This is a genomic window from Pseudomonas oryziphila, assembly GCF_003940825.1.
GTDB classification, from domain to species: Bacteria; Pseudomonadota; Gammaproteobacteria; order Pseudomonadales; family Pseudomonadaceae; genus Aquipseudomonas; species Aquipseudomonas sichuanensis.
On the sequence record NZ_CP034338.1, the window covers coordinates 2433891 to 2490547 of the forward strand.

The following is a 56657-nucleotide window of genomic DNA, read 5'->3' on the forward strand; positions in this document are numbered from 1 at the left end:
CTGGGCCTGGGTGGCGAAGTGCTCGGCGGCCCAGCGCAGGTAGTCGTTGTACTCCAGGCGGCAGGGATAGAAGGTGCCCAGGTTGATGAAGTCGGCCAGGCGCTGCTTCTGGTGCAGGTAGTTGACGAAACTGTAGGGGCTGGTGGGGTTGCGCAGCGACACCAGGTCCTTGAGGAAGGAGATCTGCAGCTCGCTCTGGGTGGCCAGGGTGTTGCCGTGCCAGCGGTAGTCGCTCTGTTTGTCGATGAACAGTGCATCGAGGGCGTGGCCGTGGGTTTCGGCGAGTTCTTCCAGGGCAATGGCCAGGGCCAGGTTGGAAGGGCCGAAGCCCACGCCGATGAGGTCGTGGACCTGCTGGGGGGAATGGGGCTGGCTCATGCTATCGGTTCCTTGAGGTGGCGGGGGAGGCCTTTGGCGCTCACCCCGGGCTGCGGGAGTACATCGATAGAACGAGAAGCGGTGGGGACAATTTAGCGTGGGCCGGGCCCTTAGAGTTCGCGTACGACCCTGAAACCCAGCCAGTCGCCGGGCCGCCGGGGGACCATCACGTTGCGGTTGCCGGAACGGGAGAAGATTGGTGCTTCGCCCCAGTCGTTGCCGCGCACCTGCACCAGTTCGCAACTGTCCGCGCTGCGGGTGGAATGGCCCCAGGCGCTACCGTCGGTGGGGGCGCCGACATAGTTGTCGTGCAGGCAATCGGCGACCCATTCGTAGACATTGCCGTGCATGTCGTACATGCCGAAGGCGTTGGGCGGGAAGCTGCCCACCGGCGAGGTGAAGCTGTAGCCGTCCTTGGGCCCGTAGACGTTGGCGTGCTGGCTGATTTCGTAGTCGGCACCTGGGTCGAGGGGGAAGGGGAACGGGCCGGTACTGCCGGCGCGGGCGGCGTATTCACGTTCCGCTTCGCTGACCATGCGGTAGGTCTTGCCGGTCTTCTTCGACAGCCACTCCACGTAGTCCTGCACGTCGTAGTAGGTCATGCACACCGCCGGCTGCCGCGGGCCTTGTTTGTAGGTCGGCTTGCTGGCGGTGCACTTGCGCCCGGGGCGTACGTCGCCGTCGTGGATCACGGCGCCGCTCTGCTTGATGTAGGTGTCCCACTCCTCGGCGGTGACCTGGAAGCGGCTCATGGCGAAGGGCTTGGCGAAGGTCACCTTGTGCATCGGGCCTTCGTCGTCCTGGCGGCCCTGTTCGTCGTCGGGGGTGCCCATCATGAAGCTACCGGCCGGCAGCACGACCATCTCCGGGCAGGCGCCGGTGCAGTCACGGAACACCGTGCCGGGCGCGGGCGCCGGGGTGGTGGTGGCCAGCGCCGGCAGGCTGCAGGCGGCGAGCAGGGCGGCAAGGGTGAGGCGAGGCAAGGCAGTGTGCATGAAAGATCCTTTTCTAGAGTTGCTGGGTGACCAGGGCCATGACCCGCTCAATCTGCTGCTCGTCATTGAGCAGCCCCGGGGCCAGGCGAATGACCGGGCCGACTTCGCGGTACACCGCATCGCACATGACCTTGTTGGCGATCAGCTGCGCGGCGAAGGCGTCGGGGTCCTTGCCGGGCACGCGGAAGAAGGTGAAACCGGCGGAGAACTCGGGGCTGCGTGGCGTCACCAGTTCGATCTGGCGGTGTTCGGCCAGGCGCTCCTTGAGCAGGCTGTTGAGCTGGTGGATGCGCGCCTGGACGTCGGCCTTGCCCAACTGCAGGTGCAGCTTGAAGGCCTCGCTGGTGGCCCAGCGGTGCTCGAAGGCGTGGTAGCCGCCGGGGGTCATGATGGTGGCGAAGTCTTCGTCGCGGGAGAAGGTGGCGACGCTGGGGGTGAGGTGCTCCATGCCGGTGGACGCGGCGCAGATCAGGCCAGTGCCGCGGGGGCCGAACATCCACTTGTGGGTGCCGGCGATGAAGTAGTCGCAGTTGAAGTCGGCGAAGCGCGCGTTCTCCACGCCGAAGCCGTGCACGCCGTCGACCACGTAGAGGATGCGCTCGGCTTCGCTGCGGTTGCGGTTGTGCCGGCGCACCAGTTCGCCGATCTCGCCCACCGGCAGTTTGACGCCGCTGCTGGAATGCACCCAGGTCATGCCGAGTACCCGGGTTTCGGGGCGGATGCTCTGGTCGATGGTGCTCAGCACCTGGTCGGTGGAGACGTTCCAGGGTTTGTCGAACAGGCGGATCTTGCGGACCTGGGTGCCTTGGCGGCGGCTGCGGAATTCCAGGGCTTTGTAGGCCGAGTAGTGCTCGTGCTCGGTGATCAGGATTTCCTGTTTCGGGCCTACCTGCAGGCCGCTGTAGATCATCGCCAGGCCTTCGGTGGTGCTGCCGGTCAGGGCGATCTGGCGTGGCCCGACTTCCAGGTAGCGACCGGCCCATTCGCGTACTTCGTCCTCGCGCTGCCATTCGTACTGGCTGTTCCAGTCCATCAGGGCGGCGGGGTTGCGGTCGAGGTCGGCGCGGTGGCGGTCGATGGCCGCCTGCACGGGGCGGGCGTGGGCGGTGATCAGGAAGTTGGCGAAGTGCAGGGTCTGCGGGTCGAGCGGGAACAGCTCGCGCAGGTTGCGCCATTTGTCGGCGCCGGCCAGCGGCTTGGCGCTGCCGGCCGGTGCCTGGGCGTGGGCGAGCAGGGGCAGGCCGGCGGCGAGGACGCCGGCTTGCTTGAGGAAACTGCGACGGTTGGTCATGAAGGGTTGGGCCTTGCTCAGCGGGTGGCGACGGGTTGTGCGGATTTCTGTACCTGTTCCCAGGCGCGCAGGAAGTTGCCCGCCCAGAGTTTCGCGATGTCCGTCTCGCTGTAGCCGCGGGTCAGCAGCTCGGCGGTGACGTTGCGGATTTCGCTCACGTCCTTCCAGCCTTCCAGGCCGCCGCCGTCGTTGAAGTCGGAACTGATGCCGACGTGGTCAATGCCTACCTTTTTCACCGTGTAGTCGATGGCGTCGACGTACTGCTTGAGGGTGGCCTTGGGTTCTTCTTCGAGGATGCCGTACAGCGAACTTGCGTACTCGCCGAAGCGCGACTCGGGCCAGATGGCGATCACCGCGTCGCCCGGCATCAGGGCGTTGGCCAGGCCTTGCAGCGGTTGCAGGTCGAAGCGCGCGCGCAGGGCGTCGAGCTTGTCCAGCACCGGCTTGCCCAGCGGCTTGAGGTACTGGCCGAAACCGACCACCTGGATCACCCCGCCGCTGGCCTTGATCAGCTGCATCTCGTGGTCGGAGAGGTTGCGTGGTATGTCCACCAGTGCCCGGGGCGCCGAGTGCGAGGCGACCATCGGTGCGCGCGACAGGCGGGCGACGTCTTCCAGGGCCTTCGTCGACATCTGCGACACGTCGATGATCACGCCCAGGTCGTTGAGGCGCTTGACCGCTTGCTCGCCTAGCGGCGACAGGCCGCCGAGGGCGTCGGCGGTGTCGTTGAAGAACGGTAGCGGGCGCGAGGAGTCGGCCCAGTCGTTGTTGCCGGTGTAGCTGAAGCCGAACATGCGCATGCCGCGTGCGGCCCACAGGTCCAGTTGGGCGACGTCATGGCCCAACGGGTAGGCGTTGAGCATGCTGATGAAGATGGCGAACTTGCCCTCGCCGTTGAGGCGGCGGAAGTCGGCGGGGGTGTAGGCGATGCCGACCTGGTTGGGGAAGTCGCGGACCATGCCGCTGATGATCTTGTAGCGCACCTCTTGCTCATGACGCGCGGCGTCGACGAAACCGGGGGTGGGGCGGTGCGGGGCGTTGGGGCCATTCCAGATTTCCGGCCAGCCGAAAATGGTCAACGCGGCGCCCGACAGGCGCCCGCGGTTGGCCTTGACCAGGTCGAACTGGGTCGGGCCGTCCTTGTCCAGTTCGTTGCCGGCGCTGCCCAGGTCCAGCGGCACGGTGACGTGGCTGTCGAAGGAGAGCATGTGTTCGTGCAGGGCGTTGGCCTGTTCGACGATCTGGCGCGGGTAACCGGCCTCCCGGCCTTGCCAGTAGAAGTAGCCGGCGGCGCTGCCCAGGGCGACCGCCAGGGCCAGGGGCAGGCCGATGTACAGGGCTTTGCGGGAACGGGTCTTGGTCATTGCCATCTCGTTGCAGGGCTGATCGGGTGCCTGCCGGTGGCGCACGGGCGCCCAGGCAGGGTTCGGGTATCAGGTGGACGAATGGCGGGGGGGTAAATTTATCCACGCGTTGGCGTTCATGTTTCGCTGTGGCCTGCCGATATGCAGTCATCGGAAGGACCCTTGCAGAGGATCAGGGACATGGTTAATTTCACGCTCATCAACATCGCCGGCGCCGCGCCGACGCTCAATACCCCCGCTCAGAACGGCACAACCCAGGCTGGCAGCGGCACTCAGGAAGCAGCGCCGCTGAAGATCGACCCCAAGCTGTTCAAGGCTGATGCCGACGCCGGGCCCAGCATCGAGACCGACGAAAGCTCCGATCCGCCCGAGGTCAAAGAGCTGCGCGAGATGATCGAGCGGCTGCAGAAGCAGCTGGCCGAAGAGCAGAAGCAGTTGGCCGCGATGATGGCGAAGCAGCACGACGACCCGGCGAGCCAGGCGGCGATTGCTGCCAAGCAGGCCAGTATCACCACCCTGATCGGGCAGATCTCGGCGGCTACCGCGCAGTTGCTGGAGACCCTGAACAAGCTTGGCAGCAGCAGTGCCGGTGGTTCGGTCGACACCGTGGCCTGACCTTCGCCGGGCTGATTGGGTATGCTGGCGGCCCGTGATGAACGAGCCGCCGCAACGCCGATGCCGACCTGGACGCTGAGCACCGCCACCCACCGCAATGCCCGCGAGGTCGTCGATTTCATCGATACCGCCCGCCGTGGGCTTTTCCCGATGCTCGCCGATTCACCGATGCCCAGGGACCTTGCCTGTTTCGAGGAAAGCTACCTCGAGGGGGAGGGGCTGTTTCTGGTCGCCCATGACCAGGGGCGGTTGGTGGCATGCATCGGCTACCTGCCGTATGACCATCGCTTTGACCAGCTCGATTACCGCACCCGCCGTACGGTGGAAGTGGTGCGGTTGTTTGTTGTGCCCGAGTATCGGCGCCATGGGCTGGCAAGGGAGCTGTTTGCCGCGCTGCGCGCGGCGGCGCAGCGCGCTGGGGTTGAGTGGCTGTACCTGCATACCCATCCGTTTTTGCCGGGGGCGCTTCGGTTCTGGGAGGGGCAGGGGTTTGCCATTGTGGATGTGGAAGAGGATCCGGTTTGGCGGACTACGCATATGCAGAGGGTGGTGTGAGGGCTGGAGGCCTGGCTTGAGAGCGCATGTGGGCCACCAGTGTTCGCCGGTATTTTTGCAGCGCCTGTGAGATCGAGCGCCGCCCGCGCGGCGCATCGCGGGACAAGCCCGCTCCCACATTTGTTTCGGGCCAATTATTCCTGTGAAAGTACCGGCGCCTGCCTTGGTGCATGCCTTGAGTCATGTGGGGCGGTTGCAACGCCCATGTTGAAGCCGCGTCGTACCAACAAGGCGGACCAGGTGATAGCACAGGAGAGACTGGCCCGAAACAGATGTGGGAGCGGGCTTGCCCCGCGATGCGCCGCGCGGGCGGCGCTCGATCTTGAGAGCGCTGCAGATCTATCGCCATACACTTGGTGGCCCATATGCGATCCCAAGCATGGATCAGCGTTTCAAGGCGGGATCATCTGCGGATACACTTCGCCCACTCACCACCACAAGGACGTGCACGATGCCTGAACTCACCAGCCTGCTGGCCTTCGCCCTGATCTGCCTGGGCATGGTCCTCACCCCCGGCCCGAACATGATCTACCTGATCTCCCGCTCGATCTGCCAGGGCCGTGCGGCCGGGCTGATTTCGCTGGGCGGCGTGGCCCTGGGCTTCGTCATCTACATGCTGTGCGCGGCACTGGGCATCACCGCGCTGGTGATGGCGGTGCCGCTGGCCTACGACGCGCTGCGCATCGGCGGCGCCTTGTACTTGCTGTACCTGGCCTGGCAGGCGCTGCGTCCGGGTGGCCGCTCGCCGTTCCAGGTGCGCGACCTGCCGGCGGACAGCCCGCGCCGGCTGTTCGGCATGGGCCTGTTGACCAGCCTGCTCAATCCCAAGATCGCGGTGATGTACCTGTCGCTGATGCCACAGTTCATCGAACCGGGCCACGGCAGTGTGCTGGCCCAGTCGCTGGTGCTGGGCTGCACGCAGATCATGATCAGTGTGTCGGTGAATGCGTTGATCGCGGTGATGGCTGGCTCCATCGCCGTATTTCTCGCCGGGCGGCCGGTGTGGCAGCAGGTTCAGCGTTGGCTGATGGGGACCGTGCTGGCGGGGCTGGCCGTGCGCATGCTGGCCGAAGGCCGCCGCTGAAGGCGTGCCCCGCGTCCTGCGGGGCGGTGCGGGATTTCAGTCCTGAACCAGGCGCGGGCGGGCCTGGCGCTCGCTCTTGTACTGCATGGCCACCGACGGCGCCGCCTTGGCGCTGCCGGTTTCCAGCCACTGGCGCATGCGGCTGGCATCGGCGAAGTGGGTGTACTTGCCGTAGGCGTCGAGAATCACCATGGCCACCGGGCGGTTGTCCATCCGGGTCAGCAGCACCAGGCAGTGGCCCGCCTCGTTGGTGAAGCCGGTCTTGGTCAGCTTGATGTCCCAGTTGCTCTTGTTGACCAGGTGGTCGGTGTTACGGAAGCCCAGGGTGTAGTTGGGTTTGCGGAACGCCACGGTCTTTTCCCGGGTGGTCGAGAGTTCGCCGAGCATCGGGTACTTGCGCGAGGCCATCAGCAGTTTGGCCAGGTCCTGGGCGGTGGACACGTTCAGCGTCGACAGGCCGGTCGGCTCGACGTAGCGGGTATGGCTCATGCCCAGTGCGCGGGCCTTGGCATTCATGGCCTTGATGAACGCGCCGTAGCCACCAGGGTAGTGGTTGGCCAGGGTGGTGGCGGCGCGGTTCTCCGACGACATCAGGGTAATCAGCAGCGTCTCGCGACGGTTCAGCTCGCTACCCAGGCGCACCCGCGAATACACGCCTTTCATCTCCGGGTTGTTGGCGATGGTCATGCTGAGCATTTCGTCCATGGGCAGCTTGGCGTCGAGCACGACCATCGCGGTCATCAGCTTGGTGACCGAGGCGATGGGGCGCACGCGATCGGCGTGGCTGGCGTACAGCTCCTGGTTGGTGTTGAGGTCGATCAGCAGGGCGCTGCCGGAGGCCAGGTGCAACTTGCTGGGGTCACGTTGGGCCTGGGCCGGGGGTTGTGCAGCAGCGGTCGACGGGAGGGTCGCAGTACCTGTGAGCAACAGCAGCAGGCTGAGGATGGACAGGGAAGTTTTCACGTTGAGGCTCACTAAATGTTGGTATGTCGTTGGCTGTGCAAGGGTTTTCCCCCAAAAACCGATGCATTGTGGAGTATGGCTTAAAGGCTGTCGAATGCCTTATATCCAAAGGGCGCAAGGTGAACGAAATTTAATCCTGTACCGATTCTGTACCCATTACCTTCTCTTCCGGCTTGGCGATTTTTGGCCCGGTCGTTGGTGCAGAGCGCTGGCGGCCAGAGCCAAATTGGACTACTGCTTCCGTCTCGATCAATCCACTCAAGGAATGTGAGATGAGGCGACTACTGCTGGGTGTCATGCTGGTTGCGTCGGGCGCTGCTCAGGCTGGAATTCCGCTGGTGAACGCCACGTGCCCAGGCAACATCGAGGTGCACGCCGACAAGGGTGGCCCTATCTACATCAATGGCAAGGAAGGCAAGCTGAAGAGGTTCAACGACAACTATTTCGAAGCCAAGGGCAGCGGTGTGACGATCTCGCTGTCGATCAACCCGGACGGCTCTGCGAGCGTTTCCTATACCGGTAAGAACCGAGCCAATGGCATTTGCCAGGTAAAGGGCGAAGGCTCTTGAGGCGCTGTCGGGCAGAGAGGGTCAGGCGATTTACGCTGGCTTACAACATTCTGCCTTAAGGTCGCCTGACGTCTGCTAATGCAGTTGCATGTGAAGGGATGAGTGGAGCGGCATTGTTTGAACCTGCAATTTTACCGAGGTCCAAACTATGCAAGGCCTGGCTTCGCCTGGCCGGAGACACTCAAATGAAACGAAAAGCTGCTTGGGTCGCAATACTGTCAGCGGTGGTGGTGTTGAGCGGTTGCTGGCCGTATTGGCACGATGGAAGGCATCACCGGCATTACTACGATGAGGATCGTGGTGGCCATGAGTATCGGCGGTATTAACCAAACACCGTCATCATCACCGCAGAGCGCCCTGTGAACAGTTTCCTCGAACGGATGGGGCGGGGCGCTCTGCGCTGGCGGTGCAAAATGAATGTCGATCAAACACCTACACTGTGAGCGTGTTGTATTGAGGACGCCGACATGGCCGAAGTTCTCGCGTTCTTGGGGAAGGCGTTCACTAGTCTCTTTCTGGAGATCATTTTCTGGTTCTTCTTTTACTGGCTCGGCTGGCCAGTCGTGAAGATCGCCAGCCTGGGCCGGCGCCCACAGGGCGATTGGCGAAGTGAGACCGCCGAAAGAAACTGGGTATCAGGCGTTGGGGTCGCGGTGTTTGCTTGCATCATCATGTTGTTTTGAGGCCAGTTTTGGCGCCTTTGCGTTATCGGGACCACTTGCGTCGGGCAAAAAAAAGCCCGCCATGAAGGCGGGCGAGGGGACGCTTGGGGAGCAACACACAACAACAGATTCGGTTCAGGCAATAAGGCAGCTGTCGAGCAACTGCCCGGCCAGGGTCTCGGCCGAGGAGCGGGTGGTCAACGGGCCGCTGATGGCTTCGCCGTTGCGCATCAGGTACCAGCACGCCAGCTGGCCTTGGGCACGCAGGCTGGCCGGTACGGCGCTGCCGATGACGGACATGATCTGGATGGGGGCCATGGGGGATCTCCTGTGAAACATGGCCCCACATTACGCAGACGCCGTGAAGGTTTGAAATCGATGGCTTCGATAGTGGTCATTGATTTCATCAACTGTGCCGACTACCAGCGAGGCGGGCCGTAGTAGACCGGCGGCGGGCCGTAGTAGCGGCGATACACCGGTGGCGGCGGTGCCGGCACATACTGTTCGACCACGTAGGGCTGGTAGTACACGGGCGGCGGCGGTGCTTGCACATAAACCGGTGGCGGTGGGTAATAGGCGGGTTGGCGCTCGACGTAGACGGTACGGTCATGCCCACCGCTGACGGCTGCCCCGACCACCGCGCCCACCACTGCCGCGCCGATCACCGGCCCCGGGCCATACCAGCCGCCACCGTGGGCGGACGCCTGCCCGCTGACGGCCAGCGCGCCGACCAGCAGGGCGATTCCGGGGATGAAACGCTTCATGGTCAATCCTCGCAAGACAACCCCACGCTTGGGGCCTGATTACTATGACCGCAGTCAGGGTCAAGTGAGCGCAGGGGAAGGGTAAAGGTTGTGTAAGGGGCGACAGGCGGCAGCCTCTGTTACGCTCAGTCAATCGTTTCAGCAGCCTCGACAGGAGCGGCAATGATCCCATCCCCCAGCAGCGCCACCGTGTTGTGCATTTCCCTGGCCGGACGCCCCGGTACCTTCGGCGTGCGTTTTCACAATCACCTCTATCAGCAGCTCGGGCTGGATTACTACTACAAGGCCATGACCACCCAGGACCTGCCTGCCGCGGTGGCCGGTATTCGCGCCCTGGGCATTCGCGGCTGCGGTGTGTCGATGCCGTACAAGGAGGCCTGCATGGCGCTGGTGGATGAGGTTGATCCGTCTGCGCTGGCGATCGAGTCGGTCAACACGCTGGTCAACACCGACGGTCACCTCAAGGCCTACAACACCGACTACCTGGCGGTACGTCAGCTGCTGCAGCGCCACCAGGTCGACCCTGGCACCGTCTTTGCCTTGCGCGGCAGCGGCGGTATGGCCAAGGCGGTGGCCAGTGCGCTGCGTGATGCGGGCTTCGCCAACGGCACCATCGTTGCCCGCAACGAACAGGCCGGGCGGCACCTGGCGGATGTCTGTGGCTATGGTTGGTTGCCCGAGCTGGGCGACATGTGCCCGCCGATGCTGGTCAATGTCACGCCGATCGGCATGGCTGGCGGGCCGGAGGCCGATCAGCTGGCGTTTTCGGAAAATGCGATCGCCGCGGCCGAGCGGGTGTTCGACGTGGTGGCGATGCCAGCGCGCACACCGCTGATCCTGCGGGCGGAAACGCTGGGCGTACCGGTGATCACCGGGCTTGAGGTGATCGCCCTGCAGGCACTGGAGCAGTTCGTGCTGTATACCGGGGTGCGGCCGTCGGACGAGCAGGTGGCGGCGGCGGTGGCCTTTGCCCAAGGCGGCTGAATGCAGGATTACGCATGGTTTGAAGCCAGCGCGGTCGGTGTAGGAGCGGCCTTGTGTCGCGAAAGGGCTGCGGAGCAGCCCCGGCGATTTCTGCTTTCACGCTGAAACCCTGGGGCCGCTTTGCGGCCCTATCGCGACACAAGGCCGCTCCTACAGTGGGCGTGCATACGCTGGGCTCAAAACACCTTGTGCCCGTCATCCAACTGATGATCGACCAGCGCCCGGCCATGGGCCAGGGACACATGCTGGGCGTTTTCCAGGTCGGCGAAGAATTTCATCGGCAACGACAGGCGCTTGCTGGTATGCCCGCCTGGGTCGGTAATCAGGCAGCCGGCGGCATAGGGCAGGGGGGAATCGGGGTGGGGCATCACACTGGCGGTGATGGTGTGCTCGCGGTATTCACAGTGAAGGGTTTGCATCGTCCTTACCTCGCTGTGGCTATGGAAGGGTTACTTCCATATACCACGGCAAGGGGCCGGTAGTTCCCGGCCCGACGAGCGCGAGCGCCGTCTGTCAGTCTTTCAGCGCGGTCGGTTGGATGACTTCGACCCAGTAACCATCCGGGTCCTTGACGAAGGCCAGGTGGTTCATGCGGCCATCGGCCAGGCGCTTCTGGAAGGGCACGTCCAGCGCCTCGAAACGCGCGCAGGCTTCGCGTACGTCCGGCACCGAAATGCAGATGTGGCCAAAGCCGCGCGGGTCGGTGTTGCCGTTGTGGTAGGCGAACTCAGGGTCGTTCTCGGTGCCGTGGTTGTGGGTCAGTTCCAGCACGCCAGGGATCGATTTCATCCACTGGTGGCGCTCGGCGTCGTCGGCAGGGATCTGCGCCGGGTCGACCAGGGCCAGGAAATACAGGCTGAAGGCCGCTTCTGGGAAGTCGCGCTTGTCCACCAGGCGGAAACCCAGCACGCGGGTGTAGAAGTCCAGCGATTTCTCGATGTCCTTGACCCGCAGCATGGTGTGGTTGAATACGAATTGGGCGGTGGCGGTGTCTGGCTGGGCGGTGACGCCGGGCAGGGTGTTCAGATCATGCAGGCTCATGGGGACTCCAGAATCAGGGCCTAGGGTTTGTACGAAAAGTCGCCGAGCGGCGATCAGGCAAGGCGAAAACAGGCGAGGAAGCGGAGTTGACTGGTTGTCAATGAGCATTCCGAGCCTGTTTTCAACGCAGCATGATCGTCGCGCAGGCACTTTTCGTACAAAGCCTAAATACAGGAGGGCATGATACGGCAGTCAGCCTCGAGCGCAAACGAAAGCGCCCTGCACGAGTGCAGGGCGCCGGAATTAGAGGCCCGCATGTGCGGGCGCGTGATGGGGTCGCTAGTCCTTTAGCTGGTTCGATACTGTTACAGCGCTTGTGAAAAATGTGTGAAGCCGGTGTTGATATTTCATCAGCGAACCCAGCTTTCCACGGTCTGCGCCCCGTACTGTTCTTTCCAGGCCTTCAGCCCACGGTGGTTGCCGCCTTTGGTCTCGATCAGCTCGCCGGTGTGGGGGTTCTCGTACACCTTCACCACACGCGGGCGGCGTTGCTGTTTGGCGGCAACTGCCGGGCCCCGCGCGGTCGCTTTGGGGTCGAGAATGGCGATGATGTCGCGCAGGCTCTTGTCATAGCTTTTCATCAGGCCGACTAGTTTCTGCTCGAATTCGATTTCGCGTTTGAGGCCGGCATCCTTTTTCAGCGCTTCCAGTTGTGCCATCTGTTCCTGTAGCGCTTTTTCGGCAGCACGAAACTCTGCAAGTCTGGACACTGTCATCACTCCTGTAAGTCTGCCGTGGCATGGCGTAACGAACATGGAAGTCACACTAGACGCCGGCCACGCGGGTGGGTATTGCTGTTCGCTGTTAGTGAGTGTAGTAGTCGCGGGCAGGGGGGTAAACAGTAAACTTTCAATTGATTATCCGGGAACTTTGCCGGTTTTTCGCAACCGCTTTGAAACTGCTTCATTGGCTGCTCTCGGCTGCGCTAGACCATGGTCCAATGGCTCATTCCAGAGCCTTCGGGGCAAAATTGGCGATGATGGTCGAAATCTGTTCGTTCATCGCGTAGTGCCGGTGCAGGTGGCTGCCCGGATTGTTTTTTGCCTTTCTCTGGATGTTCCCTCGCATGTTTGCCCCTTTTCCTCTCGCCCCCGGGCGCAGTGTTGCCGGCTTGTTCTTGCTGTGCGCCGGTGTCAGTGCCCAGGCTGCCGGTTTTGTTGAAGACAGCAGTGCCAAGATCGAAGCCCGCAATGTCTATTTCAACCGCGACTTCCGTGATGGTCACAGCAGTTCCAGCCAGGGCGCGTCGAAGCGCGAAGAGTGGGCGCAAGGGTTCATCCTCAATGTCCAGTCCGGTTATACCCAAGGCCCGGTAGGCTTCGGGGTGGATGCCTTGGGGATGGTCGGTTTCAAACTGGACTCCAGCCCTGCTGACAGTAACAGCGGGCTGCTGCCGTCGTCCGGGCATGACCCGCGCCACTCCGCCGACCAGTACGCCAAGATGGGAATTGCCGGCAAGGTGAAGGTCTCCGAGACCATGCTCAAGTACGGTTCGATGATGCCGGACGTACCCCTGCTCAAGTACAACGATGGCCGTTTGTTGCCGACCATGTTCCACGGTGCCTGGCTCACCTCCGAAGAAGTGCGTGACCTCAAGTTCACCCTGGCGCGCCTGAATCAGTACACCGCGCGGGACTCCACCGACCGCCAGGACATCCGCGTGCACTGCAAGAACAAGCGCTACGCCTGCGATATCGAGGCCGACCACTTCGACCTGGGCGGCATCGATTACCGCTTCAACGAGCGTGTCAGTGCCCAGTACCAGGTGTCCAAACTCGAGAATATCTACCGCCAGCACTTCCTCGGCCTGGTTGCCAGCCAGCCGCTGCAGGTGGGTACGCTGTCGGCCGACCTGCGCCTGATCAAGAGCGATGACATCGGCAACGCTCGCGCCGGCAACATCGACCACCGCGCCTTCAGCGGCATGCTCGGCTACAGCCTGGGCGGCCACAAGCTCAGCGCCGGTTGGCAGCGCATGTATGGCGAAAGCGCCATGCCGTACCTCGACGGCACCAACCCGTACCTGGTCAACTACGCCCAGGTCAACGACTTCGCCGCCGCCCAGGAGCGCTCCTGGCAGCTGCGTTACGACTACGACTTCAAGGCCATTGGCGTTCCCGGCCTGACGTTCTTCACCCGCTATATCAACGGCGACAACATCAAGGTGCCGGGCAGCACTGCCGAAGGCAAAGAGTGGGAGCGCGACACCGAGCTCAAGTACCAGGTGCAAAGCGGCACGTTCAAGGACGTCAGCGTGCGCCTACGCAACTCCACTTACCGCAGCAACTACGAAAAGTGGGCGCGGGACATGGACGAGACGCGGGTGATCGTCAGCTACAACTTCTCGGTGTTCTAAGCCCCCCTTTGCCAAAAACCGGTGGCCATCCGAGAATGACCGCCGGTAACCAGGCAGGGCAAGTGATGAAGCAACTTCTGTTGATTGGTATCGGCCCGGGCGACCCGCGCCAGGTCACCTACGAGGCCGTCGAGGCCATGGGCCGTGCCACGGTGTTCTTCGTGCTCGACAAGGGGCAGGAGAAAGACGAACTGGTGGGCCTGCGCAAAACCATCCTCGAACGCTACCTGCCTGATGGCGGCTACCGCCTGGTACAGGTCGCCGACCCACGGCGCGATGCCCAGGCAGCGGACTACGTTGCGGCCGTGCACGACTGGCACGTGCAGCGCGCCGCGCTGTATGCCCGGCTGATCGAGGACGAGCTCGGTGCCGATGATGTCGGCGCTTTCCTGCTCTGGGGTGAGCCGGGGCTGTATGACAGCACCTTGCGCATCCTCGAGCTCGTGCGTCAGCGTGGCCTTGCGCTGGCGCTTCAGGTGATTCCTGGCATCAGCAGTATTCAGGCCCTGGCGGCCAGGCATCAGGTTCCCCTCAATCGCATCGGCGAGCCGTTGACCGTGCTGCCGGGCCGTCGCCTGGCTGGGCAGGCGCGGATCGACAATGCGCTGGTGATGCTCGATGGCCAGTGCGCGTTTGCCGCACTGGAGGACCCGCAACTGACGATCTACTGGGGGGCCTACCTGGGCACGGTCGATGAGCTGTTGATCGCCGGGCCGCTGCAACAGGTCAAGGCGCAGATTCTCGACGCTCGCGAGCAGGCCCGGCGGCGCAAGGGCTGGATCATGGACACCTACTTGTTGCGCCGCGAACCCTGAGGCCGTGCTGCCGCGTCGTCAGGCAGCCGGTTATCGGCGTTCGCGCCGCAACATGGCCCCGACGAAGTTGTACAGCCGCTGTTCGTGCAGATGAACGAGGCTGTGTTCAATACGCCCGAGGAGCACGGTGGCATGCCGCTGACGGTCGAAGCGTGCCTTGAGCAGCGGCTCGCAGGCGTCCTGCGCCCGTTGCCACTGTGCCGCGTCGCCGTACAGCTGCGCGGCCGCCTTGGCCAGCCCTTCGGCGGTGTCGGCAACGCTGCCCGGCCAGGGGTGCTGCCCTTGGATACCCTCCGCACCCAGCGGCGTGGTCACGCAGGGCGTGCCCTGGCGCAGCGCCTCGAGCAGCGGGCCGTCGATGCCCGCACCGGACCTTAGTGGCGCCAGGTACACACGGGCGCTGCCCAGCAGCGTCTCGACGCATGGCGCCTCGCCCATTACATGCAAACCCTGCTCCGGGGCATGCAAGGCCATGCTCCTGGCTGACGGGTTGGCGCCATGGAGGTACAGCTGCGCTTCAGGCAGCTCGCGGCGCAGCACCGGCCAGAGGTTGTGCCTGAGCCACAGCAGCGCATCATGCTGGGCCGGCGAGGCGAAGTCGCCCAGGCACACGAAGTGCTGGCGCTCGGCGAACGGGCGCGAGGTAGCGGCGGGCTCGACCATTGGCGGGCAGTAATGCAGCAGGTAATCCGGCACACCGAAGCCGTTGACCAGCAGGTCGAACTCGGCTTGCGAGGTGAGTAGCGTCAGGTCGCAGCGCCAGATGGCCGCCAATTCGCGTTGGGTCAACTCGGAGGGCGCCATGTGTCGATACAGGTCCGGGCCGCTGGTGGCGAACAGGGCGCGGAAGTCGTTAGGGTCGAGGCCTTCGATCAGGCGGCGGCGCAGCAGTTGCTGGCGCGTCTCGCTTAGGCTTTGCAGGCCGCCGGTGAGCAGCACGCGCAGGGCTTGAGGGATGTGTTGGGTGACCTGGCTGGTGTAGCGCTCTTCGCTGGTGAAACTGTCGAACAGCACCACGTCTGCGGCCTGGCTGGCCAAGAAGTCCTGGTTATCGGTGCTGATGTGTTGCTCGATCACGCCAAGTGCCGCCAGGTCGGCCTTGCGCTCGCAGGGTTGGGCCGAGCTGGCGAAGGTAACCTGCCAGCCGCCGGCCAGGAGGGTTTGGAGAATCTGCTGCAGGTGCTGGCCGGCGCTACAGGCCTGTGGCTCGGGCCAGCGGTGGCTGAGGACCAGGAGATGGGGCATGGGGGAAGGCCTTGGGGCAAAGGGCGCTATTTAAGCATATGGGGACCATGGGCATGACGGGGCATTTCCAGCGCCTGTGAGATCGAGCGCCGCCCGCGCGGCGCATCGCGGGGCAAGCCCGCTCCCACATTTGTTTCGGGCCAATGAGTCCTGTGAAAGTACCGCTGCCCGCCTTGGTGCATGCCTTGAGTCATGTGAAGCAGCGTTAGCGACCACGCCAGAACCACGTCGGACAAACAAGGCGGACCAGGTAATGGCACAGGAGAGACTGGCCCGAAACAGATGTGGGAGCTGGCTTGCCAGCGATGCGCCGCGCGGGCGGCGCTCGATCTCACAGGCGCAACACCTCTCACGGCGAGCACCTCGCAGCCCTACACCAAACCTTGAAGAAAGCACCCCACCTCAACCCGCCCCAAGAATCTCCCGCACCTTGTCCCGCAACCGATCAATGCTGAACGGCTTGGCAATCATGTACATGCCTTCAGGCACATTCACGTTCTCGGCAAAGCCACTGGCAAACAGCACAGGCAGCAGGGGCCGCAACTCACGGGCCTTGCCCGCCAGCTCTTCACCGCGCATATCCGGCAAACCGACATCGGTCATCATCAACGCCAACGACTGCCCGGCATCTTCGAGAACCTTCAGTGCAGCAGCGGCATTTTCCGCCTCGACGGTTTTGTAGCCCAGTTCGTCGAGCACATCGACTATCAACATACGAACGATGTCGTCGTCCTCGACTACCAGAAGGTGCATGGTACGGATCCTGTTTCGCGTAAAGGGTATCTACTCTGTGCCCGTGGCGGGGTAGAAGTTCCCCAGCTTAACGGCGTGTGCAATCAGATGGAACGATTGGCGCACAGCGCCTTCAAATACTGGCTAAATGCCCTGCCAGAACCGCTAAAGCTGGTTAGACTCGCTGTATTCCCGGTCGGTGTGGCGCAGGGTCTTACACTTGCAGGATGTAGCCGCCAGCACTGTTCAATGGACTTTTTTCGCTCGGGCCTTATCACATGATGCAAACAGCCTCGATGGATCAACGCAGCTTTCGCAAGCTACTCGCCCGCAACGTCGGCCTGCCGCTGGGCGTAGGGCTGCTGGGCGCCGTGGCGTTTGTGGCGGTGATCAATTACCTGCTCTCGGCCATGCAATGGGTCGAACATACCGATCGGGTGATCGGCAATGCCAACGAAACGGTCAAGCTGTCGATCGACATGGAAACCGGCATGCGCGGTTACCTGCTGACCGGCGAAGAGCGTTTTCTTGACCCCTACGAGGTGGCCAAGCCACGCATTTTCAGCAGCCTGGACAGCCTCAAGGGGATGGTGGCGGACAACCCGCAACAGGTCGAGCGGATCGAGCGGCTGATCGCTCTGCAGCGCGAGTGGAACAACTTCGGCGGCGAGATGATCAATCTGCGCCGGAACAAAGGTGACTATCAGCTGCCGATCGGCTCCGGTCGTGGCAAGCGCATCACCGACGAGATCCGCAAGGAATTCGACAGCTTCATCAGCACCGAACAGCAACTGCGCATGGCACGCAACGAGAAGGTCAGTGCGGTCACGGTCACCGCCATCTCGGCTTTCGTGCTGTTCATCGTCGCCCTGAGCGGGTTGCTCGCCTTCCTTGGGCGGCGCGACCTGCTGGCGCTTTCGGCAAGCTACGCCGACAACCTGCAGGCGCAGCAGCGCTCTGCCGAGGGCCTGGAGCACCAGGCCTGGCTGCGCGCCGGGCAGACCCAACTGGGCGAACAGATGATGGGGCAACTGACGCTGCCCATGCTCGGCGACAACATCCTGCGCTGTTTCGCCGGCTACCTGGGGAGCGTGGTCGGTGCACTTTATGTGCGTGACGAGCACGGGCACCTGGTGCGGGTGGCCAGCTACGGCCTGGATGCCGAGCAGCAAGGCAAAGAGCAGGTGCTGGGGGAGCATGGCGGCCTGCTGGCCCAGGCCGTGATGCAGGGGCGGCTGATCCGCCTGGATGACCTGCCCGAGGATTATTACCAGCTCAGCTCCGGCCTTGGCCGTGGTTTGCCACGCAGCGGCCTGCTGATGCCTGCCCGGGATGATGGCCGCATCAACGGGATCGTGGAAATCGGCTTCTTGCGCCCGTTGCATGATCGCGATGTCGAGCTGCTGGAACGTGTGGCCGAGAACATCGGCATCTCCATCGAAAGCGCCCGCTACCGCCAGCGCCTGCAGGAAGTGCTGGCCGAAACCCAGCAGCTCAACGAGGAACTGCAGGTCCAGCAGGAGGAGCTCAAGTCTGCCAACGAAGAGCTGGAAGAACAGTCGCGGGTGCTCAAGGAGTCCCAGGCCTACCTGGAGACGCAACAGGCGGAACTGGAGCAGACCAACGAACAACTGGCCGAGCGCACCGACGCCCTGGACCGCAAGAACAGCGAGCTGAACCAGGCCCAGGTGGAGTTGCAGGCGCGCGCCGACGACCTGCAGCGGTCGAGCAAGTACAAGTCGGAATTCCTCGCCAACATGTCCCACGAGCTGCGCACGCCGCTCAACAGCTCGCTGATCCTGGCCAAGCTGCTGGCCGAGAACGGCGAGGGCAACCTCAGCCAGGAGCAGGTCAAGTTCGCCGAGTCGATCTACTCGGCCGGCAACGACCTGCTCAACCTGATCAACGACATCCTCGACATCGCCAAGGTCGAGGCCGGCAAGCTTGAAGTGCGCGCCGAAACCACCCCGCTGGAGCGCCTGGTCGAAGGCCTGCAGAGCATGTTCCGGCCGCTCGCCCAGGACAAGGGCCTGGACTTCGAGGTACAGCTCGAACAACCCCTGCCGGCGACGCTGTTCACCGACCGCCAGCGCCTGGAGCAGATCCTCAAGAATTTGCTGTCCAACGCCGTCAAGTTCACCGAGCGCGGCCAGGTGAGCCTGCGCATCAGCCACCAGGTGGGCATGGGCATCGTGTTCGCCGTGCGCGACACCGGCATCGGCATTGCCGCCGACCAACAGCAGGCGATCTTCGGCGCCTTCCACCAGGTCGACGGCACCAGCAACCGCCGCTATGGCGGCACCGGGCTGGGCCTGTCGATCTCGCGCGACCTGGCCCACCTGCTCGGTGGGCAGATCAGCGTCGACAGCAGCCCGGGGCAGGGCAGTGTGTTCAACCTGATCCTGCCCGAGCGCTACGAGCCCTCGGGCGAGCAGAAAGCCGTGCACAGCCTGCGCCCGGCGGTCGATGAACTGCCCCCGGCGCCGCAGGTGGTGGTGCCGGCGCGTGCCGAACGGCCGAAACCTGCGTTCACCGACGACCGCGAACTGGCGCCGTTCAGCAACCGCTGCATCCTGGTGGTCGAGGACGAACCGAACTTCGCCCGCATCCTCTACGACCTGGCCCACGAACTGGGCTACAGCTGCCTGGTGGCGCAGAGCGCCGACGAAGGCTTCGAACTGGCCGCTCAGTACCTGCCCGACGCCATCCTGCTGGACATGCGCCTGCCCGACCATTCCGGGCTCACCGTGCTGCAGCGCCTCAAGGAGCAGGCCGGCACTCGGCATATCCCGGTGCACATCATTTCGGTGGAAGACCGCGTCGAGGCGGCCATGCACATGGGCGCGGTGGGCTACGCGGTAAAACCCACCAGCCGCGACGAGCTCAAGGCGGTGTTCGCTCGCCTGGAGGCCAAGCTTACCCAGAAGCTCAAGCACATCCTGCTGGTGGAAGACGACGACCTGCAGCGCGAGAGCATCGCCCGCCTGATCGGCGACGACGACATCCAGATCACCGCCGTGGCCCTGGCCCAGGACGCCCTGGCGCTGCTGCGCGAGAACATCTACGACTGCATGATCATCGACCTCAAGCTGCCCGACATGCTCGGCAACGAGCTGCTCAAGCGCATGACCGCCGAGGACATCCGCAGCTTCCCGCCGGTGATCGTCTACACCGGGCGCAACCTCACCCGCGAGGAAGAGGCCGACCTGCTCAAATACTCGCGCTCGATCATCATCAAGGGCGCACGCTCGCCGGAGCGCCTGCTCGACGAAGTCACGCTGTTCCTGCACAAGGTCGAGTCGCAGCTGTCCAACGAGCGCCAGCGCATGCTCAAGACCGCGCGCAGCCGTGACAAGGTGTTCGAGGGGCGCAAGATCCTGCTGGTGGACGACGATGTGCGCAACATCTTCGCCCTCACCAGCGCCCTGGAGCACAAGGGCGCCATCGTCGAGATCGGCCGCAACGGGCGTGAGGCCATCGAGGTGCTCGAGGCCAACGACGACATCGACCTGGTGCTGATGGACGTGATGATGCCGGAGATGGACGGCTACGAAGCCACCCGCCTGATCCGCCAGCAGCCGCGCTGGCGCAAGCTGCCGATCATCGCCGTGACCGCCAAGGCGATGAAGGACGACCAGCAGCGCTGCCTGCAGGCCGGCGCCAACGATTACCTGGCCAAACCGATCGACCTGGACCGTCTGTTCTCGCTGATCCGCGTGTGGCTGCCGCAATTGGAGCGAATCTGAAATCTTGACCAGTGAACGCAACACCGACATTGAAATCCGGCTGCTGATCGAGGCGATCTACCTCAAGTACAGCTACGATTTTCGCGACTACTCCGGCGCTTCGATCAAGCGCCGGATCCTGCACGCCCTGCGCCAGTTCGACTGCCGCACGGTGACCGCGCTGCAGGAGCGCGTGCTGCACGACCCAGGCATGTTCATGGAGCTGCTGCAGTACCTGACGATCCCGGTCAGCGAGATGTTCCGCGACCCCGGCCACTTCCTGGCGCTGCGCAACGAAGTGGTGCCGCTGCTGCGTACCTGGCCCTCGATCAAGATCTGGATCGCCGGTTGCAGCACGGGCGAGGAGGTCTATTCCATGGCCATCCTGCTGCGTGAGGAGGGCTTGCTGGAGCGCACCATCCTGTACGCCACCGACATCAACCCGCACTCGCTGGAGCGCGCCAAGCAGGGCATCTATTCGCTGCAGAGCATGCGCGAGTACGAAGAGAACTACCGCAAGGCCGGTGGCCGGCGCGACTTCGCCGAGTACTACACCGCCGCCTATGGCAACGCCATCATGGACAGCAGCCTGCGCGACAACGTGACCTTCGCCGACCACAGCCTGGCCACCGACAGCGTGTTTTCCGAGACCCAACTGGTGTCGTGCCGCAACGTGCTGATCTATTTCAACAAGACCCTGCAGGACCGCGCCCTGGGGCTGTTCCACGAGTCGCTGTGCCACCGCGGCTTCCTGGTGCTGGGCAGCAAGGAATCGGTGGATTTCTCGGCCTACAGCGACGGTTTCGAGCCGCTGGTGCGGCCTGAACGGATCTACCGCAAATCATGAACGGCGTGCGTGCGGTGGTCATCGGCGCCTCGGCGGGCGGCGTCAGCGCGCTGTTCAGCGTGCTCGGCGCGTTGCCGCAAGGTTTCGCCATCCCGGTGATCTGCGTGCTGCACTTGCCGGACAACCGCCACAGCCAGCTGGCCGAAGTGCTGCAGCGCCGCCTGCACCGCCCGGTACGCGAAGCCTGCGACAAGGCACAGATCGAAGCGGGGCTGATCTACGTCGCCGGGCCCCGTTACCACCTGTCGGTGGAGCAGGACCTGACGTTGTCCCTCAGCCAGGAAGAGCCGGTGCATTTTTCCCGGCCGGCCATCGACTACCTGTTCGCCTCGGCGGCGGATGCCTATGGCCCGGGCCTGCTCGGTATACTGCTGACCGGTGCCAACGAAGACGGCGCCCGTGGGCTGTTACAGATCAAACAAAGGGGCGGCCGGACCGTGGTCCAGGACCCTCGCGATGCGCAGGTCGCGCTGATGCCGGAGGCCGCCCTGGCCCTGCACCGCCCCGACCATATCCTTTCCCTGAGCGGTATCGGGCAGTTGCTCGCCACCTTGGAACCCCACGCATGTTAAGCAACATCACTGCCAAACTGCTGATCGTCGACGACCTGCCGGAAAACCTGCTGGCCCTCGGTGCCCTGATCCAGGGCGAGGACCGCGAGGTCCACCAGGCCCAGTCGGCGGAACAGGCGTTGTCGCTGCTGCTCGACCACGAGTTCGCCCTGGCCATCCTCGACGTGCAGATGCCCGGCATGAACGGCTTCGAACTGGCCGAGCTGATGCGCGGCATGGAGAAGACCCGCAACGTGCCCATCGTCTTCGTCACGGCTGCCGGGCGCGAAATGAACTACGCCTTCAAGGGTTATGAAAGCGGCGCGGTGGACTTCCTGCACAAGCCGCTGGATACCGTCGCGGTGAAGAGCAAGGTGTCGGTGTTCATCGACCTGTTCCGTCAGCGCAAGGCCCTCGACCGGCAGTTGCAGGCACTGGAACACAGCCGCGCCGAACAGGAGCAACTGCTGGCGCAGTTGCAGGTGGCGCGCGGCGAGCTGGAGCGAGCGGTGCGCATGCGCGACGACTTCATGTCGATCGTCTCCCATGAGGTGCGTACCCCGCTCAACGGCCTGATCCTGGAAACCCAGCTGCGCCGCATGCACCTGTCGCGCGGCAACCTGGCGGCGTTCAGCGAAGACAAGCTCAAGGCCATGGTCGAGCGTGACGAACGGCAGATCAACAGCCTGATCCGCCTGGTCGAGGACATGCTGGACGTGTCGCGCATCCGCACCGGCAAGCTGTCGATCCGGCCCAAGGCCTTCGACCTCGGCCAACTGGTGCAAGGCCTGGTGCAGAACTTCAGTGCTCAGGCCAGTGCCCTTGAAACCCATATCGAACTGCAGCGTTGCCAGACCCTGCACGGCGAGTGGGACGAGTTTCGCATTGAGCAAGTGCTGGCCAACCTGCTGTCCAATGCCTTGCGCTATGGCGAGCGCAAGCCGGTGCAGGTGCGTTTGTTCGAGGATGGCGCCATGGCCTGCGTGCAGGTGCAGGACTCAGGCATCGGCATCAGTGCGCAGAACCAGCAGCGGATCTTCCAGCAGTTCGAGCGCGTCGCCGCCCAGCAGGCCAGCGGCGGGCTGGGCCTGGGGCTGTATATTTCCGAGCAGATCGTATTGGCCCATGGCGGGCGGATCCAGGTCGACAGCAGCGAGGGCAGCGGTGCCACCTTCAGCGTCTACCTGCCGTTGCCAAGGGTGCAGCAGCAAAGCGACCACACACAGGCAACCTCGGCGTAGTGCTGGGGTCTGATTGCCAACTGAGTTGAATGTGAAGGCGTTGTCATGAGCGAAGATGCACAAGATGTCGTATTGATCGTCGAGGACGAACCGGCGATCCGCATGATCCTGCGCGATTACCTGGCGGGCGAGGGCTACCACGTGCTGGTGGCCGAAGACGGCGAACAGGCGTTCGCGATCCTGGCCAGCAAACCGCACCTGGACCTGATGGTTACCGACTTTCGCCTGCCGGGCGGCATCACCGGGGTGGAAATTGCCGAGCCTGCGGTGAAGTTGCGGCCTGAGCTGAAGGTTATCTTCATCAGTGGCTACCCGGCGGAGATCCTCGAGTCGGGCAGCCCGATCGCGCGCAAGGCGCCGATCCTGGCCAAGCCGTTCGATCTGGATACGCTGCACGAGCAGATTCAGGTGTTGTTGCGTTAGGGATAGGTTTTGCATTTGGCTTGTGATTGCCGGGGCTGCTGCGCAGCCCTTTCGCGACACAAGGCCGCTCCTACACAGGCGGCCGCGATCCCCTGTAGGAGCGGCCTTGTGCCGCGAATGGGGCGCAAAGCGCCCCCCAGCATTAGCAGCCGTTCACCGAAACCTGCGAACGGTCACCCCATGTACTCCCCAGGCGGCGCCGGCAATTCGCCCAGCAAATCCCGCAACCCCGCACACCACTGGCTGCGAATCTGGCTGTAGTAAGGATCATCCTGGGTAATGCGATAACTCTGGGCCGGCCCGAACGCATCCTTGCGATACACCAGCAAATCCAGCGGCATGCCCACCGACAGGTTGCTGCGGATGGTCGAGTCGAACGAGATCAACCCACAGCGCAATGCCTCGTCCAGTGACGTGCGGTAGGTCAGGTTGCGGTCGAGGATCGGCTTGCCGTACTTGCTTTCGCCCAGTTGCAGGAACGGTGTGTCCTCTGTGGCCTGAATGAAGTTGCCTTGCGGATACACGCTGTAGACCCCCATGGGCCCACCGGCAATCTGCCCGCCCACCAGCAACGAGCAGCTCAGGTCGACCTTGTTCGCCAGCTTGCTGCGGTCGCGGGTGACCACCTCGCGAATGGTCGCGGCCACCAGCACGGTCGCGTCGTACAGCGTGCGCACGTTCAGCAGATGGCTGCCCGTGCCGTTGCAGCGCTGGCGCAGCAGGTTGACCACCGATTGCGAGGTGGCCAGGTTGCCCGCGCTCTGCAGGACGATCAACCGCTCGCCGGGGGTGCTGAAAATGAACAGTTTGCGAAAGGTCGAGATCTGGTCGATCCCGGCGTTGGTGCGCGAATCGGAGACAAACACCAGCCCGTCGGCCAGGTGCATGGCCACGCAGTACGTCATGTGGTTTACCTGTGTAGGTTGAATGACCCCGGCGTCACTGCAACGACGGGGTCGGTGGGGGCTTGGCTTACTGTTGCTGCCCCTGCAGCAGCGACCGGACCTGGACCTGCGCCAGCATCGACTCGGCGCCGCCGCCCCGGCGCATGCCGCGGACCGGACAGGCGTCGAGGTAGTCCAGGCCCACCGCCAGTTTCAGGTGGCGATCGGGCCTGGCCAGACGATTGGTTACATCGAAGCTGTACCAGCCATCGCCCAGCCAGGCCTCGGCCCAGGCGTGGCTGGCCAGGTGGCTGGCATCCTCGGTGCACAGGTAGCCGGACACGTAACGCGCCGGGATGCCCAGGCTGCGGGCGCAGGCGAGGAAGGCATGGGTGTGGTCCTGGCACACGCCCACCCCGGCGGCGAAGGCCTCGGCAGCGGTGCTGTCGACCGCCGTCGACCCTGGGCTGTACGGCATGCGCTCGGCCAGCCCCTCCATCAGCATGACCAGCGCGGCCCGGTCGCGGCGGCTGCCGCAGTGTTGCCTGGCAAAGTCGATCAGGGCTGCGTCGGCCTGGGTCAGGCGGCTGGTGCGCAGGAACGGCAAGGGCGACTGGCTGTCGTGCTCGACCTCGAGCGTGGGGTCGATCTCGACCTGGCCCTGGGCACTCAGCGCCAGGGCGCTGTGCGGCTCTTCCAGGGTCAACACGTGCAGCACGTTGCCGTAGGGGTCGAGCTGGCTGCGCACCTGCTTGGGCATCTGCACCTGCCAGGCGAGGATCTGCTGGCGGGCGTTGCTCTGCGGGGTCAGGCGCAGGAACTGGATGCTGGCGCTCACCTGGTTGGCGTAGGTGTAGCGGGTGTCATGGTGGATGGCGAGCTTCATACGACCTCCAGGTAGGAGTGGTGAACGGTCTGGCTGAGCTGGCGAATGCGCTCGATGAAGTCGGTCAGCCATGGGTGCAGGCCGGCTTCGAGGATTTCGTCGATGCCGGTGTAGCGCAGCCGCGCATTGAGCTCGGCGGCCATGCGCTGCGAGGCGCGGCCACTGGTGCTGGGCAGGCCGGCGAGGATATGGTCCAGCTCCTCGATGCAGGCATGCAGCGAGCGCGGCACATCGGCGCGCAACAGCAGCAGCTCCGACACCTGGCGGGCGCTGGGCGCGTTGCGGTAGATCTCGTTGAACGCCTCGAACGATGACAGCGCGCGCAGCAGGGCGCTCCACTGGTAGTAGCCACGGGCCGAGTGGTCGCTGACCTCTTCCGATGCCTCGCCAAACATTTCGTAGCGCACATCCAGCAGGCGCAGGGTGTTGTCCGCCCGCTCCAGGAAGGTGCCCAGGCGAATGAAGCAGTAGGCGTCGTTGCGCATGATGGTGCCCGCCGTGGCGCCGCGGAACAGGTGCGAGCGCTCCTTGACCCAGTCACAGAACTGGCTCATGCCATAGCGTGCCAGGCCGTTGCTGGCGATGTTGCGCATCTCCAGCCAAGTGGCGTTGATGTTCTCCCACATGTCGCCGGTGATCCGCCCGCGTACCGCATGGGCATTGGTGCGCGCCGCCTGCAGGCAGCAGTAGATGCTGCCGGGGTTGGTCTCGTCGAAGGCGAAGAAATGCAGCATGCGCGCGGTGTCGAGCTCGGCGTGGCGCTGGTTGTAGTCATCCAGGGTGCCGGCCGCCAGCAACGACATGGCCAGTTCGGCGCGGCCGTCGCTGCGCCCGGCCTGGGGCATCAGCGACAGCGAATAGCTGACTTCGAGCATGCGCGCCAGGTTCTCGGCGCGCTCCAGGTAACGGGACATCCAGTAGAGGTCCGAAGCGGTTCTTGAAAGCATGTGTCAGTCCTCCACTACCCAGGTGTCCTTGGTGCCGCCACCCTGGGACGAGTTCACCACCAGCGAGCCTTCACGCAGCGCCACCCGGGTCAGGCCGCCGGGTACCAGGCGGGTTTCGCTGCCCGACAGGACGAAGGGCCGCAGGTCGATATGGCGCGGGGCGATGCCGTTCTCGACAAAGGTCGGGCAGGTCGACAGGCTCAGGGTGGGTTGGGCGATGTAGGCTTCGGGGCGGGCTTTGAGGCGCGCGCGGAAGTCTTCGATTTCTGCCGCCGTGGCCGCCGGCCCGACCAGCATGCCGTAGCCGCCGGAGCCCTGGGTTTCCTTGACCACCAACTCCGGCAGGTGGGCCAGCACGTGGGACAGCTCCTTGGGGTTGCGGCACTGCCAGGTCGGCACGTTGTTGAGGATCGGCTCCTCGTCGAGGTAGAAGCGGATCATCGCGTCGACATAGGGGTAGATCGATTTGTCATCGGCAAGCCCGGTACCTATGGCATTGGCCAGCACCACGTTGCCCGAGCGGTAGGCCGCGATCAGGCCGGGCACCCCCAGCATCGAGTCGGGGTTGAACGACAGCGGGTCGAGGTAGGCATCGTCGAGGCGCCGGTAGATCACGTCCACCTGCCTGGGGCCGGCGGTGGTGCGCATGAACACATGGTCGTCGCGCACGAACAGGTCGGCGCCTTCCACCAGTTCCACACCCATTTCACGGGCCAGGAAGGCATGTTCGAAGTAGGCGCTGTTGAAGCGGCCCGGGGTCAGCACCACGGCGGTGGGGTTTTCCAGCGGGCTGGCGCTCTTGAGGGTATCGAGCAGCAGGTTGGGGTAGTGGTCGATGGGCGCCACCCGCTGGCTGGCGAACAGCTCGGGGAACAGGCGCATCATCATCTTGCGGTCTTCGAGCATGTAGCTCACACCGCTGGGCGTGCGCAGGTTGTCTTCGAGCACGTAATAGCTGCCATCGCCGTCGCGCACCAGGTCGACGCCGGCGATGTGGGCGTAGAGGTCGCGGTGCAAGTTCAGGCCTTGCATGGCGATCTGGTAGCCCTCGTTGGCCAGCACCTGCTCGGCCGGGATGATGCCTTGCTTGAGGATGTGCTGGTCGTGGTAGACGTCGGCCAGGAACAGATTCAACGCCTGCACCCGCTGGATGCAGCCACGCTCGACTTTCTGCCATTCGCTGGCCTTGATGCTGCGGGGGATGATGTCGAAGGGGATCAGGCGCTCGGTGCCCTGTTCGTCGCCATACAGGGTGAAGGTGATGCCGGCGCGGTGGAACAGCAAGTCCGCTTCGCGTCGGCGCTGCGCCAGCAACTCGGGCGGTGTGTCTGCCAGCCAGCGCGCAAACGGCTGGTAGTGGGGACGGCAGGCACCGTCGGCGTCATACATTTCATTGAAAAAAGCTCGGGACATACCGCACTCCTTGCCGCACAAACCCACGGCATTTTCCTGCAACTTGGCTATTTCACGATGCGAGATCCTGCGAGCAAAAATGAGTTCTGGTTTTTATCGGCACCTCAGTGTGCGTTGACAACTTCCTGCTGCGCATCGAGCGGGCGATGCGTTGCGCAGGTAAACAAAGTCTTTGCAATGGAAGTGCCGGAAATCCAATAAGCCGCGAATCAGCTGATTATTTTTAAAAACAATCGCTGGCGCGCTTTATTTATTCAATAAAGCGACGCTTTTGGCTGGGGGAGGCGGGGTGGGTTTGTTTGCGTGTTGACGGCCTGCCAGGCGAGCCCGCGCCAAAACGGGGCGTGGCAGGCCGGCGTTGGTGTTTTTGAACCAATACGGGGAGGGCGGCCGCTTAGGCCGAGAATACGATCCCGGTACGCAAGGCGGCACTGCGGATATGTTCCTGCATGGCTTTCTGCGCGGCAGGGGCCGAATGCCTGGCCAGCGCGTTGAGGATCTTCTTATGCTCTTTCCAGGTTTCCATGGCCCGTTCCGGGCGAATGAATGGCAACTTCTGGCTCTCTATGTAAATGGCCTCGCTGGCCATGACTATCTGCAGCATCGCCAGGTTGCCACTGGCCTCGAGAATGCCCCGATGAAAGGCGAAGTCCAGGCGCGCCGCCGCTTCGAAGTTGCGCGCCTTCAACTCGATGCCCATGGCTTCGACATTTTCCGCCAGTGCATCGAGGGCCTCGGTGGTCAGGCCATTGGCAGCCTGGCCAGCGGCAAAGCCTTCGAGTACATAGCGCAACTGGAAGGTATCGGCGGCCGATACCTGGGCTGCAAACGGCCAGGCAAATCCTGAAGCAGAGGCTGGCTGTTCAGCTTTCTGCGCTTTGACGAACACCCCTTTGCCCGGCTGCACGCTGACCACGCCCATGGCACTCAAGGATGACAGGGCCTCACGCAGTGACGCACGGCTGACCCCCAGGTTCTGCGCCAGTTCGCGTTGCGCGGGCAGGGCGTCGCCCGGCTGGTATTCGCCCTCGTCGATCAGGCGCTGGATGGCCTGCAAAGCGAGTTCGGGAACGGCGCCGCGAAGGGGGGTGTCGAGCATCGGTACAGACCCATCCAATCAAAGAAGCTGCCGTTTTACGACGTTCTTCACCGTGCACGCAAGTTTGGCCCTGTGCTGGTGCAACGGCGCGGTCGCTGCCATTTAACGGGGATTTATCGGCAGGATGCCGGGCCCCAGGGTATCAACTGTTCAGACCAGTAATACCGCCAAGCACGAGGCCTGCGGGCGATTTCCCGGTGTTTTGCAGCGTCATGGCACGTCGGCTGCAAGGGTTCAGCAAACAGCTGCCCATCACCACCCGAGGTCTTGACCATGAACACTATGCGCAAATGCCTGCTGGCCACACTGCTGTGTGGCAGTGCCCTGATGCAGTCGATCGCCCACGCCGATACCCTCAGCGACATCAGCCAGCGCGGTGTGCTGAAGGTCGCCGTGCCCCAGGACTTCCCGCCGTTCGGCTCGGTCGGCCCCGACCTGAAACCGCGCGGCCTGGACATCGACACGGCGCAACTGTTGGCCGACAAGCTCGGGGTGAAGCTGGCCCTTACCCCGGTCAACAGCACCAACCGCATCCCGTTCCTGACCACCGGCAAGGTCGACCTGGTGATCTCGAGCCTGGGCAAGAACCCGGAGCGCGAGAAGGTGGTGGACTTCTCCAAACCCTACGCGCCGTTCTACCTCGGCGTGTTCGGCCCTGAAGCCAGCAGCATCGACAGCCTCGATGCGCTCAACGGCAAGACCATCAGCGTCACCCGTGGCGCCATCGAAGACATGGAGCTGAGCGCGGTGGCCCCGCAAGGCGCGACCATCAAGCGTTTCGAAGACAACAACTCGACCATCGCCGCCTACCTGTCCGGGCAGGTCGACCTGATCGCCAGCGGCAGCGTGGTGATGTCGGCCATTGCTGCGAAGAACCCGGCCAAGGTGCCGGTGCTCAAGCTCAAACTCAAGGACTCGCCGGTGTACGTGGGCATGGCCAAGGAGCAGCCGGCGCTGCGCGCCAAGGTCGATGAAATCCTGGTGCAGGCCAAGGCCGACGGCAGCCTTGGGCGCAATGCCGAGAAGTGGCTCAAGCAACCGTTGCCCGCCGATTTCGAGTGAGCTTGAACGATGGCCTATCAATTCGATTTCGCCGCCGCATTGCAGCAGGGCGACCTGCTGCTCAAGGGCGCGCTGTTCACCCTGGAACTGACCGCGATCGGCACCCTCGCAGGCGTTGCCCTGGGCATCGTCGGCGCGCTGGTGCGGGCCTGGCAGCTACGGCCGTTCAACTGGCTGTTCGGGGTGTATGTGGAGCTGATCCGCAACACGCCGTTCATCGTCCAGCTGTTCTTCATCTTCTTCGGCTTGCCGGCCCTTGGCGTGCGCATGAGCGAATGGCAAGCGGCGGTGCTGGCGATGGTGATCAACCTTGGCGCCTATTCCACCGAGATCATCCGCGCCGGCATCCAGGCCATCCCGCGCGGGCAGCTGGAAGCCGCCTCGGCGCTGGCGATGACGCGTTTCGAGACGTTCCGCCACGTGATCCTGCGGCCGGCCCTGGCCAAGGTGTGGCCGGCGCTGTCGAGCCAGATCGTCATCGTCATGCTGGGGTCGGCGGTGTGTTCGCAGATCGCCACCGAAGAGCTGTCGTTCGCCGCCAACTTCATCCAGTCGCGTAACTTCCGCGCGTTTGAAACCTACCTGTTCACCACCTTGCTGTACCTGGCCATGGCCATTGGCGTGCGGCAATTGCTGAACCTGTTTGGCCGGCGCGTGATCGTGGGGAGACGCTGATGGATTTCACCTTGTGGGATATCGTGCGCAACCTGCTCACCGGCTTGCAATGGACCTTGCTGCTGTCGCTGGTGGCGTTCGTCTGCGGCGGCGCCATGGGCTTGCTGATGCTGCTGGCGCGGATCAGCGACAACGGCTGCCTGCGGGTGTTGGCCCGTGGCTACATCGAGCTGTTCCAGGGCACGCCGCTGCTGATGCAGCTGTTCATCGTGTTCTTCGGCATCGCCCTGTTCGGCATCGACGTGTCGGCCTGGGCGGCGGCGGCGGTGGCATTGACGCTGTTCACCAGTGCGTTCCTCGCCGAAATCTGGCGCGGCTGCGTGGAGTCGATCCCGCGCGGGCAGTGGGAGGCCAGCGCCAGCCTGGCGCTTCGCCGTGGCGAGCAGTTGCGCCATGTGGTGCTGCCCCAGGCGCTGCGCCTGGCCGTGGCGCCGACCGTGGGCTTTTCGGTGCAGGTGGTCAAGGGCACGGCAGTGACCTCGATCATCGGTTTCACCGAGCTGACCAAGACCGGCGGCATGCTGGCCAACGCCACCTTCGAACCTTTCCTGATCTACGGCCTGGTGTCGCTGGGCTACTTCATCCTGTGTTTTCCACTGTCGCTGGGTGCCCGCCACCTGGAGAGGAGGCTGCATGCCGCTGGTTAGCGTTTCTGCGTTGCACAAGTACTACGGGGACAACCACGTGCTCAAGGGCGTCGACCTGAGCATCGAGGAAGGCGAAGTGGTGGCGATCATCGGCCGTAGCGGCTCGGGCAAGAGCACCTTGCTGCGTACCTTGAACGGGCTGGAGTCGATCAATGACGGTGTGATCGAAGTCGACGGCGAATACCTGGACGCGGCACGCGCCGACTTGCGCAGCTTGCGCCAGAAGGTCGGGATGATCTTTCAGCAGTTCAACTTGTTCCCGCACCTGAGCGTGGGCGAAAACGTGATGCTGGCGCCGCAGTTGGTGAAGAAGACGCCCAAGGCCGAGGCCCGGCAACTGGCGCGCAGGATGCTGGAGCGGGTAGGGCTGGAAGCCAAGTTCGATGCCTACCCCGATCAGCTGTCCGGTGGCCAGCAACAGCGCGTGGCGATTGCCCGGGCGCTGGCGATGTCGCCCAAGGTGCTGCTGTGCGACGAGATCACCTCGGCGCTCGACCCGGAGCTGGTGAGTGAAGTGCTCGGCGTGGTGAGGGGGTTGGCCAAGGAGGGCATGACGTTGGTGATGGTCACCCATGAAATGCGCTTTGCCCGGGAGGTGGGGGACAAGCTGGTGTTCATGCACCAGGGCAAGGTGCATGAGGTTGGCGACCCGAAGACCTTGTTCGATGCGCCGAAGACGGCGGAGCTGGCGAATTTTATTGGGAGTGTGGGGTAGGAGGGGCTGGCTTGGGATTGCATGTGGGCTGCCAGATGTTCGGCGATGTTTTTGCAGGGCCCTCAAGATCAAGCGCCGCCCGCGCGGCGCATCGCTGGCAAGCCAGCTCCCATATCTGTTTCGGGCCAGTCACTCCTGTGATTTCATCGCTGTCCGCCTTGTTGGTACGACGCGGTATTGTGGTGGGCACCACTGGCGCCTCGCCCGACTTGAGACATGCACCAAGGCGTGCAGCGGTACCTTCACAGGAGTAATTGGCCCGAAACAAATGTGGGAGCTGGCTTGCCAGCGATGCGCCGCGCGGGCGGCGCTCGATCTCAATGGCGCTGCAAAAACACCGCCAGGCACCTGGTGGCCCCCACCCAATCCCCACCCCATAAAAAAGCCCCGACAACCAAGGCCATCGGGGCAAACGGTTGGGGGAGGATCCAACCAAAGGAGCTTTCAATTCAACAGGTCACTCAGCGCGTACTGGCCACCACCTCCGGCTGCCAGCCACCACCCAGGGCCTTGTAGATCGCCACGATGCCGCTGTACAACTCGACCTCGCCCTGGGCCTGGGCGTCTTCGGCGCTCAGGCGTTCGCGCTCGGCATCGAGCAGCACCAGGTAATCCACCGTCCCTTCGCGGTAGCGCACCGAGGCCAGCTCGGCGGCCTTGCGGCTGGCATCGCTCTGGCGCATCAGCGCCAGCAAGCGCTGCTGGCGCTTGCCGTAGTCGCTGAAGGCGTTGGCCGACTCTTCCAGGGCCAGCAGCACCTGCTGCTCATAGTTGGCCAGTGCGCCGTCGGCATCGGCCTTGGCGCCACGCAGGCGCGCACGCACGCTGCCCAGGTCGAATGCCGCCCAAGTGATGCTCGGGCCCAGCGCCCAGGCGTTGGAGGCGGCCGAGCCGATCTGCGAGCCACGCGCGGCGGTGAAGCCGAGGAAACCGCTGAGGCTCACCCGTGGGAACAAATCGGCGGTGGCCACGCCCACATTGGCGGTGGCCGCGGCCAGCTGGCGTTCGGCGCTGCGGATGTCCGGGCGGCGGCGCAGCAGCTCGCCGGGGTCGCCCACCGGCAGGGCCTTGGCGATGGCCGGCAGGGCCTTGGGCGACAGGTCCACGGTCAGGGCGTCCGGGCGCTGGCCGAGCAGGGTGGCGATGCGGTTCTTCGCCCGCACCTGAACCGCCTGCAACTGCGGCACGGTGGCTTCGACACCGGCCAGGCGGGCGTCGGCGCGCACCACATCGAGCTCGTTGCCGACCCCGGTGTCACGCAGGGTGACGGTAATGTCGCGCGATTGTTGCTGGGTCTTGAGGTTGGCCACGGCGATCTGTTCGCGCAGCTGGGCGCCGCGCAATTGACCGTAGGCATCCACCAGTTCGGCGATCAGGCTGACCTGCAGTTGCTGCAGGTCGGCCTCGGCGGCCGCTTCCTGCGCTTCGCTGGCTTCGATCTGGCGCTGGATACGGCCGAACAGGTCGAGCTCCCAGGCCATGTCCAGGCCCAGGTCGTAACGCTCGCTGTTGACCCGGCGTTCGGTCTGGCCGGGGATCTGGCCCTTGCCCAGGTCGCTGCTGGCGCGGCTGGTGACCACCGGCAGCTGGTCGTTGGCGGCGTCGTCGCGGATCGCCCGCGCCGCTTTCAGGCGGGCGAAGGCGATGCGCAGATCGCGGTTGCCATCCAGCGAGGCTTGCACCAGCTGGTTCAGCACCGGGTCGTCGAACTGCTTCCACCAAACGCTCTCGAAGCGGCTGCGGTCGAAGGCCTTGGCTTCAAGGCCGCTGTCGAGCCTGGCCGGCTCCGTGGCCGGGGCCTTGTAGTCCGGGCCCACGGCGCAGGCCGCCAGGGCCAGCGCCAGCAGGCTCGGGGTCAGGGGTTTGAGCAGGTTCATGCATGGTTCTCCAGCGGCAGTGCGCGCTCGGCCTTGCGGGCCTGGCGACGCTCGACGAAGCGGCGGATCAGGAAGAAGAACACCGGGGTCAGGAACAGGCCGAACACGGTCACCCCGATCATCCCCGAGAACACCGCCACACCCATGGCGTGACGCATTTCCGAGCCGGCACCGGAGCTGAACACCAGCGGCACCACACCCATGATGAAGGCGATCGAGGTCATCAGGATCGGCCGCAGGCGCAGGCGGCAGGCTTCCAGCACCGCAGCCAGCGGGTCGAGGCCCTTGGCCTGTTCATCCTTGGCGAACTCGACGATCAGGATCGCGTTCTTGCACGCCAGGCCCACCAGTACGATCAAACCGATCTGGGTGAAGATGTTGTTGTCGCCACCCGAGACGATCACGCCGGTGATGGCCGACAGCAGGGTCATCGGCACGATCAGGATCACCGCCAGCGGCAGGCTCCAGCTTTCGTACTGGGCAGCCAGCACCAGGAACGCCAGCAGCACGCACAGCGGGAACACGAACAGCGCGGTGTTGCCCGAGAGGATCTGCTGGTAGGTCAGGTCGGTCCACTCGAAGGTCATGCCGTTGGGCAGCTCTTCTTTAAGCAGCTTCTCGATCGCCGCCTCGGCCTGGCCGGAGCTGTAGCCAGGGGCCGCGGCGCCGTTGATCTCGGCGGTGATGAAGCCGTTGTAGTGCATGACGCGGTCAGGCCCCGAGGTATCGCTGACCTTGAGGAAGGTCGCCAGCGGGATCATCTCGCCCTGGTTGTTGCGCACCTTCAACTGGCCGATCTGCTCGGCGTCGAGGCGGAACTGCTGTTCGGCCTGGACGTTGACCTGGTAGGTGCGGCCAAAGCGGTTGAAGTCGTTGGTGTACAGCGAACCCAGGTAGACCTGCAGGGTGTCGAAGATGTCGGTGATCGCCACGCCGTGGGTCTTGGCCTTTTCCCGGTCGATGGCGGCATCGACCTGGGGCACGTTGACCTGGTAGCTGGTGAACAGGCCCGCCAGCTCCGGCACGTTGTGGCTCTTGGCGATGATGTTCTGGGTCTCTTTGTACAGCGCTTCGTAGCCCAGGTTGCCACGGTCCTCGATCTGCAGGCGGAAGCCGCCGATGGTGCCAAGGCCTTGTACCGGCGGTGGCGGGAAGATCGCGATGTAGGCGTCCTGGATATCGGCGAACTGGGCGTTCAAGGCTGCCGCGATGGCCGCCGCCGACTGGCTCGGGTCCTTGCGCTCGTCAAACGGCTTGAGCGGGGTGAACACGATGCCGCTGTTGGGGCTGTTGGTGAAACCGTTGATCGACAGGCCCGGGAAGGCCACCGAATCAGCAACGCCCGGTTGCTTGAGGGCGATCTCGCTCATGCGCTTGATCACCGCCTCGGTGCGGTCGAGGCTGGCGGCGTCAGGCAACTGGGCGAAGGCCACCAGGTACTGCTTGTCCTGGGCCGGGACGAAGCCGGTCGGAGTGGTCGAGAAGCCCAGGTAGGTCAGGCCCATGAGGCCGGCGTAGACGAACAGGGCGATGCCGCTGGAGCGGATGACCCGGCGCACGCCACCGACGTAGCCATGGCTGGCGCGGTCGAAGAAGCGGTTGAACGGGGCGAACAGCCAGCTGCCCAGTAGTTTTTCCAGGAACCGCGAGAAACGGTCCTTGGGTGCGTGGTGGTCCTTGAGCAGCACGGCGGCCAGGGCCGGCGACAGGGTCAGCGAGTTGAACGCCGAGATCACGGTGGAGATGGCGATGGTCAGGGCGAACTGCTTGTAGAACTGCCCGGTAAGGCCAGAGATGAAGGCCGCCGGCACGAACACGGCGCACAGCACCAGCGCCGTGGCGATGATCGGCCCGGTCACTTCGCTCATGGCCTTTTGCGTGGCCTCCAGCGGTTTCAGGCCCAGCCCGATGTTGCGTTCGACGTTCTCCACCACCACGATGGCGTCGTCCACCACGATACCGATGGCCAGCACCAGGCCGAACAGCGACAGGGCGTTGAGCGAGAAGCCGAACAGGTGCATCACCGCGAAGGTACCGATCAGCGACACCGGCACGGCCAGCAACGGGATGATCGAGGCACGCCAGGTCTGCAGGAACAGGATGACGACCAGTACCACCAGGATCAGCGCTTCGAACAAGGTGTGGACCACGGCCTCGATGGAGCCACGGACGAACACGGTCGGGTCATAGACGATGCTGTAGTCCATGCCCTCGGGGAAGTCCTTCTTCAGCTCGGCCATCTTCGCCCGCACTTCGTCGGAGATCTCGATGGCGTTGGAGCCTGGGCGCTGGAAGATCGGGATGGCCACCGCCGGCTGGTTGTTCAGCAGCGAGCGCAAGGCGTACTGGCTGGAGCCGAGCTCGACCCGGGCGATGTCCTTCAGGCGAGTGATTTCGCCATCGGCGCCGGCTCGGATGATGATGTTCTCGAACTCTTCCTCGTTGACCAGGCGGCCCTGGGTGTTGATCGACAGCTGGAAGCTGGTGGAGCCGGGGGCGGGCGGGGCGCCCAGCTGGCCGGCGGCGACCTGGCGGTTCTGTTCGCGGATCGCGGCCACCACATCGCTGGCGGTCAGGTTGCGCGAAGCGGTCTTGTTCGGGTCGAGCCATACCCGCAGCGAGTAGTCGCCCATGCCGAACAGTTGCACGTCGCCCACGCCACCCAGGCGAGCGAGCTCGTCCTTGATGTTGAGGATGGCGTAGTTGGACAGGTAGAGCATGTCGTAGCGGTTATCCGGCGAGGTCAGGTGCACGACCATGGTCAGGTCGGGCGAGGCCTTGTCGACGGTGATACCGATACGCGTCACTTCTTCCGGCAGCTTGGGCTGGGTACGGGTCACCCGGTTCTGCACCTGTACCTGGGCGTTGTCCAGGTCGGTGCCCAGGGCGAAGGTGATGGTCAGGGTGAGCTTGCCGTCGGCGGTGGACTGCGAGGACATGTACAGCATGTTCTCGACACCGGTGATGGCCTGCTCCAGCGGCGCGGCGACGGTTTCGCCGATGACCTTGGGGTTGGCGCCAGGGAAGTTGGCGCGCACCACCACGGTGGGCGGCACCACTTCGGGGTATTCGCTGATCGGCAGCTGGAACAGCGAGATCGAGCCCGCGATCAGCAGCACCAGCGACAGCACCGCGGCGAAGATCGGCCGGGTAATGAAGAATTTCGAGAAGTTCATCGGTGTTGTCCCTTAACCGCGTGGCGCTTGGGCGCTGGCGACTTTGACGTTGGCACCCGCTACCTTTGGCGCCGGGTTGCTGGCTTCGAGGGCCTGGCGCTGCTGGGCGAGGGCGGCGAGGGTCTGTTCGCTGGCCATCTGGGTTTCCTCAGGGGTGACAGGCGAGCCTGGGCGCACGCGCTGCAGGCCCTTGACCACGATGCGGTCGTCCTTGCCCAGGCCGCTGCGCACGATGCGCAGGCCTTCGAGCTTCGGTCCCAGTTCCACGGCGCGGTAGGCGGCCTTGTTGTCCTTGTCCATGACCAGCACGAACTTCTTGCCAAGGTCGGTGCCGACCGCTTCGTCGTTGATCAGCACGGCGTCGTACTGGGCGCTGCCGACCAGCTTCAGGCGTGCGTACAGGCCGGGGGTGAACTGGCCGTCGCGGTTGTCGAACACGGCGCGGCCACGGATGGTGCCGGTGCGCGGGTTGACCTGGTTGTCGACGAAGTTCATCTGGCCCAGGTGCGGGTTGCCGGTTTCGTTGGTCAGGCCCAGGTACACCGGGGTGCTCTGGCCGCGCTGGCCGTCGCGCGCCAGCTGGGTGTACTTGAGGTACACGCGCTCGTCGGCGTCGAAGTAGGCGTACACCTTGTCGGTGGAGACCACGCTGGTCAGCGGCGTGACGTCGGCGCTGACGATGTTGCCGGCGGTGAACTGGGCGCGGCTGACGCGGCCGCTGATCGGCGCGGTGACCCGGGTGAAGCTCAGGTTCAGGCGGGCCAGGTCCAGTTGTGCCTGGATGGCATCGACCCCGGCACGGGCTTCGGCGGCGGCGCTGCTGCGCGACTCGGCAAGCTCGGCGGAGATCGCGTTACTGTCGCGCAAGCGCTCGCCACGGCGGGCCTCGTTGGCGCTGCGGATAGCGGTGGCCTTGGCCTGCTGCACTTGGGCTTCGAGGCGGCGTACTTCAGCCTGGAACGGGCGTGGGTCGATCTGGAACAGCAGGTCGCCTTTTTTCACCTGGGCGCCTTCGGTGAAGGCCACCAGGTCGATCTGGCCCGAGACCCGTGGGCGCACCTCGACGGTTTCCGGCGCTTCCAGGCGGCCGGTGAACTCGTCCCATTCGTTGATCGGCTGCTCGATCACCTTGGCGACGCTGACCTTGGGTGCGGCGGGAGCCTGCATGGCGTCTGGTGCGCGGCCACAGGCGCTGAGCACCACCACTGCCAGGGCAGCGAGGGGGAAGCGCAAGGGTTTGAGTGAGTGATCCATGGAGAACTCCGCCAATGTATTAGTAGTGGGCGGAGTGTGAGTGTGTTGCGCGCAACGCACGAATCGAACGCAGCGAAGGTTATTATCACGGGCAATGATATGAGCGATGGCGTTATCGATGATGACGCATGGTCAGGAGCTTAGAGCCCTCGACTCAGGTCATGCCGAAGTGCCGGATAACCGATGGTTCTTGCGGTGATGAACGTCTTGTTTGAGCAACTGGTCATTTCGCAAGATTTAACGTACCGCTAGCTCATCCCTTTCCCGTCGATGCCGCGACGCGTTCCGACATACAGAGCGGTATCTGCTCACCATCATTTCGCCTTCCCAAGCCATGGCCAGGAAGGCTAGCCCCATGACCACCCTCACCGAGCACGACGTCGAGCTCGCCATTGCCCCCCTCGAAACCCTGCTCAGCGAGGACCTGGGCCTCGCCGCTGCGGCTGTCAACGACTGGCTGCACGGCATCAGCAGCGGTTTGCTCGACTTGCAGACCCTGCGCAACCTCGGTGAAAACACCCCTGTTGTTGCCAACGCCCTGGCCGCCGTGGATGTGCTGGCTGACCTCATCGAGTTGGTCGAACACCCTGGCAGCGACCCGCTGCTGTGGGCCAGCCTGGGTATCAATCTGATCGGCGTGGTGCCTTTCCCGCCGGGCATGGCCATCCCGCGCCGGGTGTTGCGCCCGGTGCTGCAACTGACCCGCCAGACCCTGCGCCGCCGCCCTGGCGCGCGCCTCGACGCGGTGCTGCTGGAAATCCTCGAAGGCCACCTGCACGCCAGCATCCGCGGCGAGCTGGATAACTTCATCAGCGGGGCGCTGCAGCACTTGTCAGAAATGCTCGCCCACGCCAGTGAGCTCGCCCAGGCGCTGCTTCGCCAGTTGGCACGCGCCCTCGACGACCTCGCCAAGGGCCGGCTGGACGCCCAGGCCAGTCGGCGCATGGCGCGCCAGCAACTGGCCGAGGTAGCCCTGTACGACTCGGCGCTGGAAGCGGATGCCTGGTTGCTGGCCCTGGCGGCGTTGGGCAACGCCGCCGAAGGCACCTTCAAACAGGCCTACAACAGCGTCGCCGGGCATTTCAGCGGCGAGCTCGAGGCCTTGTTCAAGCCACTGATCGCCACCCTTGAGAGCTTGGCCGAAGCGGTGCCCAAGCAGCTTGCTGCCCTCGGCCAGGCCGAACGGCCGCACAGCATCGCCTGGCTGTTGACCCAGCTGCTGCAGACTGTGCAGGCCCATCCGCCGAGCCGGCGAGTGGCGGTCAACCTCAAACCCAATGCCACTGCGCAAGCCAGGCTGATCCGCAGCGAAGGGCCGACCGAAGTTGCCCGCCGCCAGGGTCGCGCCAACAAGCAGCCCAAGCCTGAGAAGAACGGCCCCTGCGCCTGCACCGGGTTCAGCATCGGCCACGTGCTTGGCGACGAGACGCTGGCCCACCAGGATTTCAGTCTGCCTGGGCCGTTCCCGGTCAATTGGAGGCGGGTGTACAACTCGCGGCTGGCCAAGCTGGACGACGGCAGCCTCGGCGCCCGCTGGATCACCGAGTTCACCACCTGCATCGATGTCGTGGGAAAGGGCGTGGTCTTCCACGACAGCGACGGCCGCAGCCACGACTACCCGCTGCCCAAGGTCGGCAAGCCGCACTATGACCCGATCGAGTACTTCAGCCTGGTGCGCACCGCCGAGCAGCAACTGGTGTTGCTGCGTGGCCTGGACCGCCGCGAAACCTATGCCCGCCAGGGTGACCGCTTCTACCTGACGCATATCCAGCTGCGCAGCGGCGCCGGGGCAATGCTGCACTACGAGCACCAGTTCAACGGCCGGCCGGTGCTGTCGGATATCAACACCTACTCCGACAACGACCCCGAAAAACTCCATCTGCAATTGGGCACTCTGCTCGACGACCATGGGCATATCCAGGGCCTGTGGCAGGTGGTCGACGGCGCGCCGCTGCGCCAGTTGTGCAGCTATCACTACGACACCCACGGCGACCTGGTCGCCGCCCAGGACGAGCACGGCGCTGCTTGGCGCTACCAGTACCAGCATCATTTGCTGACCCGCTACACCGACCGCACCGGGCGCGGCATCAACCTCGAATGGGACGGCAGTGGCCCGCACGCCAAGGCCATCCATGAATGGGCCGACGACGGCAGCTTCGAGACCCGCCTGGCCTGGGACCCGAACATCCGCCTGACCTATGTCACCGATGCCCACGGCCAGCAGACCTGGCACTACTACGACGCCCTGGGCTACACCTACCGCCTGATCCACCCGGACGGCTGGGAGGAGTGGCTGTTCCGCGACCCGCGCAAGAACGTCATCCGCCACGTGCACCCCGACGGCAGCCAGGACCGCTACGCCTACGATGAACGCAGCAATCTGCTGCAGCACATCCGCGCCGACCACAGCACGGTGCACTACGGCTACGACGATTACGACCAGCCGATCAAACTGCGCGATGCCGAGGGTGGCTTGTGGCTACGCGACTATGACGAGCGCGGCAACCTGGTCGAAAGCGTCGATCCGCTGGGTAACAAGACCGAGTTCGCCTACACCCCGGCCGGGCTGGTCAAGGCGATCAAGGATGCGCTGGGCAACGAAAAGACACTCGCCTACAACGATGCTGGGCAGTTGCTTGAGTACACCGACTGCTCGGGCAAGCACAGCCAGTGGACCTACAACGCCTTCGGCCAGCTGACCGACTTCACCGACGCGGCGGGCCACACGACCGCTTACGAATACCAAGCCGGGCAACTGGCCAAGGTCACCCATCCCGACAACACCGAAGAGCGCTTCCATTACGATGCCGAAGGCCGCCTGTTGGCGCATGTCGATGCCCTCGACCGCTGCACCACCTGGGCCTACAGCGCCGCAGGCCTGCTGAGCGAACGCGTCGACGCCAACGAACACACCCTGCGTTATCGCTGGGACAAGCTTGGCCGCTTGATCGGCCTGGAAAACGAGAACGCGAGCAAGGCCACCTTCCTCTACGACCCGGTGGGCCGGCTGCTGCAGGAGACCGGCTTCGATGGCCTGGTCACCCGTTACCAGTACGACCCGCACAGCGGTCGCCTCGCCTCGACCCAGGTTGGCCAGCGCCGTATCGACTTGACCTTCGACCCCATGGGCCGATTGAGTGAGCGTACGGCCCGCCTGGGCAACCAGAGCCAGTGCGAAACCTTCGCCTACGACGGTAACGGCCAGCTGATCCAGGCAGTGAACGCCGCCAGCAAGCTGCAATGGTTCTTTGATGACGCCGGCAACCTGAGCCGCGAGCATCAGTATTACCTGGCCACCGGCACGCCGATGGTTGCGGTGTGGCAGCACCAATACGATGCCCTCAACCAACGCACCGCCACCAGCCGTCCGGACGGCCACAAGGTCAGCTGGCTGACCTACGGCAGCGGCCACCTGCTCGGTATGACCCTCGACCAGCATGAGATGCTGGCCTACGAGCGCGATGATCTGCACCGCGAAATCGTGCGGCATCAGGGCAATAAGTTGATGCAGACCCAGGCCTGGGACCCGGCTGGGAGTTTGCAGGAGCAGCTGCTAGGCAGCCATGACGGCCAGTCCACGTTGCTCAAGCGTAAGTACCGCTATGACGTTGCCGGCCAGCTGACCAACATCCACGACAGCCGTCGCGGTCCGTTGGAGTACCAGTACGACCCGGTAGGCCGCCTGCTCAAGGCCACCAGCCGCTTGGGCGTGGAAACCTTCGCCTTCGACCCGGCCGGTAACCTGCTGGACCAGAAGGCTCATGAACTGAATCGCCCGCTGGAAGCCGATCCACGCCGCAACAAGCTGATGGACAACCTGCTGCGCGAGTACGCCGGTACCCACTACAAATACGACGAACGCGGCAACCTGATCCACCGGTTGCACAACGGGTCCCATGCCCACTTCACCTGGGACCTGTTCGACCGGCTGGCCAGTTACAACGACGACAAGCTCAAGGTCGATTACAGCTACGACGCCCTGGGCCGGCGCCTGCACAAGCATTCGGTGGCGCATTTCTGGGATCGCCCCGAGGCGGGCACCGGCTGGAACCAGCTGCAACGGGCAAAGCGCCAACGCGAGTTGGGCTGCGGCTTTACCTTGTTCGGCTGGGACGGCGACACCCTGGCCTGGGAGAGCTCGCCGCCTCTCGATGAAGGCGACACCGGGCGCACGGTGCATTACCTGCACGAGCCGGGCAGCTTCGTGCCGGTTGCCCAGGCGCTACGCAAGAGCCCGATCCGTCTGCACAAGCAACCGGACTGGAGTCAGCGCGAGTACGACTTCGAGCAGGATCCGTTGTGGCATACCGAGGTGAAACCACAGGCGTTTGAGGCGATCGCCTGGTACCACTGCGACCACCTCGGCACGCCTATGGAGCTCACCGACGAGCAGGGCAATGTCGCTTGGACGGGACAGTACAAGGCCTGGGGCGAAGTGCGCGAAGAGCGCTCGGCGTGGGCCAAGCAGCACGGCCTGGGCAACTCGCTGCGTTTCCAGGGGCAGTACCACGACCATGAGACGGGGCTGCACTACAACCGGTATCGATACTATGACCCCTACCTGGGCCGTTTCATAAATCAAGACATTGTTCAATATTCAGGGGGTATTAACCTTTATGCTTACTCGCCTAACCCGATAGGATGGTGCGACCCGCTAGGCTTAGCCAAACGTAACGAGCACAAAGTTTCGGGCAACACAGCTGGAGGGGATGTGATGAACCGAGGCGTCCATGTAAACATCCAAGGCCCCGGCCTCCCCAAAAAAGGACATATCGGGTTGACTCCCGATGCGTCCGGTGAACGAATTGAATTTGTACCGGTTGACCCAGCTACTCGCAACATGAAATCTGGCGAATGGAAAAAAGCATGTGAGTGCATTGTTGAGTATCTCGAAGAGCCCAGCAACGTCAAGAAAATGGCCTCTGCTGCCCAAGCTGGAATTGATGCCAACCCGAAATCCAACAGAGTGGAAGAGCTTGCTAAGACCAGGGATATCTTGAATAAGCATCATGCTTCGAAAACGAATCCTGCACGATGAGGCGAATCATGGAACTGTTTGATCTTATCGATATTTTTCTGCGCGATGGCAGCGTAGAAAAATCTGAATTACTTGGTGTTTCCGACTTCTACCCGGAAGCGCTGAAAAATGCCGGATATTACTTGGTTGGCGAAGTCAATGATTTCCACTCGTATGAAAACTACATAGATATATTTCATAAGAAAAGATCACTCTGGATGCTCCACAAACAATACTTCAATAAGAAGCTCCCCATTGGCAATGCATTCGAAATAGGGCCTCGCGTCAGGATGGCAACGCTAATAAAACACTTGCCAGCATCAAGGGGATTAAGATTTTTTTTTGATGAGGCTCGAAAGGAAGGAGCAATGACGATAGACGACTATTATGTGGTTAGATTTAATGAGAGTTGCTCGCGAGGTGCTTATTTTATTGAGGCGCTAGAAAGCTCTCTTGATAAATCTGGGGAATATGAATACTTGGCAATCCGAATGGTGGTCAGTACGCTAACCGAAAGTGATCTGAACTCGCCCCTAAGCAGAAAAGATCTACCCAAATGCTACAAAAAACTAAAAATGGCAGTTCGCAAGCGATCCCGCACCACACAAAAAATGGAACATCAAAAAAGTAGATGACAAAAGGAAATATCAGATGCAAGCCATGCGTTCTGAGGTTGCCTTGCGAGAAGTTCGGAGCTAAATCGTCGGAAGTTTTTCACCAAGTTCTCATTCGTAGGACGACTTTGTGAATATGTCATCGCATCCGAGGTGTGGTTTAAAGACTGATGCCGCCGGCAAGTTTCGGCTGCTGCAGAGAACTCTCATGGCGGCAAGGATTTTGCGGTTGGAAAACCTGATCGAAAAACTACAAAGCTGGTACAGCAGTCAATGCAATGATGTTTGGGAACATTCATTCGGCATTGAGATCTCCAACATTGACAACCCAGGCTGGAAAATCAAAATCACTGGCGCAAATAGCAAAAGCAACCTAAATATCAATATTGAAAGAAGCGACACTGACTGGATAGTAATCAACGCAGACGACACAGCATTTCAAGCATATGGCGGCTCACTAAATCTACAAGAGCTTCTGGAAACGGCTGCTAAATGGCTTGAGTGGCCCTGCTTATCAGGTCGCGCGACCCTAGCCACTTAGCTTCATCCCGGTCGCCCTGACATTGTGCAAGAGCCCGATCCGGCTGCACAAGGTGCCGGACTGGAGCCAGCGCAAGTACGACTTCGAGCAGTATCCTTTGTGGCTACCGAGGTGAAGCCAAGGCCGTTCGAAGCGATTGCCCGGCGGTGGGGCAAATACATTTAGAATGCGTTGCCAGCGCCGGCCCCACCGCGGTGCAATGCCACTCCCATAGCCCGCGATGGGCGCCAAACACCACTGTTTCAACACAGGCAATACCGTGAATTCCACCGTCAAATCCCCGTCCAACCTCGCCATCGTGTGGCTCGGTGTCCTGCAAATCTTGGTCTGGGGCGGCTCGTTCTTCCTGATGGCGGTGATGGCCGCGCCGATCAGCCGCGATACCGGCTGGCCCAGCCAATGGGTGTACGGCGCGCTGTCGCTGAGCCTGCTGGTCTCGGCACTGTTGGCGCCGCTGTCCAGCCGGCTGATCGCCCGCTACGGCGGGCGCCCACAGTTGGCTGCCAGCGGTGCGGTGGTGGCGCTTGGGCTGCTGCTGATGGCCGTCAGCCCCAACCTGGGGGTGTTTTTGCTGGCCTGGGCAGTGATCGGCGTGGGTATGGCCATGGGTTTGTACGAGGCGCTGTTCGCCACCCTTGGGGCGCTGTATGCCGAAGGCGCGGGCCGTGCGATCACCGGGGTGACGCTGATCGCAGGCTTTGCCTCGACGCTGTCCTGGCCCACCGTGGCGCTGATGATCGAACAGCTGGGTTGGCGCCAGGCATGTGTGCTGTATGCTGTGGTGCTGTTGCTGGTGGTGGCGCCGCTGTACTGGAAGGTGCTGCCCCCCGGCGGCCAGTTGGTTGAGCGCAAAGCTCAGGCCGGCGAGGCGGGCGAGGGCATCGACCGGCGCTTGTACCTGCTACTGACGACGATCTTCGCCATCGGCGCAATCATCATGACCGCGATTGCCGTGCAGTTGGTTTCGGTGCTCCAGGGCATGGGGCATTCGCTGGCGGCAGCCATCGGCTTGGCGGCGATGCTCGGGCCGAGCCAGGTGGCGTCACGGCTGCTGCAGATCCTGGTGGGCCGGCGGCATCCGGTATGGACCGCGCTGGCGTGGACCGGCCTGGTACTGGTGGGGTTGCTGCTGGTGGCGCTGGCCCCGGCGGCGACGGCGATCGGCCTGTTGATCTTTGGCTGTGGCAATGGCCTGCGCGCCATCGTGCGCGGGCTGTTGCCGTTGGTCATGCTGCCGCCGACGCAATACGTGTTGCTGATGGGGCGCATGTCGCGGCCGGCGCTGATTGGCCAGGCGTTGACGCCGTTGGTGGGTGGGTACCTGTTCGAGCACCTGGGGGCGTATGGGGTGCTGTACAGTCTGATCGCCCTGGCGCTGGTGAACCTGTTGCTGGTAGGGCAGGTGTTTCGGTGGGTGCGGAGGGCTGCTTGATGGGCGAAGTGCCAGACGAGCCTATGGATTACGCTCCAGGTCCAGAATTGGCAATGGCGGAGCAGGGCGTTCGAGGTCAAACGTGTTTTATCCTGTGGGCGAGCGGCAAAGGCTGTGATAATGGGGTGCAATCACAAGGGCCATGCCATGCTGACCATCTCCAATAACGTGCATTTGCCAGATGCCGAGATCGAACTGACATACATCCGCGCGCAAGGCGCAGGTGGGCAGAATGTCAACAAGGTGTCCAGTGCCGTGCACCTGCGCTTCGATATTCCCGCCTCGTCGCTGCCCGAGTTTTACAAGGAGCGGCTGCTGGCGCTGCGTGACAGCCGCATCACCGGCGACGGCGTGTTGATCATCAAGGCCCAACAGTACCGCACCCAGGAGCAGAACCGCGCTGACGCACTGACGCGCCTTGCCGAGTTGATCATCGCTGCCGGCAAGACCGAGAAGAAGCGCCGCCCCACCAAGCCGACCCTCGGCTCGAAGACCCGCCGCCTCGAAGGAAAGGCCAGGCGCAGTACTGTCAAGGCGGGTCGGGGCAAGGTGGAGTTCTAGGCTCTCCAGGAAATCCCGAGAGCCTGAACCCGATCTGAAGTCAAACCTCAGGTCACGCTGAGCAGCGGCGCTATTTTGCAGGCCCCGCCAATGGGCAATGCAGCACCAACCTGGCACCGCCCAAGGGGCTGGCATCCACCTGCAACCCAAACCCATGCAGATCGACGATCGCCGCGACAATCGACAGCCCCAGGCCAAAGCCTGCGTGGCGGTGGCCTTCCTCGCTGCGGTAGAAACGTTTGAGCACAGCCTCGCGTTCATCCGCAGGGATGCCGGGGCCACTGTCCTCGACGGCGATATGCACACCCTGTTCATCCTGGCTCGCAGCAATGCGCACCGCGCCGCCTTCAGGGGTGAACTTGATGGCGTTGCCCACCAGGTTGGCCAGGGCCTCGAACAGCAATTCGCGGTCGCCGTGCAGCGCGGCCAGTTGCGCGGGTTGCTCAAGGCTCAGGCGAATGCCGCCGTCTTCGGCCAGCGGTAGATAGAAATCGTGCAGTTCCACCAGCAGCGCGTGCGGGTCGAGTTGGACGAAGCCGGCGCGGCGCTGGCGGTCTTCCAGTTCGCTGATGCGCAGCAAGCCGCGAAAGCGCGCCATCAGGGTGTCGGTCTCACCGATCGCCTGGTCCAGCGCTTCCCCCTCGGGCGAACCGGCGCCGCTCTGCTGGCGGATGCGATAGAGCTGGGCGCGCAGGCGCGTCAGCGGGGTGCGCAGGTCGTGGGCGATGTTGTCGCACACGCCTTTCACTTCATGCATCAAGCGCTCGATGCGGTCGAGCATGGCGTTGACGATGGCAGCCAGCATGTCCAGTTCGTCGCGGCGGGCTGACAGGGGCAGGCGGTGGGTCAGGTCGCCGGCCACGATCAGGTCGGCCTGGGCCTGGATCGCGCGGATACGCTTGAGCGGGCGGCGGCGCAGCAGGTACCAGCCGGCAAAGCCTGGGATCAGGGTCAGCGAGATGCCCCACAGCAGCGCATGCAGGATGATCCGGGTGACCACGAACAGCGAGCCGTTGTCGCGCACCAGCACCAGCCAGCGGCCGTCCTGTACCCGGATCGCCACGGCGTCGCAGCTGTCGCGCGGCAGGTGCGGGTCGTCGGCGTCGAGGCAGCGCTTGAGCTCATGGATCTTGCCGTCCAGGCCCAGCTCCGGCGGGATGCTGCGGATGCGCCCGCCAATCGGGTTGAGTTGCGGGTCGAACAGGCCGTAGGCGTCGAAGCTGCGTTCCTCGAAGGCCTGGCTTGCGATCAGCGCGTCGTCCAGCTGCTTGCCGCTCATGTGGGCGAACAAGTGCTGGCGCTGCATCATCGAGTGGCGGGTGAGTTTGTTCAGGTAGCTGGAGACCTCGAAGTACAGCACCCCCATGAGGATGCTGCTCCAGGCCACGAAGAGGAAGCTGTACAGCGCCAGCAGGCGGCTGGTCGACGAGCTCCAGCCCTTAGACGGGTTCGGCAATGGCATAGCCGGAACCCCGCACGGTACGGATCAGCGGGGTCTGGCCGGGGGAGTCGATCTTCTTGCGCAGGCGGCCGATGTGCACGTCGATCAGGTTGGTCCCCGGGTCGAAGTGGTAACCCCAGACTTCCTCGAAGATCATCATCCGGGTGATCACCTGGCCGGCGTGGCGCATCAGGTATTCCAGCAGCTTGTATTCGGTGGGCAGCAGGTTCAGTGCCTGCTCGCCGCGGCGGGCTTCGTGGCTGATCAGGTCCAGCTCCAGGTCGGCCACCGTCAGGCGGGTCTGGGTCATGGGCGTGCTGTTGCGGCGCAGCAGCACCTCGACCCGGGCGGCCATCTCGTCGGAGGCGAAGGGTTTGGTCAGGTAATCGTCGCCGCCGGCACGCAGGCCGCGCACCCGTTCGTCGACATCGGACAGGGCACTGATCATCAGGATCGGGGTGGCGATCTTCAGGTTGCGCAGGGTGGTGACGATGGTCAGGCCGTCCACCTCCGGCAGCATGCGGTCCAGGGTGATCAGGTCGTAGCCGCCGGCAATGGCTTTGGCCAGGCCCTCGCGGCCATTGTCGGCCCAGTCCACGTCAAGGCCGTGGCTGGAGAGTTCGGCGACGATTTCCTGGCCGGTGACGGCGTCGTCTTCAATGGTCAGTACGCGTGGCATGCGGGTTCCTGGGCGCAAAGGGGATGACTGATTGTGCCAAAGAATAGACAAACGGCGATTTAAGAAAAATTCATCTGCGCCAGGGAACCTGGCCTGAATGCAGTCGGGGCCGCTTGCGCGGCCCCGGGGTTGTTCAGCTCACCACCTGGTAGCACGGCACATAGGCCGCGCCGCCCGGCAGTTTCATCCGGTGCTGGTCGACGAACGCCTGCAGCAGGCGGCCCAGCGGGTCGAGGATCGCCGCGTCGCCGCGGATCTGGTACGGCCCGTGTTCTTCGATCAGGCGGATGCCTTTGTCCTTGACGTTGCCGGCGACGATGCCGGAGAAGGCCCGGCGCAGGTTGGCGGCCAGTTCATGGGGCGGCAGGTCGCGGCGCAGGGCCAGGTTGGCCATGTTTTCATGGGTGGGGTCGAACGGGTGCTGGAAGCCTTCGGCGATCTTCAGCAGCCAGTTGAAGTGGAATGCATCGTTGCGCTCGCGGCGGAACTGCTTGACCGCCTTGAGCCCTTCGACCATCTGCCGGGCCACCTCGGCCGGGTCGTCGATGATGATCTGGTAGTGGCGTTGCGCGGCTTCGCCAAGGGTGGCGCCGACGAAGGCGTGCAGTTGCAACAGGAACGCCTCGGCGCTGCGCGGCCCGGTGAGAATGACCGGGAAGGGCAGTTCGTGGTTGTCCGGGTGCATGAGGATGCCGAGCAGGTAGAGGAACTCCTCGGCGGTGCCGGCGCCGCCGGGGAAGATGATGATGCCGTGGCCGACGCGGACGAAGGCTTCGAGACGCTTCTCGATGTCCGGCAGGATCACCAGCTCGTTGACGATCGGGTTGGGCGCCTCGGCGGCGATGATGCCCGGTTCGGTCAGGCCCAGGTAACGGCTGCCGTGCATGCGCTGCTTGGCGTGGGCGATGGTGGCGCCCTTCATCGGGCCTTTCATCACGCCCGGGCCGCAGCCGGTGCAGACGTCCAGCTTGCGCAGGCCCAACTCGTGGCCGACTTTCTTGGTGTACTGGTATTCCTCGCTGCTGATCGAGTGGCCGCCCCAGCACACGACCATTTTCGGCTCGACGCCCGGGCGCAGGGTGCGCGCGTTGCGCAGCAGGTGGAAGACGTAGTCGGTGAGGCCTTGCGAGCTCTCCAGGTCGATGCGCTGGCTGGCCAGCTCGCTTTCGGTGTAGACGATGTCGCGCAGGGCGCTGAACAGCATTTCGCGGGTGCTGGCGATCATCTCGCCATCGACGAAGGCATCGGCCGGGGCGTTGAGCAGCTCGAGGCGCACGCCGCGGTCCTGTTGATGAATGCGCACCTCGAAGTCCTTGTAGGCTTCGAGAATGGTCTTGGCATTGTCGACATGGGCGCCGGTATTGAGGATTGCCAGGGCGCACTGGCGGAACAAGGTGTAGAGACTGCCGGTACCGACTTCGCTCAGTTGCTGGACTTCACGTTGCGACAGGGTCTCCAGGCTGCCTTTGGGGCTGACGGAGGCGTTGATGACATTGCGTTGGGGCATCTAAGTCGTTCCTGTGCGGGTAAAACATCCTTCTTGGACAACACCATACAAGCAAATGTGCAGGGTAACGAGGGGGCCTTTGAAAAAGCTGGCCTGGTGAATGGGCATTGGGTGCATGGCGGGGGTTTTGTGGTGCCCTCAAGATCGAGCGCCGCCCGCGCGGCGCATCGCTGGCAAGCCAGCTCCCACATTTGTTTCGGGCCAATTATGCCTGTGAAGGTACCGCTGCCCGCCTTGCTGCATGTCTTAAGTCAGGCAAGGCGCAAGTGGTGCCCACCTCAATATCGAGTCGAACCAACAAGGCGTACAGCGATGAAACAACAGGAGTAACTGGCCCGAAACAGATGTGGGAGCTGGCTTGCCAGCGATGCGCCGCGCGGGCGGCGCTCGATCTCATAGGCGCTGCAGATTTATCGCCATGCACCTGGCCGCCCCTACGCCATCACCATTGCTCCGCTCAACGCTTTTCCCCTAATCTCGTAGGCCTTTTCCAGTCATCCGGACCGATTCATGGACAAGGTCATCGTCATCACCGGCGCCAGCCGGGGCATCGGCGCCGTCACCGCATTGCTGGCGGCGCAGCAGGGTTACCGTATCTGCATCAACTACCACGCCGACGACCAGGCCGCCGAAGCGGTGCTGGCGCAGGTTCGCGAACTTGGCGCCAGCGCCATTGCGGTGCGCGCCGATGCCAGTGTCGAGGACGAAGTGGCGCAGCTGTTCCAGCGCGTCGACCATGAACTCGGCCCGGTCACCGCACTGGTCAACAACGCCGGCACCATCGGCCAGCAGAGCCGGGTCGAGGGCATGTCCGAGTTCCGCCTGCTCAAGATCATGAAAACCAACGTGGTCGGGCCGATGCTGTGCGCCAAGCACGCGCTGCTGCGCATGTCGCGCCGCCACGGCGGGCAGGGCGGGGCAATCGTCAATGTGTCGTCGGTAGCGGCGCGCCTGGGCTCGCCCAACGAATACGTCGACTACGCCGCGTCCAAGGGCGCGCTGGACACCTTCACGGTCGGCCTGGCCAAGGAGGTGGCCGGCGAGGGCGTGCGGGTCAACGGCGTGCGCCCCGGTTACATCCACACCGGTTTCCACGCCCTGAGCGGTGACCCGGACCGGGTCGCCAAGCTCGAGCCCGGCCTGCCGATGGGGCGTGGTGGCCGCCCAGAAGAAGTCGCCGAGGCGATCCTGTGGTTGCTGTCGGACAAGGCGTCCTACTCCACCGGCAGCTTCATCGACCTGGGCGGTGGGCGCTGAGTCAGCCGAGTGCGAGCAGTTCGGCCACTTTGTCGGCGATGTCGCCCAGTTCGAACGGTTTGAGCAGCACCGCCGTACGCGGCGGCAGCACGCCGTCGCTGTGCGCCGCGCTTTCGTCGTAACCGGTGATGAACAATACCGGCAGATCCGCATGCCGGGCTCGACACGCCTCGGCCACCTGCCGGCCATTGAGGCTTCCGGGCAGGCCGATGTCGCTGATCAGCAAGTTCGGCAAGAGCCCACGCGCCATGGCCTCGAGGGCTTGCGCGCCGTTCTCCACGCTGTGCACCCGATGGCCGAACTCTTCGAGCACTTCGCCGATCACCAGGCGCAAGGCGGCCTGGTCCTCGACCAGCAGGATTTGCGCACCCTGGTGGTGAGCCCTGTCGTCGGGCCTCGCGGGCTGCTGGCTCGCCACGGGTGCTTCGAAATGCCGCGGCAGGAAGAGTTCGACCTGCGTGCCCGCCCCCGGTTGCGAGTGGATCAGCAACTGGCCACCAGACTGGCGCACGAAACCGTAAGCCATGGACAACCCGAGCCCGGTGCCCTGGCCCAGGGGTTTGGTGGTGAAGAACGGGTCGATGGCGCGCTCCGCCACCTCCGGGAGCATGCCGCGGCCATTGTCGCGCACGCTCAGGCACAGGTAATCGCCGGCGGGGAGGTCGAGCAGGGCGGCACGCTCCTCGTCGAGTAGCTGGTTGGCACAGTGGATGTCGATCAGGCCGCCGGCGGGCAGGGCGTCGCGGGCGTTGATGCACAGGTTGAGCAGCGCGCTTTCCAGCTGCGGCGGGTCGATGAAGGTGGGCCACAGGTCATCGGCACAGTGGACACTGAGCTGGATGGCCGGGCCGACGCTGCGGCGGATCAGTTCTTCCATCGTCTGCACCAGGGCGCCCACCGCAGTCGCCTGGGGCAACAGGGTCTGGCGCCGCGAGAACGCCAGCAGGCGATGGACCAGCGCCGCGGCGCTGCGGGCCGAATTGCTGGCGGTGTCGAGCAGGCCGGGGATTTCATCCGGGCGCGATTGTGCCAGGCGCTGGCGCACCAGCTCCTGGGCGCCGAGGATGCCGCCCAGCAGGTTGTTGAAGTCGTGGGCGATACCGCCGGTGAGCTGGCCCACCGCTTCCATTTTCTGTGCCTGGCGCAGGGCCTCCTCGGCCTTGAGCAGTCGCTGCTGTTCGGATACCCGCTCAGTGACGTTGTAGGCGAACAGGTGGGCACCGATGATGCTGCCCGAGGGGGCGTGGATTGGGCTGAAGTGCAGCTCGAAATAGCTTGTCTTCGCGCCCTCGGGAAAGGCGGTGGTTTGCACGTAGGTTTCCCCGGCCAGGGCGCGTTGCCACAGGCGCAGGTTTTCGGCCAGGCTATCGGGGTGCTCGCGCATCAAGTCCGCCAGGCTGTCACCTACCTTCGGCGTGCTGCCGAACAGGCGGTGAAAGTCCCGCTGGGCCTGCTGGTTGATGGCTAGCCAGCGCAGGTCGGTATCAAGCACATGCACGTTGGCCACGCTGCGCTCGACCAGTTCGGCGAACAGCCCGCGCTCGGCCAGGGCCGCGCTGACACGTTGTTCGAGATGTTCATTGAGCTGCTGCAAGGCATCCTCGGCGCGGCGGCGCTCGGTCACGTCCTTGAACAGCACTGCTACCTGGCGTTTCTCGGCGGGTTCGATGCGGAATGTGGTCACCGACAGCACATGCCCGGTGGCCACCAGTTCCTGCTCGAACTGCAAGGGTTGGCCGGTGCGCAGCACCTCGCCGTAGCGGGCGACCCAGCCATCGGCTTCGTCCGGCACCATTTCGCGCAGCTTCTGCCCGACCACGTTGGGGATGCCGGCATGGCGGGCGTAGGCGGCGTTGGCGAGGACATGCACGTAGTCGCTGAGCGGGCCGTGCGGGCCATCGAAGAATTCGATGACGCAAAAGCCTTCGTCCATGGTGTCGAACAGGAAGCGGTACAAATCGTCATCGGCGTGCGCCTGCTGCTTGAGGCGCGCCTCGAGTTCGGCGTTGCGTTGGCGCAGCGCCCGCAGCTCTTGCTGCAGGGCGGGCAGGTTGCGGTCGGGCATGCAGGTGTCCAGCGTCGGGCTTGGCGCCACTGTAGCCTGACGGCCCGCGCGCCGCTAGAACGAGCGCACGATGCGCCCGAGGGTCTCCATGGCCTGCTCGGCGCCGTCGCCCCAGGGGCTGCCGTAATTGAGGCGGATGCAGTTACCAAAGCGCCGGGTCGGCGAGAAGATCGGCCCGGGGGCGATGCTTATGCCTTGCGCCAGCGCCATGTGGAACAGCTTGAGCGCGTCCATTTGCTCGGGCAGTTCCAGCCACAGGAAGTAGCCGCCGGAGGGATGGCTGACCTGGGTCTGCGCCGGGAAGTGCCGGGCGATGGCCGCCAGCATGTTGACCTGCTGGCCCTCCAGGGCGTAACGCAACTTGCGCAGGTGGCGGTCGTAGCCGCCGTGCTGCAGGTAATCGGCGATCGCCGCCTGGGCTGGCATCGAGGCGCACAGCGAGGTCATCAGCTTGAGCCGCTCGATCTTCTGCGCGAAGCGCCCGGCGGCTACCCAGCCGATGCGGTAGCCCGGGGCCAGGCTCTTGGCGAACGAGCCGCAGTGCATCACCAGGCCTTCGGTGTCGAAGGCCTTGGCCGGCTTGGGCGCCTGCTGTGCGTAGTACAGCTCGGCGTAGACGTCGTCTTCGATCAGCGGCACCTGGTGGCGGCGCAGCAGTTCGACCAGCTCCTGCTTCTTCGCCTCGGGCATGCTCGCGCCCACCGGGTTCTGGAAGTTGGTCATGCACCACACGGCTTTCACCGGGTGCTTGTCCAGGGTTTGTGCCAGCACCGCCAGATCCATGCCTTCGCGCGGGTGTACCGGGATCTCCACGGCCTTGAGCTTGAGGCGTTCGAGCACCTGCAGGCAGGCATAGAAAGCCGGTGCCTCGATGGCCACCAGATCACCCGGCTGGGTCACGGCCTGCAGGCACAGGTTGAGTGCCTCCAGCGCGCCGTTGGTGATCAGCAGCTCCTCCATCGGCAGCATCAGCCCGCCGACCATGTAGCGCAGGGCGATCTGCCGGCGCAATTGTGGGTTGCCCGGTGACAGGTCGGTGACCACCATGCGCGGGTCCATGGCCCGGCTGGCGCTGGCCAGGGAGCGGGACAGGCGTTGCAGGGGGAACAGCGTGGGGCTGGGGAAGGCCGAGCCGAATGGCACGGTGTGCGGGTCCTTGATCGAGTCGAGGATCGAGAACACCAGGCCACTGACGTCCACATCGGTGGACTCGGTGGCCTGCGCCTGCACCTGTGGTTCATTGAACGGGCGCGGGGCGTGGGCATTGACGAAGTAGCCCGAGCGCGGCCGGGCGCGGATCAGGCCGCGGCGTTCCAGCAGGTAGTAGGCCTGGAACACCGTGGACGGGCTGACCCCGTGGGTCTGGCTGGCATAGCGTACCGAGGGTACCCGCTGGCCGGGGCCAAGCACCCCGGTGCGGATCAGTTCGGCAATGTCGTCGGCGAAGCGTTCATAGCGTTTCATGGTGTTCTGCACGGGCAAGGTCATGGGCAGTGTAAGGGATCAGCGGTTCATCGGCGCGACGAAGCGGCTGTGGGCGATGCTGCGCACCCCAGGCTGGTCGCTGTCCTGGAGCTCGAAGGTCAGCTCCTGCGAGCTGCTGCTCGGGCGGTCGGCCAGTAGTGCCACCGACACGGGCAGCTCGCTCATCTCGCCGGCGGCGATGCTGAACTCGGTGCGCCCGTGCAGTTCGAAACCGTCGGCGTCGACCAGGCGCAGGCGATAGTGCTGCGGCTCGCTGGTCTTGTTGATGATCTTGAGCAGGTAAATGTTCTCGATCTGGCCCTGGGCGTTCTCGCGGAACAGGCCGCGGTCCTTGATCACGTCCATCGACACCATGGGGCGCAGTTGCAGGGCCACGACCAGCGCGCCGATCATCACCACCAGCGCCGCGGCGTAGCCCAGCAGGCGCGGGCGCAGCCATTGGGTGGTGCCGCCTTGCAGGTTGTGCTCGGACTTGTAGCCGATCAGGCCGCGGGCATAGCCCATCTTGTCCATTACCCCGTCACAGGCGTCGATACACGCCGCGCAGCCGATGCAGCCCATCTGCAGGCCGTCGCGGATATCGATGCCGGTGGGGCAGACCTGCACGCACAGGGTGCAGTCGATGCAGTCGCCCAGGCCCTGCTCGCCGGGGATGCTGCCTTTCTTGCGCGGGCCACGGGCTTCACCGCGGCTGGGGTCGTAGGCCACCGCCAGGGTGTCCTTGTCGAACATCACACCCTGGAAGCGCGCATAGGGGCACATGTGCATGCACACCGCCTCGCGCAGCCAGCCGGCATTTATGTAAGTGGCGCCAGTGAAGAACAGCACCCAGAACAGCGCGACGCCGCCCAGTTCCAGGCTGAACAGTTCGGCGGCCAGCGGGCGGATCGGGGTGAAGTAGCCGACGAAGGTCAGCCCGGTGAGCAGGCCGATGGCCAGCCACAATGTGTGCTTCAGGCTGCGTCGGGCGAGCTTGTTGATACCCCAGGGCGCGGCGGCCAGCTTGATGCGCTGGTTGCGGTCGCCTTCACAGACTTTTTCGCACCACATGTACAGCCAGGTCCAGGTGCTCTGCGGGCAGCTGTAGCCACACCACACACGGCCGGCGAACACGGTGATGGCGAACAGGCCGAAGGCGCAGATGATCAGCAGCGCCGAGAGCAGGATGAAATCCTGCGGCCAGAACGTCGCGCCAAAGATGTGGAACTTGCTGTCGGCCAGGTCCCACAACACCGCTTGGCGGTCGTCCCACTGCAGCCAGGCGGTGCCGAAGAACAGCAGGAACAGCGCGCCGGCGAAGGTAATCCGCAGGTTGCGGTAGAAGCCGCTGAAGCTGCGGGTGTGGATGCCGCCGTCCGGCTGGCTTTTGCTCTTGTTGACGGCGGCGGGGGCAATCTCGATGACTCGGAAGGGGATTCTGTCACTCATGGTTCATCGCTCATCAGGCCTCGATCAGGCCTGGGCACTATGGCCCTCGATCTGTTTGCAGCACAGACTCACATAGCGCGATAAAAACCGTATCAGATTCTCTTCCGAAGCCCCGAGGCCCTAGATTACCGAGCCTGGGACGCTGGCCTTCAGATGCCTGCGGCTATCCACCGCACCTGCGACGGTGAGTGCGTCGGCCTCGGCTTCGGTGATGGGCACGCGTTCGCCGGCCAGGATGGCCACCGACATGCGCAGCTGTGCGTCGGTGACGATCTCGATCTCGGGGCCGGTGCCTTCCAGGCGGATGTGGTCGCCGATCAGGGTGCAGTGGCGGGTGGTTTCGTCGACTTCGATGGGCATGGCGGGGTCCTCCTGGGGCGGTTACAGGGTGTGACCACAGGCCGGGCGTGGATGCTGCAACTTTATGCTCGGTGGCACTCCTGGGGGAGGGTGCGGTCAGCTTCAGTAAGGGCCTCATCGCGGGGCAAGGCCGCCCTACAGCGCTCGCGCAATACATGTGGGAGCGGGCTTGCCCCGCGATGAGGCAAGTGCAGGAGTACATCCGATGGAAACGATCCTCTCGACCATTCAGTCTGAATTCGCCGACATCACAGACGAACAGGAGATCACCCGCATCCTCGTACGCCTGCTGATGGCGGCGCTGCTGGGCGCGGTGCTGGGCTTCGAACGCGAAAGCAAAGGCAAGGCGGCCGGGGTGCGCACGCATATGCTGGTATCCCTGGGGGCGGCGCTGTTCGTGCTGGCCCCGAGCATGGCCGGGGCCGACGAACAGGC

Annotated in this window: 52 protein-coding genes (2 of these 52 cut by a window edge); 24 read left to right on the forward strand and 28 right to left on the reverse strand. The window is 64.0% G+C overall.

The window, feature by feature from the left end:
* The 4 genes from EJA05_RS11415 to pvdM form a co-directional block, all read right to left on the reverse strand.
* Positions 1-378 carry the beginning of a lysine N(6)-hydroxylase/L-ornithine N(5)-oxygenase family protein gene (locus EJA05_RS11415; RefSeq protein ID WP_125463693.1) on the reverse strand. The gene continues 966 nt to the left of window position 1, outside the view, so only the first 378 of its 1344 coding nucleotides appear in the window; its start codon is at positions 376-378; its stop codon lies beyond the left edge, outside the window.
* A 110-nt stretch (positions 379-488) separates the two neighbouring features.
* Positions 489-1373: a dihydropyoverdine dehydrogenase gene (gene pvdO, locus EJA05_RS11420; RefSeq protein WP_125858318.1), complete on the reverse strand. Its 885-nt coding sequence runs from the start codon at positions 1371-1373 to the stop codon at positions 489-491.
* Between the two features lie 13 nt (positions 1374-1386).
* Positions 1387-2664: a pyoverdine-tailoring periplasmic protein PvdN gene (gene pvdN, locus EJA05_RS11425; RefSeq protein ID WP_125858319.1), complete on the reverse strand. Its 1278-nt coding sequence runs from the start codon at positions 2662-2664 to the stop codon at positions 1387-1389.
* Positions 2665-2681: 17 nt separating this feature from the next.
* Positions 2682-4028, reverse strand: coding sequence for a pyoverdine-tailoring dipeptidase-like protein PvdM (pvdM, locus tag EJA05_RS11430; RefSeq protein WP_125858320.1), 1347 nt, complete (start codon positions 4026-4028; stop codon positions 2682-2684).
* Between the two features lie 180 nt (positions 4029-4208).
* Between pvdM and EJA05_RS11435 the strand changes: the two genes are divergently transcribed.
* From EJA05_RS11435 to EJA05_RS11445, 3 genes are all read left to right on the forward strand, one after another.
* Positions 4209-4643, forward strand: coding sequence for a hypothetical protein (locus EJA05_RS11435; protein ID WP_125858321.1), 435 nt, complete (start codon positions 4209-4211; stop codon positions 4641-4643).
* 60 nt (positions 4644-4703) lie between these two features.
* The gene (locus EJA05_RS11440) at positions 4704-5198 is read left to right on the forward strand and encodes a GNAT family N-acetyltransferase (protein ID WP_125861298.1); all 495 of its coding nucleotides are present in this window, start codon (positions 4704-4706) and stop codon (positions 5196-5198) included.
* A 451-nt stretch (positions 5199-5649) separates the two neighbouring features.
* On the forward strand, positions 5650-6282 hold the full coding sequence (locus EJA05_RS11445; RefSeq protein WP_125463698.1) for a LysE family translocator: 633 nt from the start codon (positions 5650-5652) through the stop codon (positions 6280-6282).
* Between the two features lie 36 nt (positions 6283-6318).
* Here EJA05_RS11445 and pbpG read toward each other — a convergent pair whose 3' ends face one another.
* Positions 6319-7245: a D-alanyl-D-alanine endopeptidase gene (gene pbpG, locus EJA05_RS11450; protein WP_125463699.1), complete on the reverse strand. Its 927-nt coding sequence runs from the start codon at positions 7243-7245 to the stop codon at positions 6319-6321.
* Between the two features lie 272 nt (positions 7246-7517).
* Here pbpG and EJA05_RS11455 point away from each other — a divergent pair, with 272 nt between their 5' ends.
* Together EJA05_RS11455 and EJA05_RS11460 are read left to right on the forward strand one after the other, a co-directional pair.
* Entirely contained in the window at positions 7518-7814 is a 297-nt protein-coding gene (locus tag EJA05_RS11455) for a hypothetical protein (RefSeq protein ID WP_125858322.1), read from the forward strand.
* 467 nt (positions 7815-8281) lie between these two features.
* Positions 8282-8497 (forward strand): hypothetical protein, encoded by a 216-nt coding sequence (locus EJA05_RS11460; protein WP_125463701.1) that lies wholly within the window; start codon positions 8282-8284, stop codon positions 8495-8497.
* 114 nt (positions 8498-8611) lie between these two features.
* Here the strand turns inward: EJA05_RS11460 and EJA05_RS11465 are convergent, their stop codons facing one another.
* Both EJA05_RS11465 and EJA05_RS11470 read right to left on the reverse strand, forming a co-directional pair.
* Complete coding sequence (locus EJA05_RS11465) at positions 8612-8794, reverse strand: hypothetical protein (RefSeq protein WP_125463702.1); 183 nt, start codon at positions 8792-8794, stop codon at positions 8612-8614.
* Positions 8795-8895: 101 nt separating this feature from the next.
* Positions 8896-9240, reverse strand: a complete 345-nt coding sequence (locus EJA05_RS11470) for a hypothetical protein (protein ID WP_110994624.1) — start codon at positions 9238-9240, stop codon at positions 8896-8898.
* Between the two features lie 162 nt (positions 9241-9402).
* Here EJA05_RS11470 and EJA05_RS11475 point away from each other — a divergent pair, with 162 nt between their 5' ends.
* Positions 9403-10224 (forward strand): shikimate 5-dehydrogenase, encoded by an 822-nt coding sequence (locus EJA05_RS11475; RefSeq protein ID WP_125858323.1) that lies wholly within the window; start codon positions 9403-9405, stop codon positions 10222-10224.
* Between the two features lie 176 nt (positions 10225-10400).
* On the opposite strand, the gene EJA05_RS11480 is transcribed toward EJA05_RS11475, so the two are convergent.
* From EJA05_RS11480 to EJA05_RS28555, 4 genes are all read right to left on the reverse strand, one after another.
* Positions 10401-10643 (reverse strand): hypothetical protein, encoded by a 243-nt coding sequence (locus EJA05_RS11480; RefSeq protein ID WP_125463705.1) that lies wholly within the window; start codon positions 10641-10643, stop codon positions 10401-10403.
* A 94-nt stretch (positions 10644-10737) separates the two neighbouring features.
* A complete protein-coding gene (gloA, locus tag EJA05_RS11485; RefSeq protein ID WP_110994621.1) occupies positions 10738-11265 on the reverse strand; it encodes a lactoylglutathione lyase in 528 nt (175 codons plus the stop codon).
* A 350-nt stretch (positions 11266-11615) separates the two neighbouring features.
* Positions 11616-11975: a histone-like nucleoid-structuring protein, MvaT/MvaU family gene (locus EJA05_RS11495; protein ID WP_110994653.1), complete on the reverse strand. Its 360-nt coding sequence runs from the start codon at positions 11973-11975 to the stop codon at positions 11616-11618.
* Between the two features lie 235 nt (positions 11976-12210).
* Positions 12211-12333 (reverse strand): hypothetical protein, encoded by a 123-nt coding sequence (locus EJA05_RS28555; protein WP_267285395.1) that lies wholly within the window; start codon positions 12331-12333, stop codon positions 12211-12213.
* Here EJA05_RS28555 and EJA05_RS11500 point away from each other — a divergent pair.
* Both EJA05_RS11500 and cobF read left to right on the forward strand, forming a co-directional pair.
* Entirely contained in the window at positions 12332-13621 is a 1290-nt protein-coding gene (locus EJA05_RS11500; protein WP_125858324.1) for an OprD family porin, read from the forward strand. The genes EJA05_RS28555 and EJA05_RS11500 overlap by 2 nt on opposite strands.
* 65 nt (positions 13622-13686) lie before the next feature.
* Positions 13687-14436 carry a precorrin-6A synthase (deacetylating) gene (gene cobF / locus EJA05_RS11505; protein WP_125858325.1) on the forward strand — a complete coding sequence of 250 codons (750 nt, stop codon included), beginning with the start codon at positions 13687-13689 and terminating at the stop codon, positions 14434-14436.
* Between the two features lie 30 nt (positions 14437-14466).
* Here the strand turns inward: cobF and EJA05_RS11510 are convergent, their stop codons facing one another.
* Together EJA05_RS11510 and EJA05_RS11520 are read right to left on the reverse strand one after the other, a co-directional pair.
* A complete protein-coding gene (locus EJA05_RS11510) occupies positions 14467-15681 on the reverse strand; it encodes a glycosyltransferase (RefSeq protein ID WP_125858326.1) in 1215 nt (404 codons plus the stop codon).
* Positions 15682-16083: 402 nt separating this feature from the next.
* On the reverse strand, positions 16084-16434 hold the full coding sequence (locus tag EJA05_RS11520) for a response regulator (RefSeq protein ID WP_125858327.1): 351 nt from the start codon (positions 16432-16434) through the stop codon (positions 16084-16086).
* 257 nt (positions 16435-16691) lie between these two features.
* Between EJA05_RS11520 and EJA05_RS11525 the strand changes: the two genes are divergently transcribed.
* Genes EJA05_RS11525 through EJA05_RS11545 form a run of 5 tightly spaced genes read left to right on the forward strand, consistent with a single transcriptional unit; the run spans position 16692 to position 23200 of the window.
* Positions 16692-20159 carry a response regulator gene (locus EJA05_RS11525; RefSeq protein ID WP_125858328.1) on the forward strand — a complete coding sequence of 1156 codons (3468 nt, stop codon included), beginning with the start codon at positions 16692-16694 and terminating at the stop codon, positions 20157-20159.
* Positions 20160-20163: 4 nt separating this feature from the next.
* Complete coding sequence (locus EJA05_RS11530) at positions 20164-20985, forward strand: CheR family methyltransferase (RefSeq protein WP_110994616.1); 822 nt, start codon at positions 20164-20166, stop codon at positions 20983-20985.
* On the forward strand, positions 20982-21557 hold the full coding sequence (locus tag EJA05_RS11535; RefSeq protein WP_125858329.1) for a chemotaxis protein CheB: 576 nt from the start codon (positions 20982-20984) through the stop codon (positions 21555-21557). Before EJA05_RS11530 ends, EJA05_RS11535 begins: the two co-directional genes overlap by 4 nt.
* On the forward strand, positions 21551-22777 hold the full coding sequence (locus tag EJA05_RS11540; RefSeq protein WP_125858330.1) for a hybrid sensor histidine kinase/response regulator: 1227 nt from the start codon (positions 21551-21553) through the stop codon (positions 22775-22777). The genes EJA05_RS11535 and EJA05_RS11540 overlap by 7 nt, the downstream gene beginning before the upstream one ends.
* A gap of 45 nt (positions 22778-22822) precedes the next feature.
* Positions 22823-23200 (forward strand): response regulator, encoded by a 378-nt coding sequence (locus tag EJA05_RS11545; RefSeq protein WP_125463713.1) that lies wholly within the window; start codon positions 22823-22825, stop codon positions 23198-23200.
* 173 nt (positions 23201-23373) lie between these two features.
* Here the strand turns inward: EJA05_RS11545 and EJA05_RS11550 are convergent, their stop codons facing one another.
* The 5 genes from EJA05_RS11550 to EJA05_RS11570 form a co-directional block, all read right to left on the reverse strand.
* Positions 23374-24105 (reverse strand): proteasome-type protease, encoded by a 732-nt coding sequence (locus EJA05_RS11550; RefSeq protein ID WP_125858331.1) that lies wholly within the window; start codon positions 24103-24105, stop codon positions 23374-23376.
* 67 nt (positions 24106-24172) lie between these two features.
* A complete protein-coding gene (locus EJA05_RS11555; RefSeq protein WP_125858332.1) occupies positions 24173-24970 on the reverse strand; it encodes a transglutaminase family protein in 798 nt (265 codons plus the stop codon).
* Positions 24967-25917: an alpha-E domain-containing protein gene (locus EJA05_RS11560; RefSeq protein ID WP_125463716.1), complete on the reverse strand. Its 951-nt coding sequence runs from the start codon at positions 25915-25917 to the stop codon at positions 24967-24969. The genes EJA05_RS11555 and EJA05_RS11560 overlap by 4 nt, the downstream gene beginning before the upstream one ends.
* A gap of 3 nt (positions 25918-25920) precedes the next feature.
* A complete protein-coding gene (locus EJA05_RS11565; protein ID WP_125463717.1) occupies positions 25921-27330 on the reverse strand; it encodes a circularly permuted type 2 ATP-grasp protein in 1410 nt (469 codons plus the stop codon).
* Between the two features lie 394 nt (positions 27331-27724).
* A complete protein-coding gene (locus EJA05_RS11570; protein WP_125858333.1) occupies positions 27725-28429 on the reverse strand; it encodes a FadR/GntR family transcriptional regulator in 705 nt (234 codons plus the stop codon).
* A 273-nt stretch (positions 28430-28702) separates the two neighbouring features.
* On the opposite strand from EJA05_RS11570, the gene EJA05_RS11575 reads away from it, so the two are divergent.
* From EJA05_RS11575 to EJA05_RS11590, 4 genes are read left to right on the forward strand one after another with little or no spacing between them, the layout of a single operon-like run.
* Positions 28703-29491 (forward strand): transporter substrate-binding domain-containing protein, encoded by a 789-nt coding sequence (locus EJA05_RS11575; RefSeq protein ID WP_125463719.1) that lies wholly within the window; start codon positions 28703-28705, stop codon positions 29489-29491.
* Positions 29492-29500: 9 nt separating this feature from the next.
* On the forward strand, positions 29501-30166 hold the full coding sequence (locus EJA05_RS11580) for an amino acid ABC transporter permease (protein ID WP_125463720.1): 666 nt from the start codon (positions 29501-29503) through the stop codon (positions 30164-30166).
* On the forward strand, positions 30163-30813 hold the full coding sequence (locus tag EJA05_RS11585; RefSeq protein ID WP_190306083.1) for an amino acid ABC transporter permease: 651 nt from the start codon (positions 30163-30165) through the stop codon (positions 30811-30813). The genes EJA05_RS11580 and EJA05_RS11585 overlap by 4 nt, the downstream gene beginning before the upstream one ends.
* Entirely contained in the window at positions 30800-31528 is a 729-nt protein-coding gene (locus EJA05_RS11590; protein ID WP_125858335.1) for an amino acid ABC transporter ATP-binding protein, read from the forward strand. Before EJA05_RS11585 ends, EJA05_RS11590 begins: the two co-directional genes overlap by 14 nt.
* 461 nt (positions 31529-31989) lie before the next feature.
* Here the strand turns inward: EJA05_RS11590 and EJA05_RS11600 are convergent, their stop codons facing one another.
* Genes EJA05_RS11600 through mexE form a run of 3 tightly spaced genes read right to left on the reverse strand, consistent with a single transcriptional unit; the run spans position 31990 to position 37835 of the window.
* Positions 31990-33405: an efflux transporter outer membrane subunit gene (locus EJA05_RS11600; RefSeq protein WP_125463723.1), complete on the reverse strand. Its 1416-nt coding sequence runs from the start codon at positions 33403-33405 to the stop codon at positions 31990-31992.
* On the reverse strand, positions 33402-36581 hold the full coding sequence (locus EJA05_RS11605; protein WP_125463724.1) for an efflux RND transporter permease subunit: 3180 nt from the start codon (positions 36579-36581) through the stop codon (positions 33402-33404). The genes EJA05_RS11600 and EJA05_RS11605 overlap by 4 nt, the downstream gene beginning before the upstream one ends.
* 12 nt (positions 36582-36593) lie before the next feature.
* Positions 36594-37835, reverse strand: coding sequence for a multidrug efflux RND transporter periplasmic adaptor subunit MexE (mexE, locus tag EJA05_RS11610; RefSeq protein ID WP_125463725.1), 1242 nt, complete (start codon positions 37833-37835; stop codon positions 36594-36596).
* A gap of 355 nt (positions 37836-38190) precedes the next feature.
* Here mexE and EJA05_RS11615 point away from each other — a divergent pair, with 355 nt between their 5' ends.
* From EJA05_RS11615 to arfB, 5 genes are all read left to right on the forward strand, one after another.
* On the forward strand, positions 38191-42873 hold the full coding sequence (locus EJA05_RS11615; protein ID WP_125858336.1) for an RHS repeat-associated core domain-containing protein: 4683 nt from the start codon (positions 38191-38193) through the stop codon (positions 42871-42873).
* 8 nt (positions 42874-42881) lie between these two features.
* Complete coding sequence (locus EJA05_RS11620) at positions 42882-43487, forward strand: hypothetical protein (protein ID WP_125858337.1); 606 nt, start codon at positions 42882-42884, stop codon at positions 43485-43487.
* Positions 43488-43695: 208 nt separating this feature from the next.
* The gene (locus EJA05_RS11625; RefSeq protein ID WP_189654540.1) at positions 43696-44007 is read left to right on the forward strand and encodes an Imm53 family immunity protein; all 312 of its coding nucleotides are present in this window, start codon (positions 43696-43698) and stop codon (positions 44005-44007) included.
* 259 nt (positions 44008-44266) lie between these two features.
* Positions 44267-45439, forward strand: a complete 1173-nt coding sequence (locus tag EJA05_RS11630) for an MFS transporter (protein ID WP_223811911.1) — start codon at positions 44267-44269, stop codon at positions 45437-45439.
* Positions 45440-45586: 147 nt separating this feature from the next.
* Entirely contained in the window at positions 45587-46000 is a 414-nt protein-coding gene (gene arfB / locus EJA05_RS11635; protein ID WP_125463731.1) for an alternative ribosome rescue aminoacyl-tRNA hydrolase ArfB, read from the forward strand.
* 70 nt (positions 46001-46070) lie between these two features.
* Here arfB and EJA05_RS11640 read toward each other — a convergent pair whose 3' ends face one another.
* The 3 genes from EJA05_RS11640 to ppnN form a co-directional block, all read right to left on the reverse strand.
* The gene (locus EJA05_RS11640) at positions 46071-47462 is read right to left on the reverse strand and encodes a sensor histidine kinase (RefSeq protein WP_110994606.1); all 1392 of its coding nucleotides are present in this window, start codon (positions 47460-47462) and stop codon (positions 46071-46073) included.
* The gene (locus EJA05_RS11645) at positions 47440-48120 is read right to left on the reverse strand and encodes a response regulator transcription factor (RefSeq protein WP_110994605.1); all 681 of its coding nucleotides are present in this window, start codon (positions 48118-48120) and stop codon (positions 47440-47442) included. Before EJA05_RS11645 ends, EJA05_RS11640 begins: the two co-directional genes overlap by 23 nt.
* A 133-nt stretch (positions 48121-48253) precedes the next feature.
* Positions 48254-49627, reverse strand: a complete 1374-nt coding sequence (gene ppnN, locus EJA05_RS11650; RefSeq protein WP_125463733.1) for a nucleotide 5'-monophosphate nucleosidase PpnN — start codon at positions 49625-49627, stop codon at positions 48254-48256.
* 510 nt (positions 49628-50137) lie between these two features.
* Here ppnN and EJA05_RS11660 point away from each other — a divergent pair.
* Positions 50138-50884, forward strand: coding sequence for an SDR family oxidoreductase (locus EJA05_RS11660; protein WP_125858340.1), 747 nt, complete (start codon positions 50138-50140; stop codon positions 50882-50884).
* 1 nt (position 50885) lies between these two features.
* Here the strand turns inward: EJA05_RS11660 and EJA05_RS11665 are convergent, their stop codons facing one another.
* From EJA05_RS11665 to EJA05_RS11680, 4 genes are all read right to left on the reverse strand, one after another.
* Positions 50886-52949 carry a PAS domain-containing protein gene (locus tag EJA05_RS11665; protein WP_125858341.1) on the reverse strand — a complete coding sequence of 688 codons (2064 nt, stop codon included), beginning with the start codon at positions 52947-52949 and terminating at the stop codon, positions 50886-50888.
* A 54-nt stretch (positions 52950-53003) separates the two neighbouring features.
* A complete protein-coding gene (mapR, locus tag EJA05_RS11670; protein WP_125858342.1) occupies positions 53004-54413 on the reverse strand; it encodes a GntR family transcriptional regulator MpaR in 1410 nt (469 codons plus the stop codon).
* A gap of 39 nt (positions 54414-54452) precedes the next feature.
* On the reverse strand, positions 54453-55862 hold the full coding sequence (ccoG, locus tag EJA05_RS11675) for a cytochrome c oxidase accessory protein CcoG (RefSeq protein ID WP_125858343.1): 1410 nt from the start codon (positions 55860-55862) through the stop codon (positions 54453-54455).
* A 120-nt stretch (positions 55863-55982) separates the two neighbouring features.
* Positions 55983-56222: a DUF3203 family protein gene (locus EJA05_RS11680; RefSeq protein ID WP_125858344.1), complete on the reverse strand. Its 240-nt coding sequence runs from the start codon at positions 56220-56222 to the stop codon at positions 55983-55985.
* A 205-nt stretch (positions 56223-56427) separates the two neighbouring features.
* Here EJA05_RS11680 and EJA05_RS11685 point away from each other — a divergent pair, with 205 nt between their 5' ends.
* Positions 56428-56657 carry the 5' portion of an MgtC/SapB family protein gene (locus tag EJA05_RS11685; RefSeq protein ID WP_125858345.1) on the forward strand. It continues 286 nt past the right edge of the window, so only the first 230 of its 516 coding nucleotides appear in the window; the start codon lies at positions 56428-56430; the stop codon falls past the right edge of the window.

Coding starts and splice junctions, on each gene's coding strand:
- EJA05_RS11480 (WP_125463705.1), bottom strand. CDS start 10,643: ATGCAAACCCTTCACTGTGAATACCGCGAGCACACCATCACCGCCAGT.
- pvdO (WP_125858318.1), bottom strand. CDS start 1,373: ATGCACACTGCCTTGCCTCGCCTCACCCTTGCCGCCCTGCTCGCCGCC.
- EJA05_RS11565 (WP_125463717.1), bottom strand. CDS start 27,330: ATGTCCCGAGCTTTTTTCAATGAAATGTATGACGCCGACGGTGCCTGC.
- EJA05_RS11550 (WP_125858331.1), bottom strand. CDS start 24,105: ATGACGTACTGCGTGGCCATGCACCTGGCCGACGGGCTGGTGTTTGTC.
- EJA05_RS11680 (WP_125858344.1), bottom strand. CDS start 56,222: ATGCCCATCGAAGTCGACGAAACCACCCGCCACTGCACCCTGATCGGC.
- EJA05_RS11475 (WP_125858323.1), top strand. CDS start 9,403: ATGATCCCATCCCCCAGCAGCGCCACCGTGTTGTGCATTTCCCTGGCC.
- EJA05_RS11510 (WP_125858326.1), bottom strand. CDS start 15,681: ATGCCCCATCTCCTGGTCCTCAGCCACCGCTGGCCCGAGCCACAGGCC.
- EJA05_RS28555 (WP_267285395.1), bottom strand. CDS start 12,333: ATGCGAGGGAACATCCAGAGAAAGGCAAAAAACAATCCGGGCAGCCAC.
- EJA05_RS11600 (WP_125463723.1), bottom strand. CDS start 33,405: ATGAACCTGCTCAAACCCCTGACCCCGAGCCTGCTGGCGCTGGCCCTG.
- EJA05_RS11520 (WP_125858327.1), bottom strand. CDS start 16,434: ATGCACCTTCTGGTAGTCGAGGACGACGACATCGTTCGTATGTTGATA.
- EJA05_RS11470 (WP_110994624.1), bottom strand. CDS start 9,240: ATGAAGCGTTTCATCCCCGGAATCGCCCTGCTGGTCGGCGCGCTGGCC.
- EJA05_RS11435 (WP_125858321.1), top strand. CDS start 4,209: ATGGTTAATTTCACGCTCATCAACATCGCCGGCGCCGCGCCGACGCTC.
- EJA05_RS11665 (WP_125858341.1), bottom strand. CDS start 52,949: ATGCCCGACCGCAACCTGCCCGCCCTGCAGCAAGAGCTGCGGGCGCTG.
- EJA05_RS11615 (WP_125858336.1), top strand. CDS start 38,191: ATGACCACCCTCACCGAGCACGACGTCGAGCTCGCCATTGCCCCCCTC.
- mexE (WP_125463725.1), bottom strand. CDS start 37,835: ATGGATCACTCACTCAAACCCTTGCGCTTCCCCCTCGCTGCCCTGGCA.
- pvdN (WP_125858319.1), bottom strand. CDS start 2,664: ATGACCAACCGTCGCAGTTTCCTCAAGCAAGCCGGCGTCCTCGCCGCC.
- EJA05_RS11545 (WP_125463713.1), top strand. CDS start 22,823: ATGAGCGAAGATGCACAAGATGTCGTATTGATCGTCGAGGACGAACCG.
- EJA05_RS11460 (WP_125463701.1), top strand. CDS start 8,282: ATGGCCGAAGTTCTCGCGTTCTTGGGGAAGGCGTTCACTAGTCTCTTT.
- pvdM (WP_125858320.1), bottom strand. CDS start 4,028: ATGACCAAGACCCGTTCCCGCAAAGCCCTGTACATCGGCCTGCCCCTG.
- arfB (WP_125463731.1), top strand. CDS start 45,587: ATGCTGACCATCTCCAATAACGTGCATTTGCCAGATGCCGAGATCGAA.
- EJA05_RS11440 (WP_125861298.1), top strand. CDS start 4,704: ATGCCGACCTGGACGCTGAGCACCGCCACCCACCGCAATGCCCGCGAG.
- ccoG (WP_125858343.1), bottom strand. CDS start 55,862: ATGAGTGACAGAATCCCCTTCCGAGTCATCGAGATTGCCCCCGCCGCC.
- EJA05_RS11535 (WP_125858329.1), top strand. CDS start 20,982: ATGAACGGCGTGCGTGCGGTGGTCATCGGCGCCTCGGCGGGCGGCGTC.
- EJA05_RS11590 (WP_125858335.1), top strand. CDS start 30,800: ATGCCGCTGGTTAGCGTTTCTGCGTTGCACAAGTACTACGGGGACAAC.
- EJA05_RS11455 (WP_125858322.1), top strand. CDS start 7,518: ATGAGGCGACTACTGCTGGGTGTCATGCTGGTTGCGTCGGGCGCTGCT.
- EJA05_RS11570 (WP_125858333.1), bottom strand. CDS start 28,429: ATGCTCGACACCCCCCTTCGCGGCGCCGTTCCCGAACTCGCTTTGCAG.
- EJA05_RS11525 (WP_125858328.1), top strand. CDS start 16,692: ATGATGCAAACAGCCTCGATGGATCAACGCAGCTTTCGCAAGCTACTC.
- EJA05_RS11540 (WP_125858330.1), top strand. CDS start 21,551: ATGTTAAGCAACATCACTGCCAAACTGCTGATCGTCGACGACCTGCCG.
- EJA05_RS11645 (WP_110994605.1), bottom strand. CDS start 48,120: ATGCCACGCGTACTGACCATTGAAGACGACGCCGTCACCGGCCAGGAA.
- EJA05_RS11580 (WP_125463720.1), top strand. CDS start 29,501: ATGGCCTATCAATTCGATTTCGCCGCCGCATTGCAGCAGGGCGACCTG.
- EJA05_RS11560 (WP_125463716.1), bottom strand. CDS start 25,917: ATGCTTTCAAGAACCGCTTCGGACCTCTACTGGATGTCCCGTTACCTG.
- ppnN (WP_125463733.1), bottom strand. CDS start 49,627: ATGCCCCAACGCAATGTCATCAACGCCTCCGTCAGCCCCAAAGGCAGC.
- EJA05_RS11500 (WP_125858324.1), top strand. CDS start 12,332: ATGTTTGCCCCTTTTCCTCTCGCCCCCGGGCGCAGTGTTGCCGGCTTG.
- EJA05_RS11620 (WP_125858337.1), top strand. CDS start 42,882: ATGGAACTGTTTGATCTTATCGATATTTTTCTGCGCGATGGCAGCGTA.
- EJA05_RS11660 (WP_125858340.1), top strand. CDS start 50,138: ATGGACAAGGTCATCGTCATCACCGGCGCCAGCCGGGGCATCGGCGCC.
- EJA05_RS11575 (WP_125463719.1), top strand. CDS start 28,703: ATGAACACTATGCGCAAATGCCTGCTGGCCACACTGCTGTGTGGCAGT.
- EJA05_RS11445 (WP_125463698.1), top strand. CDS start 5,650: ATGCCTGAACTCACCAGCCTGCTGGCCTTCGCCCTGATCTGCCTGGGC.
- gloA (WP_110994621.1), bottom strand. CDS start 11,265: ATGAGCCTGCATGATCTGAACACCCTGCCCGGCGTCACCGCCCAGCCA.
- EJA05_RS11555 (WP_125858332.1), bottom strand. CDS start 24,970: ATGAAGCTCGCCATCCACCATGACACCCGCTACACCTACGCCAACCAG.
- EJA05_RS11605 (WP_125463724.1), bottom strand. CDS start 36,581: ATGAACTTCTCGAAATTCTTCATTACCCGGCCGATCTTCGCCGCGGTG.
- cobF (WP_125858325.1), top strand. CDS start 13,687: ATGAAGCAACTTCTGTTGATTGGTATCGGCCCGGGCGACCCGCGCCAG.
- mapR (WP_125858342.1), bottom strand. CDS start 54,413: ATGAAACGCTATGAACGCTTCGCCGACGACATTGCCGAACTGATCCGC.
- EJA05_RS11640 (WP_110994606.1), bottom strand. CDS start 47,462: ATGCCATTGCCGAACCCGTCTAAGGGCTGGAGCTCGTCGACCAGCCGC.
- EJA05_RS11465 (WP_125463702.1), bottom strand. CDS start 8,794: ATGGCCCCCATCCAGATCATGTCCGTCATCGGCAGCGCCGTACCGGCC.